Raw genomic sequence first — 57,200 nt, 5'->3', positions numbered from 1 at the left:
AGTGCCTGGGACCTTGACCGCCGTAACGGTGGATTAACGATCCTGCCGCCATACCAAGCTCAAAACGGGAAAAACTGGTATGAAGGAACGGCAAATGCCATCTACCGTAATATGAGTTACATCAACCAATACGATCCAGATTACGTGCTTGTCTTGTCAGGGGATCACATCTACAAGATGGATTACGAAAAAATGATTGAGGAACATCGTCAAGGGGGAGCAGATGTCACAATTTCTGTTCGTGAAGTTCCTTGGGAAGAAGCACCGCGCTTCGGTATCCTGAATACGGACGATGATCTTCGAATCAATGAATTTGAAGAAAAACCGGAAAATCCGAAATCGAACCTGGCTTCGATGGGGATTTACGTCTTTAACTGGGATGTCTTGAAACGCCACCTGATTCAGGATGCAGGGGACGCAGAATCAAGCTTTGACTTCGGGAAAAACATCATTCCGAACATGTTGTTTGAAAACTTAAACATTCGTGCCTACAAATTCAAAGGGTACTGGAAAGACGTCGGAACAATCCAGTCGCTTTGGGAAGCCAACATGGACTTACTTGCAGCAGATCCGGAGTTCGACTTGTACGAACCGTCTTGGAAAGTACATTCTGTCAATCCAAACCAACAGCCGCAATATATCGGGAACAATGCTTCGATCGATACTTCAATCATTAACGAAGGATGCCATATCGAAGGCGAAATCAATCACTCGGTTCTCTTTTACGGCGTTGACGTCGCAGAAGGCTCTCTCGTGAAGGATTCGGTCATCTTCCCGAACGTGAAGATTGGTAAAGATGTCACGATCCATCGGGCAATCCTTGCAGACGGTGTCGTCGTGGAAGACGGAGCAACAATCGGAACACCGGACGGTGAAGTCTTCGTCATCGAAGCAAACAGTATCATTCCAAAAAATGAAGTCGTCAAAGAAGCGATCCAATAAGGGGGAAGTACCGATGAAAGCAGATTTACTAGGAGTCATCAATCTGAGCGGTGAAGAAGGATTCTTTAAAGAATTGACGGAACACCGCAACTTGGCTGCCGTACCATTCGCAGGTCGATATCGACTCATCGATTTCACATTAACGAACATGGTTCAAAATGAGATTGCGAATATCGGTGTCTTTACACTTGAGAAATACCGCGCCATGATGGATCATCTTGGATCCGGCAAAGAATGGGACTTGGACCGGTCAAACGGAGGACTCTATATCTTCCCGCCGGCTTTATCGCAAGATGCCCATGAATTCCGTGGTGATTTGTCAAACTTCCATTTACATCGCGACTTCTTTTTACGCAGTAAAGAGAACTATGTCGTAATTTCAGGATCAAATATTTTATCTGCGGTCGATTATCGCGATGTCTTGCGTGAACATAAAGCATCCAACGCTGATATTACGGTTGTTTACACAAAACGCGACTTGCCGTGTAACTACTGCCGTCCAATTCGGTTCAGTGATCAAAATCGCGTGACGGCAATCGGTTCACGCGGATACGAACCATCGGACGAGACATTTTACATGGAAACGGTTGTCCTGTCGAAAAACTTGTTTGTCCGTCTCGTTGACGAAGCAATCGGCCGCGGGGAATATGATTTGCTGCAAAGCATCATCCGTTCCCAGTTAAACCGACTTCATGTTCACGGTTATGAATACACAGGGACATCACAGGTGATTCATTCCCTTCGCTCGTATTACCGTGAAAGCATGCTGTTGCTTGAGCAGTGGGGAGCCATCAATGACTTCCAACACGTCTATACGAAAATCAAACACGAACCGCCGACACGTTATTTACCGGGATCGACCATCAAGAATTCGCTTGTCGCAAACGGATGTAAGCTAGAAGGAACAGCAACGGACAGTATCCTTTTCCGTGGCGTCAAAGTCGGGAAACATGCGCGGATCAAAAACTCGATCATTATGCAAAAATCAGTCATCGAAGAAGGCGCAGTCGTTGAATACGCGATCCTTGACAAAGAGGTAACAGTGAAGCGCGGACAAGTCATCCGCGGAACTGCGGAAGAACCGATTGTCATTAAAAAACAAACAATCGTTTAAAGGGGATGTCATCATGAAGGTATGGTTTGCTGCCACAGAAGCGACACCATTCATCAAGACAGGGGGGCTAGCTGACGTCGTCGGCTCGCTCCCTTTAGCGCTTGCTGAAGAGGGTGCGGAAGTTTCGGTCATTTTACCGAACTACGGTCAAATTAAAGAACAATACAAACTGGAAATGGAATTTTTATTTGATTTCATCGTTCCGGTCGGATGGCGTCAGCAGTTTGGAGCAGTCTTGCGTCTAAAACAAGATGGCGTCACGTTTTATTTCATCGACAATGAATATTACTTCAAGCGTGATGGGGTCATTTACGGACATTATGACGATGCGGAGCGTTTTGCCTATTTCTCAAGAGCCGTCCTTGAAATGATTCAGCGTGTCGACGCAGAAGAAGTCCCGGATGTCATTCACTGTCACGATTGGCAGACAGGTGTCCTGCCGGCCTTCCTGCGGATTCATTACCAGCACCTCAACCGGTATCAGGAAATCAAAACGGTCTTTACGATCCATAACCTGCAATATCAGGGGGTGTTCCCGGAAGAAGTACTTGGCGACCTGCTCGGGCTCAGCCATGAACACTTTACGGCAGAAGGTATCGCCCATAACGGACTCGTTAACTACATGAAGGCAGGACTTGTCCATGCCAACCAAATTACGACCGTCAGTCCGTCTTACCGCGATGAAATCATGGATCCATACTACGGCGAAACACTCGAACCCGTCTTGCAACACCGTGCCGTCGATGTCCGGGGGATTTTGAACGGCATCGATTACCGGCAGTTCAGTCCGGAGACGGATGAACATCTGGTAGAGAACTATGATGTGAAGACGGTTGAAGAAGGAAAAGCAGCCAATAAGGCAGCCTTACAACAGGAACTTGGCTTACCGGTCAATCCGGATGTGCCGTTATTCGGCTTTGTCTCGCGCCTTGTCGACCAAAAAGGGATCGATTTACTCGCCCATATCTTGCCGGATCTGTTTGAACTGGATGCCCAGTTCATCATTTTGGGTTCGGGAGAGGCGGAGTACGAAGGGTTGTTCCAGCATGCTTCAACAATTCGTCCGGATAAGGTAGCTTCCTACATCGGTTTTGATGTCGGACTCGCTCAACGGATTTACGCCGGAAGTGACGCCTTCTTGATGCCGTCACGTTTCGAACCGTGTGGTCTCAGTCAATTGATCTCGATGAAGTACGGTTCATTGCCGATCGTCCGCGAAACCGGCGGCTTGCGTGATACGGTTCAACCATTTAATCAGTTCACTTTAGAGGGAAACGGCTTCTCGTTCTCGAATTATAATGCGCAAGAGTTCCTTGATGCCATTAAACGGACGATTGAGACGTATCATGATAAACCTGTATTCAAGCATCTGATTGAGACAGCAATGCAAGAAGACTTTAGCTGGATTCGATCCGCTGATGAATATTTGGCGCTCTATCGTTTAATCGCACCGTCTGCTGACTGAAGGAGATTACGGGAAATGGGGTTTTGGGATGTTTAAAGACAAAGAGAAGTTCAAGAAGAGGTTTAATGAACGGTTTATTTCCATGCATGGCAAGGCACTTGAAGATGCGACGGAAAATGATGTGTACCAAACATTGGCCTATATGGTGCGGGAATACGTCACGACGGACTGGATGCGGACGAAAGAAACCTACATCCACAAAAAAAGTAAACAAGTCTATTATTTTTCACTTGAATTTTTACTCGGTCGATTCCTCTACAATAACCTGTTGAGTCTCGATGTGTTGGAAGAAGTACGAAGCGGTCTTACGGAACTCGGCTATGATTTGGCTGATTTGACGGAAGAAGAGCCGGAACCGGGTCTTGGGAATGGAGGGCTGGGTCGTTTAGCAGCCTGTTTCCTCGATTCACTTGCAGCACTCGGCTTGCCGGGGCACGGAAACGGTATCCGCTACCAGTATGGTCTGTTCAAACAAAAAATCATCGACGGTTACCAAGTCGAACTTCCGGATAACTGGCTGAAGAATGGCAACATGTGGGAAATCCGCCGTTCGGACAAAGCGGTCGACATTCCGTTTGGCGGAAACGTCTGGCTTGAGGAAGTCGAAAGCGGTAAGTATCGTGTCCATCATGAACCGGCAGAAATCGTTCGTGCTGTCCCGTATGATATGCCGATCGTCGGTTATCAGAACGGGATCGTCAATAACTTACGTCTGTGGAGTGCTGAATCACCGTATGACGATGATGAACTGTTAAGCCAACACCGAGGTAACTATAAAGACCTGCTGAGCCATAAACAGGCAATCCAGACGATTTCCGAATTCTTATATCCGGATGATACGACATATGAGGGGAAAGTCTTACGTCTGAAACAACAATACTTCTTCGTCTCGGCAGGACTCCGGAGTATCCTGTTGTCACATAAAAAACGAAATACGTCGCTGAAACATCTGGGAAATCAAATCGCGATTCATATCAACGATACACATCCTGTCGTTGCGATTCCTGAATTGATGCGGATATTGATTGATGAAGAAGAATATTCATGGGAAGAATCATGGCGGATCACGAAAAGTGTCATGTCCTTTACGAACCATACGTTGCTTTCGGAAGCATTGGAACGCTGGCCGGTTGATCTGTTCCGCAATCTATTGCCGCGTATTTACCTGATCGTCGAAGAAATCAACCGTCGATTCTGTAAGGATGTCCTTGATAACTATCCGCATCTGGAAGCGAACATGCGCGAAATCGCCATCATCGCAGACGGGATGATCAACATGGCGAATTTGGCTGTCGTCGGTACCCATTCAACGAACGGTGTAGCTCAAATCCATACGGAAATTCTCAAGCAACGCGAAATGCGGTTGTTTTACGAGATGTTCCCGCTTCGCTTTAACAATAAAACGAACGGGATTACACACCGCCGCTGGTTCCTGTTATCGAATCCGGCACTTGCCAACCGTGTGACGGAAGCAATCGGAGACAGCTGGATCAATCATCCGTCCGATTTACAAAAGCTGACGAAATTCGCAGAGGATCGTACGCTTCAGCAGGACATCCAGGCGATTAAGCTGGCGAGTAAAAAGGAATTGGCAGAGTTGATTGAGAACGAGACGGGAATCGTTGTGGATCCGCATTCGATTTTCGATGTCCAAGTCAAACGGCTTCATGCATATAAACGACAATTACTTAACGCGCTTCATATTCATTCTTTGTACTACCGTCTAAAAGAAGATCAATCGTTCCAGATGACACCGCGGACGTTTATTTTCGGTGCGAAAGCGGCTCCTGGTTATCATTATGCAAAAGAGGTCATCCGTTATATCAATGCTCTCGCGAATCTGATTAATTCGGATCCGGATGTCAGTCCTTACATGAAAGTCGTTTTCCTTGAGAACTACCGTGTTTCGCTTGCAGAAAAAATCTTCCCTGCCAGTGATGTCAGTGAACAGATTTCGACAGCAAGTTATGAAGCGTCAGGAACCGGTAACATGAAATTCATGATGAACGGGGCATTGACGGTCGGCACGCTGGACGGTGCGAACATCGAGATTCGGGATGAAGTCGAAGACCCGAACATCTTCATTTTCGGTCTGACACCGCAAGAAGTCATGAACTATAAAAAATACGGCGGATACAGTGCTTACGATCAATACAGCGCACAGCCTGAACTGCGTCGCGTCATTGACGGACTGGTGGACGGTTCGCTCTTCCCGACAGGCGAGTTCCAGGCCATCTATGATTCTCTGTTGACGTACAATGATGAATATCTGATTTTAAAAGACTTCTTGTCTTACCAACAAGCACAGGAAAGAATCGGACGGGCTTACCAGGATCCTGAAAAATGGTACAAGATGGTCATCATGAATATCGGGAAATCCGGTGTCTTCTCGAGCGACCGGACCATTAAAGAGTACGCGAATGCGATTTGGAACATTAAACCGGTCCAAATCTAAAAAAAAGTCCGATGAGAATCGGACTTTCGTGTACGTTATCGTGCGACCTCATCGGTTTGACTGATCCAGTCGCTGTAAGAACCCGCATAGAGCCGGACATCGGTTTTACCTAAAGCGTGCAGGGCTAAGACATTGACGCAAGCCGTCACACCGCTGCCGCAATAAAGAATCGGTGAATCCGCTTCTAGCAAATCAGCGTACAGTTCTTTCAAATCTTCCGCATCTTTTAAGCGGCGGTCGGGTGAAATCGCATTTTCAAAGAAACAGTTCACGGCACCCGGGATATGACCGGCAACCGGATCAATCGTTTCGTTTTGACCTTGGAACCGGTCGGGTGAGCGGGAATCGACGAGATACGTTTCTGCCGATCGATTTTTAACTTCTTCATACTGAACGAGCATGTCATCTTTAAAGTCGGCTTGATAAGTGGACTTTTCAAACACCGTTGATTCCGTACTCATGGGGAAGTCGAACGCGAGATAAGACGACAGTCCGCCCTCGAGAACAACGACACGTTCGTGTCCGGCCCATTTAAAGAGCCACCAGGCACGAGCGGCGTAAGGGAAGCCGTCATCATACAGGACGATAAAATCATCACGTTCGACCCCGAGCGACTCTAATGTGCCGATCCACTGCTCCTTGGACGGGAGTGGATGACGTCCGCCTGTTTTAGAACGCGGTCCGGATAAATCAGTTGATAAATCTAAATACTGTGCGCCCGCGACATGGCTTACCTTAAACGCGTCACGACCATAATCGGGATGTTGCAAATCATAGCGACAATCAAACCAGCGAATCTGATCCGTATGGACAAGTTGCTGCAAGTCAGTCATTTGAATGGTTGGAAACATGAACATCACCTTGACCCTTTCTAAGGTAATCATATGAAAGGTACCGTTTTATCGCAAGTCGTAACAAATATCTCATGCAGACAAACTTAAAGGAGTGGACACTATATGTCATGGAAAGAGACCTATCAAAAATGGAATCAGTTTGCAGGCCTGGAAACGGAACTAAAAGAAGAGTTGACGGCACTCGCGAACGACGATAAAGCAGCCGAGGAAGCCTTTTACAAAGAGTTGGAATTCGGGACAGGCGGTATGCGTGGGGAAATCGGTGTCGGAACGAACCGGATGAATGTCTACACGGTACGTAAAGCCTCACAAGGGTTTGCTGACTTCATCAAGGCGGAAGGCGATGAAGCGGTCGCGCAAGGGATTGTCATCGCCCATGACTCCCGTCACTACTCTCCGGAGTTTGCATTAGAAGCAGCGAAGACGCTTGCCAGTAATGGAATCAAAGCTTATTTGTTCGATGGACTTCGTCCAACACCAGAACTGTCATTTGCCGTGCGTGAACTTCGGGCAGCAGGGGGAATCGTCATTACGGCGAGCCATAATCCACCGGAATATAACGGCTATAAAGTCTATGGGAATGACGGTGGCCAGTTGCCGCCAAAAGAAGCGGATGATCTCGTCTCTTACGTTGATCAAGTCGAGGACGAACTGTCAATCGAATTGGAAGCAGAAGAAGTCTTGCGTGCAAACGGATTGATCGTTCGTGTCGGCGAACAGCTGGATGACGCCTATCAGGAACAACTCAAAACGATTCGTGTGTTGCCGACGATTCAAGACGAGTTAACGGCACCGCTGAAAATTGTCTTTACTCCGCTTCACGGGACAGGGCTTGTACCGGTCACAGTCGGATTGAAGAGTTACGGGTTTGAACACGTGACGGTCGTCGAAGAACAAGCGAAGCCGGATGGCGCGTTCCCAACTGTTTCTTCTCCGAATCCGGAAGAACATGCAGCATTTAAGTTAGCCATCGAATACGGAGACCGTGTCGATGCAGATGTGTTACTCGCGACGGATCCGGATGCCGACCGTGTCGGTGTTGCGACACGTGATGCGGACGGAGAGTGGGTCGTTCTTACAGGGAACCAGACCGGCGCGTTACTGCTCGACTACATCTTGTCACAAAAAGCGGCTCAAGGCACATTGCCGAAAAACGGTTTTGTAGCAAAAACGATTGTTACATCGGAACTCGGAGCCTTGATTGCAAGACATTATGACTTACACGTTGAAAACACATTAACAGGATTTAAATTCATCGGTGAAAAAATCAAACAATACAATGAATCCGGTGAATATGAATATCTGTTTGGTTATGAAGAAAGCTACGGTTATCTGATCGGCGACTTCTGTCGTGACAAGGATGCCGTCCAAGCCTGCCTGCTTGCTGCCGAGATGACAGCGTATCACAAGAAAGAAGGACGGACGCTGTACGAGGCATTACAAGCCATCTATGAGCAGTTCGGTTACTTTGAAGAATCACTCCGTTCGTTGACGCTCAAAGGGAAAGACGGTGTCGCGCAAATCGGCCGGATCATGGATACGTTCCGCGAGCATCCGCCAAAACAAGTAGCGGGTGAAAAAGTCGTCTTATTTGAAGACTACGATGCAAGCATTTCGCATGATTTGGTGAAGCATCAGCCGTCACCGATCAATCTGCCGAAATCTAATGTCTTGAAATTCACGTTGGAAGACGGTTCGTGGTTCTGCCTCCGCCCATCAGGGACTGAACCGAAAATCAAATTCTATTTCAGCGTGACATCACCTGACGCTGCAGAAACAACACGTAAACGTCAGATGATTGAAGATGAAGTAATGCAAGAAGTCGAACAAATTCAATAAGCATTAAAACTGAAAGTGGAAAACGGCAGAGCATGATTGATGCTCTGCCGTTTTTTAGTACCCGTCAGGAAGAAAGACGTAAATCGTGCAACCGTTACCAAATTCATGTAAAGTGAACGTTGAAGCACCATACAGAGATAGGGAGATGAGTAATGATGGAACGCATACACTTAACGGAAGATCTTTCATTTTCAAGAGTCATACACGGTCTGTGGCGGCTAAACGAATGGAACATGACGGTTGAAGAGCGACTGGAGTTAATTGAGCAATGTTTAGCACTAGGCATTACGACGTTTGATCATGCTGATATTTACGGCGACTATACGAATGAAGGATTGTTCGGCGAAGCACTGGCATTAAAACCGGAACTGCGCGAACGGATGGAAATCGTTACGAAGACAGGCATCAAGATGAAGGGCAACCATTTCTCTGATCAAAAACTGTCATTTTACGATACGACAAAAGAACATATCATTGAACATGCGACACGTTCATTAAAGGAACTTGGTGTCGACTACATTGATACGTTATTGATTCATCGTCCGGATCCATTGATGGACCCTAACGAAATTGCAGAAGCATTCGTTGAACTGAAGGAGTCTGGTAAAGTCCGGACGTTTGGTTTATCGAACCATACACCGGCTCAGCAAAGCCTCATCCAATCACGACTGCCGTTCATGCTCGTCACCAACCAGCTCGAACTGTCTGTCGCCGAACTGAAGCACTTCGAAGATGGTTCTGTTGATCTGTGCCACGAAAATGAAATGCCGCTCATGGCGTGGAGTCCGCTTGCCGGAGGGCGATTGTTCAAAGACGAGGAGTTTGCTCCGCTTCGCGACAAACTTGAGGAAATCGGACGTGATATCGGTGCAGAAACCATCGATGAAGTCGCTTACGCCTGGTTGTTGAAACATCCGGCGCGTATCATGCCGATCGTGGGTTCCGGAAAAATTGATCGCATCGAATCAGCTGTCCGGTCGACGCGTCTTGAACTGTCACGTGAACAGTGGTTTGAAATATTGAAAGCTTCCCGTGGACGGGACGTCGATTGAAAAATAGCCTTCGGGCTATTTTTTTACAAAAAAAAGTCCCATCTCAAGGGGGAGTTGAGATGGGAGTATCTATAGGGTCATGCTTCGAGACGAAGCATTTCCTGACGATATTTATCTAAGCGTTCTTTACTGGCAGTGACAGCTGCTTGATCATGGACTTGGATAGCATCGAAGAGCGTACTGAGCTCATAATCGATTTCGAGGCGTAGCACTGGAATCCGCTGCTCTGCATCTTGTCTACGGAAAGCTTCAATTACTTGTTTCATCTCGGCCACGCTCCTTTTAAAGTTATCAGATAATTCTGATTTTTATTAGTATACTTTATTATTCCCGTGCTGGCTAGTATTAAACCTGAAAAAGATTAAAAAAAACACTTGGAATGTGTCGTCATTCCAAGTGTCCTTAATTTTATTCCGGAATACTGAATCGTGCCTCGAGACGATGTTGTACCCCTTGAATTAAGGTCGACATAATCCAATAAATCGCAGCTGAGAACAGCAGTAACGGCATGACGAGATACGTCGTCGCCGAAATTTGATCGGACACATACGTCAGTTCTTCAACGGCAACGATTGTCCCGAGCGAAGTCGATTTGATGATATCGATAACCGAGTTCGACAGGGGCGGAATGGCACGTGAAAGAGCTTGCGGAAGGATGACGTCCTTAAACGTCTTCCGGCGCGGGATGCCGAGTGAATCTGCTGCTTCCCATTGTCCGCGATCGACAGACGAAATCGCTGCCCGGAAGGATTCCGAGATATAGGCGGAGAAGTGAAGCGACAGACCGAATGCCAACGCCTGGAAGCCCGTCAATTGCAGGACGACCAAACCATTATATAGAATCAAGATTTGCAGCAACAGTGGAGTTCCCCGGAAAAAAGAAACATACAATCGTGCGAAACCGCTTAAGACGGCAAAACGGCTATCCCGCATGACGGCAAGAATCAGACCGAGAAAAAGCGCAAAGACGATGGCAAATCCACTTGCAAGAAGTGTAGTGCCAATCGCCTTTCCGTAAACGTCCGCATTATCGCGGACGATTGTAAACAAATCCATCACTTGCTGATGTCCTCGTTAAAGTATTTTTTCCCGAGATCTGCGAGTGTACCGTCTTTTTGCATCTCTGCGAGTGCTTTGTTGAAGTCTTCAGCATACTTGCTGTTTTTTGCCATCATCAGGCCTGATTCGTTTTTATCAAACGTCTCACCGACAGCTTTTACTTTGTATCCTGCTTTTTTAAGTTCTGTCAGGACAAACAGACGATCGTTCATGGCAGCGTCGACACGTCCTGCTTCAAGATCTTTCAAGACTTGGTTTGCGCCTTTGTAGTACTTGACTTTCGCACCGGCTTCTTCTGCTGTTTTCGCGTAGAGCGAACCTTGTGTCGAACCGACAGTTTTTCCTTTTAAGTCTTCAAGCGTCTTGATGTCATTTGTTTTGTTATTGACGATGATTGTTGAACCGGAAACTGTGTAGGCATCAGAGAACGCATATTTTTCTTTCCGCTCATCTGTGATACCCATCTGGTTTGCGATGACGTCAATTCGTTTTGAATCGAGTGCCGGAATCAAACCTTTGAAGTCCATTGCTTTGTACTCGACCTTATAGCCGGCACGTTTTGCGACTTCGTTCATGACATCGATATCATAACCTGTTAGTTTACCTTTTTCTTTATACGTAAATGGTGGGTAAGTTGCTTCTGTTCCGACCGTTACGACTTTTTCATCTTTGTTTGCTTCTTCGTTAGAAGCGCCGCACGCCGCTAACACCCCCGCTGTTGATAGTGCTGCTACTGCTAGCTTTAGTCCGTGTTTCATAGCGCTCTCTCCTTTAAATGAATAAATGATTTCAATTCCTAGTTTTCGAATAGGATTAATTTAAGACTACAAGCAGTATCATACAAAGTTACAGGAACGTCTGTCAATAAAAAAGACTGCCCATAAATGGACAGCCTGACTGCAGTTACTGAACGTTTAAAAATTAACGGATTGTTGCTTCTGTTGCCGCATCGAAGAAATGTGCTTTTGTCATGTCGAAGAAGAGGTCTAAATCTGAACCCATCTCGACGTGTGAACGCGAATCGACACGTGCTGTGAACGCTTGATTACCGACTTTCGAGTAGAGGTAAGATTCGGCTCCCATAAGCTCGGATACTTCGATATGGGCCGGGAAACGGTGTGCTGTTTTTGTATCTTGATAGATCAATTCAGCATGAATATCTTCCGGACGGATTCCGAGAACAAGATCTTTACTTGTGTAGCCACGTTCGCGGAGGACTTTCATCTTACCTTCAGGAACTTCAAATTTCTCTTCTGTACCTGTGACATGGAAGAGACCGTCTTCCGCGAGTTTACCTGTCAGGAAGTTCATTGACGGAGAACCGATGAAACCAGCAACGAACATGTTATCCGGGTGGTCGTATACTTCTTTTGGTGTTCCGACTTGTTGAATGAGTCCGGCTTTCATGATGACGATCCGAGTCGCAAGGGTCATCGCTTCCGTCTGATCGTGCGTCACATAAATCGTCGTCGTTTCAAGACGTTTGTGCAACTGGATGATTTCCTTACGCATCTGAACACGTAGTTTAGCATCCAAGTTCGAGAGCGGCTCATCCATCAGGAAGACTTTCGCATCACGGACGATGGCACGGCCGATTGCGACACGCTGACGTTGTCCACCAGAGAGGGCTTTCGGTTTACGCTCCAAATATTCTTCGAGTCCGAGAATACGTGCTGCATTGTCGACACGCTGTTTGATTTCATCTTTCGGGAACTTCCGAAGTTTCAGACCAAATGCCATGTTATCAAAGACGTTCATATGTGGATAGAGGGCGTAGTTTTGGAAGACCATCGCGATATCACGATCTTTAGGCGCTACGTCGTTCATGCGTTTTCCGTCGATGACAAAATCTCCGCCCGAAATTTCTTCAAGACCGGCAATCATCCGTAATGTCGTCGATTTACCGCAACCTGATGGTCCGACGAAAACGATGAATTCTTTATCTTTAATATGAAGGTTAAAATCATCCACTGCTTTTGCTGTTCCTGAATAAACTTTATCAATATGCTCAAGACGAATATCTGCCATGTGTACATCCTCCTGTAAATTAAGTAATCGGTTACTATAACGCTTACAAGATTCAGTATAGGAGAACTGGTACGAAAATCATATGGACAACATGCCTGAATGTAAACGTTATCATTTGGTCACTATGCTACAAGAAGAAGCGTATAAAGAAACATCGCACCCTCGAACGACCGGATATCGATTTCCGTCTGTTCCGTCAGTCGGTCGAGCCGGTACTGAAGACTGTTTCGATGTAAAAAGAGATGTTTAGCCGTCAGTGAAACATTCAAGTTGGCGCGGCAAAAGGCATCAATCGTCTCGCGTGATTCGCGTTCGAGCGGTGTGATGAACCGTTCGATCAAATCGTCGCGGATATCTGTCGACAGTAACGTCAACCGCATCAGGGCAGGCAGGAACCGTTCAATGTGTAATAAGGGAAGTTCACGTAAAGCAGCCTGCTCTAACCGGAATTGAGTTGCCAGGTCTCCGGATTGGCGTTGTTGGCCGATCAAGACCTTGCCGTCCATCAGAAAATCAGACTGGAGAGCTGTAAAAAAATCATGTAAATCATTTTCTGTGACAGACTCTTCCCGTTCAATGACGACAAGACGATTGGATGTTAACGGGATGATCCAACTCGACGGATGAAAAAAAGAAGTCAGCAGTTGTTGCAAATCTTCGCCGGTCCGGACGTCAAGTTGTTCAAATAAGAAATGAATCATCCGAAACGGGTCTGCTTCTTCACTGTGCTGTTGTTCCAACCGATGACGCCACGTGATAATCTGATCGGAATCAGACGTAACGACCCGTTCTGCAATCAGGTCGAGTAAGTCGAGTTCACGAGGGGTAAGAATCATATTTTCAATCCCGAAACGAAGTCCATCGGCTAACTGATATACGGTATACTTATCGGTACAGTACACGGTAGGATCGGTGGAGAGATGATCCTTAAATAAGACGGTTAATTGATGTAACATACGAGGCGCCTCCCTAAAAAGTTCTACTAAGACTTTACCACAATACCAAAATCGGAAGGAACGAGGATCTATGCAAGTAGAAGTTGATTTGGTCATGAAGATGATTGGAATGATCATCATTGGAGCATTGATTGGAGCAATCACCAATCATCTTGCAATCCGGATGTTATTTCGTCCGCTTGAAGCAAAGTATATCGGCAAGTACCGCATTCCATTTACACCGGGTTTAATTCCAAAACGTCGTGACGAACTAGCGGCGAATCTCGGACGAACAGTCGTCAAACATTTATTGACTCCGGAAGGAATCAGCAAGCGGCTTCAGCAACCGGTCGTATATGAAGCCATTACCCGGATGATTCAGCAGGAGTTACAGAAGTGGACGCGCTCGACGAAAACGATTCGCGAAATTGCTGAACGATTTGTCACGAATCCGGAAGGTAAGTTACAACATCAAATGGAACAGCGGATTGATCAGGAACTAGCAACGATGGCTGTTTCGATTAAAACAGCACGTTTAACAGAAGTCATCGGGGATGGCGGAACGACAAAAATCAAGGCAGCGGTTCCCGGGATTGTTGAAGCATTACTTCACCAGACCGAACAGTACTTTGACAGTCCTGCCGGAAGAATGAAACTGGAAGAAACAGTCGCTCAGTTCATTCAAAGTAAATTAGGCGGAGGCATGTTCGGGATGTTGCTGGCTAATGTCAATCTCGTGGAAATGATTCAACCGGAACTCAAACGGGTAATACAAGGAAAGTCGACACACCAGTTCATCAGTGAAATGGTCGAACAAGAAATCAGTGTGTTACTAGAGCGGCCGGTTGAAGAACTGCTTGGAGCGGAGACGGAACGACAAATCATCGAGCGGATGAAATCAGAGATCTTAACGCGTATTCCATTGACGAAATTATGGGATACGCAATTATATCAACTACTGCAACCGCTTGAAGCCCGGATCAGTCAAGAAATGGTTCCGATGCTTTCTAAACAAGTGGTAGTCCGTCTAGTCGAACAAGTCGAACGAATCATGGCGACACTTGATCTCGAAACGATTGTTCGGGAGGAAGTCGATTTACTCGATACCGCGTATCTGGAAGAAATCGTCTTGTCGATTTCAAGAAGAGAATTCCGGGCTATCACTTGGCTTGGAGGACTATTAGGTGGTTTAATTGGAATGATACAAGCGATACTTCTTATCGTTTAACAAAATTGGAGGGTTCAAAGATGTCTGAAACAAACTTATACGATCATGCTTACACGCTAGAACGTGCACTACGCGAAACATCAGAATACACGACACTGAAGGATTTGTACGCGCAAGTCAATGCGGATCCAATGTCAAATGAGCTATTCGCTTCATTCCGCAACGTGCAACTTGAGTTACAACAAAAACAAATGCAAGGTGAAGAAATCACACCTGAGGATATGGCATCGGCACAAGCGAAGATGCTGGAAGTCCAAAACAATCCATTGATTGGTCAACTGATGCAGGAAGAACAACGTATGCACACGATGTTGACGGAAGTGACACAAATCATCATGAAACCGCTAGAAGAGCTGTACGCACCGATGATGGAACAAAATCAAGACGACGTTCAGTAACATCATGAGAAAGCCTCGCTTCCGTTTCATCGGAACGAGGCTTTTTTTATAATGTTTTTTCCGTTGGAACCAGGCGTGGGAGGTAAGCCCGTTCAAAATGAATCAGTTGTCCGGCGCGGGTCACACGTGCCCCGCGGTGCTCCAAGTCTGCTTCTTTCAGGCGGCGGATACCTTCTTGACGTGCCTCAGAATCGGAGGGAGCGTCAAAGGTATCATCCAGTAACGTTTGTCCTCGATCTGAAAATGCGGTAATCGTATAAAGCATGGCTGATTCCTCCTTATCCGAAATGACTAACTTAAGTGTAATGAATAGATATTCATTTTACAAGTAGGAATCAATGTCTTGCCACGTTAACTGTTTGGAGAGGGGTGGGGTTTCAAGATGACTGACGCTCATACCAATCAGGCGGATCGGACCTTTAAATTCAATTTCATTAAACAGTTTGGTCGTCACCCGGAGTAACGTTTCTTCATCAGCCGTTTCTTCTAAAAACGTATAACGTTTAGAACGCGACTGGAAATCTTCCGTCTTCCATTTAATCGTAACAGTTCGACAGACCAGTTCTTTTTGGTTCAGTGTCTTGACGACGGACAGCGCTTCCCGTTTCAGCGTTTCGAAAATGGTATCGATATCTTCTGTGTCTTCTTCGAATGTACTTTCGGAGCCGATGGATTTTCGTTCCCGGTGCGGGCGGACCATTCGCTCGTCTTGACCGTGTGCCATCGTATACAACTCCGTTCCCCGGTCCCGACCAAGTAATCCCCGCAGTTCAGCGATCGGCGATTGTTGAATATCTGCGACCGTTTGGAAACCATGTTTCTGAAGTGTTTGCTCCGTGACTTTTCCGACTCCGTGTAAATCCCCGATCTTTAATCCGGATAAAAAAGGTAAAACATCATCCGGAGGCAACACGGTTAATCCGTTTGGCTTTTGATGGCCGGAAGCAATTTTAGCGACAAGCTTTGAGTTTGATACGCCGGCGGAAGCAGTCAAACCTGTCCGTCGTTTGATTTCAGCCAGGATGTACTGGGCAATATGCGTCGCACTTGTCATCTGCAGGTTGTTTTCTGTGACGTCCAGATAGGCCTCATCTAACGACAGCGGTTCGACAAGAGGTGTGATCTCAAGAAACAACTCCATGATTTGGGCACTGACCGCACGGTACACTTCAAAACGGGGACGCAGAAAAACGGCCCGCGGACAGAGCTGAAACGCTCGCCGTGATGGCATCGCGCTGTGAATGCCGTATTTGCGTGCTTCATACGAACAGGTCGCAACGACACCCCGCGCATGTGGAGGACCACCGACGATGACAGGAACACCTTTTAAATGTGGTCGATCGCGCTGTTCGACAGAAGCATAAAACGCGTCCATGTCGACATGAATGATTTTTCGTCCCATCATCGTCTCCTCCTTTCTTTCAATCCGTTAATTCGTTACACTTAGTATAACGAACTTACGTTCTGTTATCTATTTTTTAGTCGCGATTTTTTATTCGGCATCCGGACGAGCGCTCCTAACCAGCCGCGGCGTTTCATCCAATAAAAGATTCCGCCGGTCGTAAGGAAAATCAAAAAGAGGGCACTGGCATATCCGTATTTCCAGTCAAGTTCGGGCATGTTTTTAAAATTCATTCCCCAAATCGCACCGAGCGCCATCATCGGTGTGGCGACGGCTGTGAAAATCGTCAAAGCTTTCATGATTTCATTTCCTCTGATGTTCGAAACGGTTGTCGACAGATCGAGCAATACTTCAATATCTTTTTGATAGTGTTCAATCAGCATCAATAGACGTTGCACCCGTTTTTCAGCCAGTTGGTAAGGTAAAGCCTCCGTATACGTATTTTGCCGAACGAAAGCTTCGGGACCTGCTAAAACAAGCTCACGGAACGGGACAATCAGATCCGACCAATTTTCGATCGTATCCCGCAGGCCGAAAATGCTGTCGAGAGAATTCTCATCGATACTTCCCCGAAGCTCATCCTGTCTTAAAAACAGTTCGGTTTCAAAAGCATCGATTCCCGAGAAGTAAGTATTCATTTGCAGAGATAACAGCGCATAAAAAGCTTCGAAAGGGGTCGTCGTTTCAAAAGGTTCGATTAAGGAAACGACATGTTCCGATAAGCCGATTGTAATCAGTTCCGTCGGTGAAAGATAATAGCCGATGGAACGGCGGTCACTTTTATCAGCCGGATTTTGCCAAGTCACGATGGAGCCGTACAGTAAATCAAGTTCGACCCGTGTGAAGTTCATATCTTTAGTAGACAGTTGATTCAGCCAATCCAGTTTAAAAGCGTCGGTCGGTGTTTGAGAATGAAAATATTCTTCAAATTCGGCAAGCGTTAAAAAACGATGCCAGCTAAAGAGTGAGTCGGATTCCATGTTTTGAGCTCCTATATAGTAGAATGGTAGAGTGACGTCTGACAGTCAGAGAAATATGTAAACAGTTCTAATCAAAATGAGTCCAGATAAATAAAAAGGATGTGTTGTGAAATGAAAGGTATCGGTCAGTTGGCAATTGGTGAAATGCTCGATCAACGAGTCATGATCAAGCAGGCATTAAAAGGAATCGCCGCAAACGGAAAACCTTATCTGACATTGATTTTAGCAGATAAGACGGGAGAAATTGAAACAAAGATGTGGGACACGAGTGATCTTGAAAAATATGCTCCTAAATTCATCGTCCATGCAGCTGGTGAAGTGATGGATTACCGGGGACGGACACAATTAAAATTGAAGCAAATCACCGTGTTGGACGAAACGAATGTAGAAGATTACATTCAATCGGCACCACTTCCGCGGGAACAGATTGAAACGGAAGTACTCGGTTTCATCGAATCGATTCAACATGCCGAGATGAAGAAGCTGGTCAAACATCTTGTCATCAAAGATTTCGACGCGTATTTCACACATCCGGCAGCGGTCAAAAACCATCATGCGTTTTATTCTGGTTTATCCTATCATGTCCTGTCGATGTTAAAACTGGCGGATCAAATTGCCCGTCTGTATCCTACATTAAATCGTGATTTGTTGATTGCAGGTGTCGTCCTGCATGACTACGCAAAAATCAAGGAGCTGTCTGATCCTGTGACACCGGAATACACGCTTCCCGGAAAGCTTGTCGGACATATCTCATTAATGGTCGCAGAACTGGAAAAAGTCGGGGCGGAGTTACACATCGATGCAGAAGTGTTGACGGTCTTACAACATTTAGTCCTGAGTCACCATGGCCGTCCGGAGTGGGGATCGGCTGTCGCACCACAGATGCGTGAAGCCGAAGTATTATTTTTGATTGATAATCTGGATGCGAGAATGACGATGATGGACCGTTTGCTTGAGTATGTCGAGCCCGGACAATTTTCTGAACGATCGTTCGCATTGGATAATCGTTCATTTTATCGTCCCAAGCTGTAAAAAGATGACGTAAAAAGATTCAACAGGATTTGAAATTGATCAGAGGAGTGGAATTCATGAAAACCAAACTATTCGAAGCAATCCAAATCGGGGGACTTCAGTTCCGGAATCGTGTCATCATGGCACCGATGTGTATGTATAGTGCAAAAGAAGATGGACTCGTAACCGATTGGCACGTCACGCATTACGCCTCACGTGCAGTCGGTGGTGTCGGTGGTGTCATCTTAGAGGCAACAGCTGTCACACCGGACGGTCGAATCTCAGCCGGTGATTTGGGCGTCTGGTCGGATGATCACATTGACGGACTTCGCCGCATTGCCGATCAAGTAAAAGCAGCCGGTGCAAAAGCGGGAATCCAACTGGCGCATGCCGGACGGAAAAGCACAACGGCTAAACCGCCTGTCGCACCATCAGCAATCGGATTCGATGATTCATATGATCATCCGCATGAACTGACAGTGGAAGAAATTGATGTCATCAAACAACAATTCGTCGAGGCGGCACTTCGCGTTGAACAGGCGGGCTATGATTTCATCGAATTGCACGGAGCACACGGCTATCTGATTAATACCTTTTTGTCCCCGTTATCCAACAAACGTGAGGATCAGTACGGTGGATCGATGGAAAACCGGATGCGCTTCTTGCTTGAAATCATTGACGCCATTCAAGAGAAGTCAGATCTGTCATTATGGGTCCGGATTTCGGCAGCAGACCATGCACCGGGTGGAATGACGGCGGCGGATTATATCCCGCTGGCCGAGGAATTGTTAAAGCGGAACATCGACTTGCTGGACTGCAGTTCAGGAGCCGTTGTTGCCAATGCCGTTCCGGAAGTTTATCCCGGCTACCAAGTACCGTATGCAGCGGAAATCAAACAGGCAACCGGCATCAAGACAGGGGCGGTAGGATTGATTACGACGGCAACGCTCGCGGAAGAAATCATCCGCAGCGAACGGGCGGACGTCATCCTGCTTGCACGTGAACTTCTGCGTCAACCGTATTGGGTTTATCATGCGGCAGCGGAACTTAAAGATGAGATCAGTTTACCAAAACAATATGAACGGGCTCCGATTCGGTAAAAAGAATAGGAAGCAGAGCTAAAAAAATCCCTGTCTTCCATGATGGAAGCAGAGCTAAAAAAATCCCTGTCTTCCATGATGGAAGCAGGGATTTTTTACGCTTATTGTTGTTGCTGTTGCATCTGTTGTTGCATTTGTTGCTGCTCTTGTTTATCAAGGTCAAAAGCATCTTTGAAGTCTTTGTTTTCGACTTTAACATCATACTTTTTCATCAATGAACGGTAGATATCGTTTGGATTGACTTGAGCTGATTTTTCTTCAGCCAAGGCTTTTTTAATTCGGTCGGATTCTTTTTCGAGCGTAAAGTCTTTTTTCTCTTTACGGTCTGTTACTTTAATGATGTGATATCCGAATTGTGTTTTGATCGGGTCAGAAATTTTACCTTCAACGCCATCCTTGAACGCATAATTTTCGAATTCCTCGACCATTTTACCTTTTGTGAAGTATCCAAGATCTCCACCTTTTGTTGCGCTACCAGTATCCGTTGATTTAGCTTTAGCGATTTTAGCAAAATCGCCGCCTTCATCAAGTTGTTTCTTGATTGCTTTTGCATCTGCTTCTTTTTCAACAAGAATGTGGCTCGCTTTTACTTCCACTTTTTCCTGATTGAAACGCTCTTCGATTTCTTTATCCGTAACTTTTGATTTTGCTGATTTTGCTTCTGTTAAGAGCATTTGTGTCCGAAGCACTTTTTCGAATTCTTTTTCGCTTTTAATACCGGCTGTTTGAAGTGTCGTATTGAACTGTTCTTTATCTGGGAACTGATCTTTTGTTTTCTTGACTTCAGCTTCTACTTCTTTATCTGTTACTTTTTTACCGTATTCTTTTTCAAGCAGTTTGTTCATCGTTTGTTGGAAAGCAATTTGTGCGCCTGCTTTTTGGTACGCCTCGTCTTGGACGTCCGCTTTATTGACTTCTCCACCTTTGTAGTTGATGACAGCTTCGTCATTTGAACCACATGCTGCTAATGTGAATACACTTGCCACTGCTGCTACACTTAAAAGTTTCTTTTTCATACATACACCCCTAATTTACCATTTATTTCAACCGTTCTATCATATCATATCTTCGTTATCTTGACAGCTTTCCGCAAAATCGAAAGTGATTTGCTCTTACACCATGCTATCACATCAAGTACAGGAGGGGAGGACTATTTTTGTGGGAAATTGTGAGGCATCGCAACGTTTTGAGACAGAACGGTAAAGGGAACGTTACTTTCAAAAGACAGAAAAAACGTCCTAGGCCTCAAGGCTTAGAACGTTAACTCGAAGAATTCATGCAAAGGTCATGCTTTTTTGATCGAGTCGATCACAGGGTCTTGTGGACGCCGGTCTGCTTCTTCTGTAATCATTTTTGATGTCTCGGCAAAAATGTCCATGAAGCTGTCGCCGTAAAGACGGCGAACGATTGCTGATATGTCTGTCAGCTCTGGGAATTTACCGTAAAGTTCCTGGAGTGGTAACGAAGCACGGAAAACACCGTTCTCTTCTGGGCGGAATGCTTGAATCGTCTCAAGTAACAGACTTTCGCCTTCCGGGGTCAGTTGGACATAGGTATTTCGTTTATCCGTCTCTTTTTTTGAAAACGTCAAAAGTCCACGGTCTTCTAATTTTTTAGAGAAGTTGAACGCAGTCGAGACGTGCATCACACCGTATTTGGCGATTTCAGAAATCGAGGCACCACCCAGTGCATGGGAAATCCATAAAATATGGTGTTCATTAATATTTAAATCAAAGGGTTTGATCCAATTTTGCCAATCTTTTTCTACCGTTTTCCATAGTGCTTTGCTCAATTGGACAATTTTATGACTGTATAACAGTGCTTCTTGTCCAGGATATAATTTTTCGTGTTCCATATCTGACTCATCCTTTCGAAAGGTGACAATGGCTCAAACGCGCAAAATGCAAACTATACAAAAACAAATCGAAGCAGCGGACCGTTATTGTTGGGGAGTAAGATGATCGACGTCTTGTTTTGCCTCATCAGCAAATTTCTGAAGACGTGCGAGTGATTCTTGAACCTCTGACTGATACTGGGAGACATCTTTTGTAACTTCCTCTTTAAAAGTCGTACCAGAAAGTTTGGCTGTCTCTATTAGATTCTTTCCCTCTTGCGTCAAATCCTGCACGTTCGTTACGATTGTAGAATAAGAATTTCGACGTTGTTTACCATTCGAAGAGTCACTTTTAGTACCTTGGCGAAGCGCCTTCAAACCGTAAAAAGTCACAAGCGACAGCGTAGCACCAAAAGCGACCCAGTTACGATGGGGACGCTTCGACATAGTTTTACCTCCTTTTGATATTAAAATATTTGTTTCATATTATTTTACCGAAAATTCGATATTAGAAACCTATTTCGGCAATATTTTTAAAATGAGTCAGTAATTGAACGGTTTTGGGTACCGTCAGAGACGATTTTTAATGGATTCGGCGATTGTTGCCAATTCTTCAGCCGTATACTCTTCATTGTGCACTTCCCATTTCGCACCAAAGCCATCGTGTTTGTCGTGGCGCGGAATGAGATGGAGATGGAAGTGAGAAACAGATTGTCCGGCAACTTTCCCGGTGTTCGATAAAAGGTTCATTCCGGCAGCACCTGTTTCCTGTTGTAAAGCACGACTGATTTCCGGAATGGTTGCAAAAACAGCCTGTGCACTTTCTGCGGATAAATCGTAGACGTTATCAGCGTGCTGTTTTGGAATGACAAGCGTATGACCTTTCGTTACTTGTGATAAATCGAGAAAAGCCAAAACTTCTTCATTTTCAAAAACTTTATGGCTTGGGATCTCATGGTTGGCAATCTTACAGAAAATACAGTTTTCTTTTTGCAATGGACTCACTCCTTCAGATGGATATAGCTTCAGTATACTCGACTGAATCGGTCTTGCGGGCAATTGACAAGGATATGAAGGGTTTCTAAACTAAAGGAAATCCTAAAAAAGAAGGTAGGGGAAACGAAGATGCCGTCTCGCATCACTGTATATGAAAAAAAGAAAAGACGAAATCAGCGAATCGGACTCATCGTGGGAATTATTGTACTCGCTGGTCTGATTGCTTGGATTGGATGGAGTCAAATCAAACCGGCTGCCGAACGGCAACAGACAGATCAAGTGTTTCAAAAGACGGTACAGGAACAAGACCGGGAAACGTTTCAACAATTAGTGTATCTCAACAACAAACCGTTAAAGCTTGCGGAAACAAATCAGCTCATGAAATGGTTTAAGGCAGACCCGGAACGGCTTGAACGAACTGTAGCCGAAATTAAATCTGATCAAAACAATTATCCGAAAGAAACAAAACGAACTAAGCAACAAGATTTATTTTCATTGAAAAAACAGCCGGGACGATTTTGGTTCGACACGTACACTTTGCATTTGAATAAACAGACATTGGAAGTGAAGGTTGATACGGAAACGGCGTCCATTTCAATCGATGATGCGCCAGCAGGTAATGCGGATCAAGAGGCTCCCTTAACCATTAAACGTTTTCCGGGCGAGTATGAGGTGTCAGCACGCGTGGAAGCGAACGGGAAGACGGGACAGGCGACTGAGACCGTTCAAATAGGAGATCAGAGAACGACGACGGTTGTCTTTAAACTCGCACAACAGATTGCACCGGATAAGAAGGAACAATACGGTGTCGATATCGAGAAGCTGCTCGAAGCGGAAGTGAAGGCAAGAACCGGTAAGACGGTCGAACAGATGACGGATTATATCGGCCGAAGCCAATCCGAAGTAGAAAAATCATTTGGCCCTCCGACAAACCAAATGGCCAACAAAACGATATATGACGGATTTGAAATGGTGTATGAGAATCAGGAAGTCAAAAGTATCTTAATTGATTTGAATAAAACAACGTCTGAGCTCGAAGCAGTCGCCGGCAAGCCGGAATCTAAATCGACCGAATCAGTCGGGACGGTCTGGAAATATCCATCAAGCTTTTTTGACGATTTGTTAGGGTGGTTGAATATCAAGTCAGAAAAACGTGTCATTGAACGATCAGGTAAAATGTGGTTGGAGTTACGTAACTAAAAAAAAATCCGCAGATCAAACAAAAAAACCACTAGAGACATGACGTCTTTAGTGGTTTTTTGCAGTAAATCAGATTATCGTTTGTTGACCGCACGAAGGATGAACGAAACGATTAAGATTAAGATAATTGCACCAAGGATAGCTGGTACGATTGCGAAACCGGCAACTGACGGTCCCCAACTTCCGAAAAGAGCTTGTCCGATCATTGAACCGACAAAACCTGCGATGATATTACCGATAACTCCACCTGGTACATCTTTACCGAGAATAAGACTTGCTAACCAACCAATAATACCACCAACGATTAAAGCCCATAAGAATCCCATTTAAAACACTCCTTTTAGTTTTAGTAGTTTAGATTATTTGCGACGTACTGAACGAAGAATCAACGATACGATGAAGATTAAGATGATTGCACCAAGAATAGCTGGAATGATTGCAAATCCGCCGATAGTAGGTCCCATTGAACCGAAAATAGCTTGTCCGATCATTGAACCAACAAAACCTGCGATAATGTTACCGATGATACCTCCTGGTACATCTTTACCAATAATTAGACTAGCGATCCAACCGATTAATCCACCGACGATTAAAGCCCATAAGAATCCCATTTAAAAACACTCCTTTAATAAAATTTACGTACTGATCATTATTTCAATAAATCATTTACGACGTACTGAACGAAGAATCAATGACACGATGAAGATTAAGATGATAGCACCTAAGATAGCTGGAATGATTGCGAAACCAGCGATATCCGGTCCCATTGTACCGAAGATTGCTTGACCGATCATTGCTCCGACAAACCCGGCAACGATGTTACCGATGATGCCGCCTGGTACGTCTTTCCCGATGATGAGACTAGCTACCCAACCGATTAATCCACCGACGATTAAAGCCCATAAGAATCCCATTTGGAACCCTCCTTTTCTTACTTTAGATTTACCTGTTTTCAGGCAGTTGTAAACACATTGAAAGATGAAAGCCTTTAAATAATCATTTCAACCAGTGAGGTAAAAACATTAAAATTAAAATGGCTAGACGATTATACCAGTTACCTCTTAGCGAAACTCGTGTTTAAAATGCTACTTTCAATTTTTGTAAGTCGTTTTCATATATTGATGTAACGATTACACTTAGAGTAATTACCGTAAAAAGATGTATTCAAACCTTTTCTTCATAAAAAAATGACTCAAACTAGAAAAGTGAGAATGAATTGTCTAGGATGGTTAATGAAGGGAGTCGATGAGTATGTTGTTAAAAATAAATGATTTATCTGGAGGATATGGAGCAAAAAAAGTTCTCCATGACATTAAGATATCGGTAAATAGAGGAGAACTTGTTGGATTAATCGGTTTAAACGGTGCGGGTAAGTCGACGACGATTAAACATATCCTCGGTTTGTTGCCGGTCAAGTCGGGAGAAGTTTTGATCAACGAAGTCAGTTTGGAACAGGATGAACAAACATATCGGAAACAGGTCGCCTATATTCCGGAACAACCGATGTTATATGAACAATTGACTTTACGCGAGCATTTGCGTTTGATGGCGCAAGGGTATGCCGTTGAGGAGAAGCAGGCGCAAGAACGAATGAATCATTACGCAGAACGGCTCCGAATGACAAAACAGTTGGAATGGTTTCCGAGTGTTTTTTCCAAAGGGATGAAACAAAAAGCAATGATTCTCTGCGCTTTGGTGACAGGCAGTGAGTTGCTGATCGTCGACGAACCGTTTGTTGGACTCGATCCACTTGCGATTCGGGAACTGTTGACGATTTTCAGTGAATTGAAAGCGGACGGGAAAGGGATCTTGATGTCGACCCATATTTTAGAGACGGCAGAACGTCATTGCAATCGGTTCATCTTGTTGCATGAAGGACGGATTGCAGCGGAGGGAACGACGGAAGATCTTCGAAATCGCTACGATTTGATGGACGGTTCCCTTGATGACATTTACGTCGCTGCCATCGAGGAGGCAGAACGATGACAAGTTCTGTTTTATGGCGTACACGATACCAGGCTGCCATGGCGGAGATGACGAAGTATACCCGGTATATGGCGAACGGCGGATTGCTGTTTACGGTCTATTTCGTCGTCTTATACGGTCTTGTCGTGTACGGTCGATTTTTGGATCAGCTCGATCCATCGTTTCCGGGAAATCTGGTCATGGGCAGCCTGTTCATCTTGTTGGCGTTTTACCGCTCGACACGGACGTTTTTGACCGAGGCGGACCAAGTCTTCCTGCTTCCAAGTCTGCCGCACCTTGCAGGGTATATGAAGCGAATCAGGGTATATAACGCTCTGTTTGGTATGATCCGGGCAGTGATTCCGTTTCTCGCGGTTGCTGTATTATATGTGCGGACAGAAGAAACTTCACCCATCGGATTGTTCATTCTGTTTGTCGCCTTAAGCATGATTGGTGCGGCTGCCAATTTATCAAAACTTGAAGGAGTCGGTCATCGACTGGTCCTCTTATACGCAACCGGTGCCGGAATTCTTGTTATGCTCGGAATGGGTTCATTCAGCATCGTGGTTACGGGTCTTCTGTTGTTGACGCTTCATTTGAAGAAACAGGATCAGTTACCGTTGATGGAGTGGATTGCGCTGGAACAGGAATCGCGGGATCGCTTTTACCGGATTGCAAACTGGTTTGTTGATGTACCACGCCTGTCGACGACATACAAACGGCGACGACTTTTGAGTCATCTCGTCGAAAAAATCGGATTCGACCGGAACCGGACGTTTGATTACCTGTACATGAAACAATTCATTCGAAGTACGGATGGAATCGGTTTAATCGTTCGTTTGACACTGATCGGCGCCGTCTTCATGTGGCTTGGTAAAGACAATGAATGGTTAGTGGTGCTTGCCGTACCCGCCTTCAGTGGATTGACCAGCTTTCAATTGGCGCCATTCACCCGGGCCATCGATTCCCATCTGTTGACCCGCCTGTTGCCGTTTGGAGACGCAACGGCATCAAAACGGAAAGTCCTTCGAACCACTTCATTTTTACAAGTGATGGTTTTAACGGGAATCGGGTATGTGATCAGCGGTTTTCCGACTGTTATCGCAGGCGCTGTTTTAGCACTCGTCATCGCGGAATATTACGCGAGGAAAAAGTAACCGTAGAATCAAAGACAAAACACCCCTTCGCCGTCACTGAACTGCCCCATAAAAGTTGGACATAAAAATCCAACTTTTATGGGGTGTTTTTTATGGTCAAATATACGAAGGCGTTTAAAGTCCAGGTCGCTGAGCGTTATCTGACGGGACGAGACGGATACCGAGGTGTAGCGAAAGAGTTCGGGATAGCGCGTGACCTGATCCGTGAGTGGTCACGTCTTTATGAGCGTTGGGGGGAAACGATCTTCGATCCTTCCTATACAACACACTCGCCGGCATTTAAACTGGAGGTATTAAACGACATGGCGACTAACAGGCTGTCCAGTAGAGAGGCGGCCGTAAAATACCGAATTTCCTCCCCAGGGATGATCTCGAGATGGCGATCGACCTATGAACGGGAAGGGACCGCAGGTCTGGTCGCCAAACCGAAAGGACGTGCCCCGATGGCGAGACGCAAGAAGAAGGACTTTGAAGAGATGACAGAAGTCGAGAAGCTCAAAGAGCGGATCGAGTATCTCGAGATGGAGAACGCTGCGTTAAAAAAATTGAAAGCCTTGGTTCAAGAAGAGAATGCGCGACGAACCGGATCAAGGCACAAGTAATCGACGAATTGCGATCAATCTATCCCGTTCTGGGACTCCTCCGCGTGCTCGGTATGGCGCGGAGCGTCTATTGCTATTGGCGGACCCGTATGACGGGCGAAGACAAGTATGCGGAGGTGAAGGCAGCCATCCATACCTTGTTCCACGAACACGAGGGACGATGTGGCTATCGTCGCATCCACGCACTTCTCGAACGCCAGGGCTTCCGGCACGATCCGAAGACTGTGCGCCGTCTCATGAACGAGCTCGGTCTCAAATGTCTCGTCCGCATGAAGCGATACCGCTCCTATAAAGGACGGGTCGGAGAGGTCGCACCGAATCTTCTCCAACGGGACTTCAAGGCCACCGGTCTGAACCAGAAATGGGTGACTGACGTCACTGAATTTCACCTGTTCGGGGAGAAGCTCTATCTCTCGCCGATGATGGACTTGGGAAACCGTGAGATCATTGCCTATACCATATCAAACCGCCCTACATATCGATTCGTTGGCGACATGTTGGATCAGGCAATCGGGAAGCTCGACGGAGAGGCACGCCCAATCCTTCATTCCGATCAAGGGTGGCATTATCAATACAAAGCGTTCACTGGTACGCTCCACGAGCATGGCATCACGCAAAGTATGTCCCGTAAGGGCAACTGCCTCGACAACGCAGCCATCGAAAGCTTCTTCGCTGTGCTCAAATCAGAGCTCCTGTATCTCAAGGAGTTCGATGATATGGACCACTTCAAATGTGAGCTCGAGCGTTACATCGAGTACTATAACCATCGTCGTATCAAGAGACGACTAAAAAACCTGAGCCCGGTGGAATACCGGACTCAGGTCCTAAAGGTCGCCTGACAAATTATTTATTGTCTAACTTTTTTGGTTCAGTTCATCACGGCGAAGGGGTGTTTGACGGTGAAATTCAGTTGACCTTTTCAGTCGATTCTTCTTCATACGTAGGATGCAACTCTTTGCTGACCGGTGCAGGGAGGTCGTAAGAAGCTTGTCCATGCTCGGCAACGTCCAGTCCACGGAGTTCATCTTCACGTGTAATCCGGAGACCGATTGTTACATCGAGTAACTTGAGGAAGACATAACTTAGGACACTGACGACGACGACGGCAAAGACGACGCCGAGTGCTTGCACCCCAAGTTGTGTAAAACCGCCGCCGTAAAATAATCCGGCTTGTCCGATGCCTGTAATTTCAACGAGTCTCGGTGAAGCGAAGAATCCGGTAGCAAGTGTGCCCCAAATCCCGGCAACACCATGAACCGAGAACGCACACAACGGATCATCGACGCGACGGGCGAGCAGGATACTTGTTCCGTACGTGATGACTCCGGCCAGGAAACCGATTACGACGGCTCCCCACGGTTCGACGAAAGCACAAGCGGCTGTGATGGCGACGAGAGCAGCCAGGACGCCGTTGATGATCGACGGGATATCTGCGACCCGACGATGCCAGAAGGAAATGGCGAGTGCACCAAGCGCACCGGCAGCGGTCGCAAGTAAAGTCGTCAAGGCGACATAACTGAAGAATCCGTCAGCAATCGTTAACGTCGAGCCGGCATTGAATCCAAACCAACATAACCAAAGGATAAACGCACCGACGACGGAATAGATGACGTTATGACCAAGTAACGGTGTTTTTTCTGCTCCAATCCGTTTTTTCAAGATTAAAGCAGCGACGAGAGCAGCGATTCCACCTTGTAAGTGGACGACTGTCGATCCGGCAAAATCCTGCATCCCGAGGGAACCGAGGAAACCGCCTGCCCAAACGGAACGGGCGATAATCGGATAGATGACAGCGACGAAGAATGTTCCGAACAATAGGTAAACGGACAATTTTGCCCGTTCCGCAAAACCGCCCCAAGCGATCGCAAGTGATACTGCGACAAAGGATAACTGGAAGAGGAATTTGACATCGATGGTTACATTTGACCAGTCAAGGCTTGAAAATCCGCCATGAAGGAAAAATCCTTCTGTTCCAATCAAACCGGGTCCGTCTCCGAACGTCAGTCCAAAGCCGATTGCCCAAAAGGCAAGAGCCGCAACGGAAAAACTGATTAATTGTTTAACCGCAACGTGTCCGGCATTCTTCGCCCGTAACATGCCTGTTTCGAGTAATAAAAATCCAATCTGCATCGTAAAGACTAATAAAGTAGCGAATAAGACATAAAACGTATCGACCGAAACTAACATTTCTTCTAATTTCATCGTCGTTCCTCCTTTATCAATTTAAAGTATGTGTTTACTTTAGACGGAAATCCCTTCCAAGAAACGTCTTGTGTCAGAAAATCTGACATGGTATTTTGAAGGAAAGGAGTGACGAAGATGAACTACCGGGAGAAGAAGGTGATGACGATTGGGATTGTCTGCGAATTGACCGGTTTATCGGAACGGCAAATTCGTTACTACGAAGAACGGAAATTGATTTTTCCGGAGCGGACGAACGGAAAAACCCGAAAGTATTCCTTTACAGATATCGAGCGACTGGTAGAAGTCGCAGAAAAGATTGAAGACGGGTGGCGGACACACGAAATCCGTGAAAAGGAACGAAAAGTAACAGAACAACAACGTTCGGATTTAATTCGTGGACAGTTGAATGCTGCCTTCGGACTTTACAAGAAACGGTGAACATTTGATGAACGGGTAACAGAACTGTAATTTTGTAAACGATTTATTGGCACACCGTTCTGAATTTCAGATATAATGTTTCTGTGTTCACAAACTTATCGTGTGTTATTTTGGGGCGTTAGAACGAGTAAAAGGGGTAGTTATGATGAAAAACTTTAATGATACATTTTTGCGGGCCATTCGTGGCGAAGAAGTAAGCCATGTACCGGTCTGGTATATGCGGCAAGCAGGTCGGTATCAAGCCGAGTATCGTGAAATCAAGAAGACACGGACACTTTTTGAGATTACACATGATCCTGAGTTGTGCGCCTATGTGACAGAACTGCCGGTCAAACAGTTGGGAGTCGACGCAGCAATCCTTTATAAAGATATTATGACGCCCTTGCCTTCAATGGGTGTCGACGTCGAAATCAAAAGCGGCATCGGTCCTGTCATTGCTAATCCAATCCGGACAATGGATGATGTTCAAGCGCTCCAAACCTTTAAAAAAGAAGATATTCCCTACATTTTCGAGACGATTAAATTATTGCGCGAACGTCTTGAAGTACCGTTGATCGGTTTTTCGGGAGCACCGTTTACATTAGCAAGCTATATGATCGAAGGCGGACCGTCAAAAGGTTATCATAAGACGAAAGCATTGATGTATGGTCACCCTGATGTCTGGCATGCTTTAATGGAGAAACTCGGAGATATGGTCATCGATTATATCAAAGCACAAGTTGATGCCGGTATCCAGGCGTTTCAAATCTTCGATTCGTGGGTCGGTACGACGAGTCGCAACGATTATGTCCTTTACATCAAACCGACGATGGAACGTATTTTCACGGAATTAAAAGAAACAGGCGTTCCGATGATCATGTTTGGTGTCGGAGCAAGTCACTTGGCAGAAGAATGGCATGATCTTCCGCTTGATGTCGTCGGACTCGACTGGCGTTTGTCGGTAGACGCGGCACGTGAACGCGGACTGACAAAAACCTTGCAGGGAAATCTTGATCCATCTTATCTGCTCGCTCCATGGGAGATTCTTGAAGCCAAAACAAAAGAAATCCTTGATATGGGCATGAAACGCCCTGGTTTTATCTTTAACTTAGGGCACGGTATCTTCCCGGAAGTGGATCCGGAAGTCTTAAAACGTCTCACTGCATATATCCATGATTACTCGAAAGAAAAAATGGAGGTAGCGAAATGAAAACACTAGGATTACTCGTCATGGCGTACGGTACGCCGTACAAACCGGAAGACATTGAACGGTATTACACACACATTCGCCGTGGGCGGAAACCGTCTCCAGAAGCATTGGCTGAACTGACAGAGCGGTATGAAGCAATCGGTGGTGTTTCACCACTGGCACAAGTCACGATTGATCAAGCGGAAGAACTGCACCGCCAACTGACTGAAAAATATGCAGGCGAAATCGAATTCAAACTGTATCTCGGTCTGAAGCATATCGAACCATTCGTCGAAGACGCCGTGGAACAAATGGCGAAAGACGGTATCACGGAAGCGGTCACGGTTGTACTGGCACCACACTACTCGACGTTCAGCATCCGTTCATACAACGGTCGTGCAAAAGAAGTAGCAGACAAACACGGCATCCATTTAGCTTCTGTTGAGTCATGGTACAAAGAAGAAGCTTTCATCGACTGGTGGGGCACGGAAATCCGGAAAACATTTGATGCGTTACCGGTACCGGAAGATAAAGCAGTCCTTGTCGTCTCAGCCCACAGTTTACCGGAAAAAATCATTGCGAACGGTGACCCATACCCGGAACAATTAAAAGAGACAGCAGATTTGATTGCGGCCCGCGCCGGTGTCAAGCATATGATCACAGGCTGGCAGTCAGCCGGACAAACGCCAGAACCTTGGCTCGGACCAGATGTACAAGACTTGACGCGTGACGTCTATGAAGCAGAAGGATACGAAGCATTCGTCTACGTTCCGGTCGGATTCGTCGCCGATCACTTGGAAGTCCTGTTCGACAATGATTATGAGTGTAAAGTCGTCTGTGACGAACTGGGCATCCATTACGCACGTCCGATCATGCCGAACGCAGATCCTGCCTTCATGAAAGCGGTCACTGAGGCTGTTTCAAAACAGGTCGGCAGTTATGTCAAGTAAACGTCTCGTCATCGTCGGCGGTGGTATTACTGGTCTTGCCGCTGCCTATTACGCAGAACGTGCCTTTCCCGATTTGAACATTACATTGCTTGAAGCCGGAGAACGTCTTGGCGGGAAGGTCGCGACGTACCGGGAAGACGGTTTTACGATTGAGCGTGGACCGGATTCTTACGTCGCCCGCAAACACATTTTGACGGATTTGATTGAAGCAATCGGACTTGGTGAAAAACTGGTCCGAAACAATACATCCCAAGCGTTCATTTTGGATACGGGTGGCCTTCATCCGATTCCGAAAGGCGCTGTCATGGGAATTCCGACGGATCTTGACTTGTTTCGGCAAACGACGTTACTGACAGAAGAGGAGAAACAGGAAGTCGCAGACTTGCTGTTACATCCGTCTGACAGTCTGAGGATTCCGGAACAGGACATTCCGCTCGGGGAATATTTGCGTCCGCGGCTCGGTGATGCATTAGTTGAAAAACTGATTGAACCGTTGCTGTCCGGAATTTATGCCGGCAATATCGATCAGATGAGTACGTTTGCGACCTATCCGCAGTTCGTCGCAAATGAACAAAAAGCCGGCTCATTGTTTGAAGGAATGCGTCTGATGCGTCCGCTCGATCAATTGCCGCAAACTCCCCAGACAACAATCAAGGCAACGGGACAGTTCTTATCGCTTGAAACAGGACTCGAATCGTTGATTGAACGGTTGGAAGAGGTGCTCGAACGCTCGGAAATTCGTCTCGAAACCCCATTACTGGCGATCTCACGTGAAGATGGACGATACCGGCTGAAAACGGACCACGGTCCAGAGTATGCCGATCATGTCCTCTTGACGATTCCGCATCCGCAAGTCGTTCAACTGTTACCGGATGCTCATTTACCGGAACTTGAACAGTTAACGACCCACTCGACGGCAACGGTGACGATGATTTTTGATCAACAGGAGTCGCTGCCGATTGAAGGAACAGGTTTTGTCGTCAATCGACGGGCACCGTACTCGATTACGGCCTGTACGGCGATTGATCAAAAATGGAATCATTCGGCTCCCGATCACACGGTCCTTCGGGCATTTGTCGGACGACCGGGTAATGACCATTTGGTTCATGAATCAGATGAGGTATTGCAACAGGCTGTGCTTCAGGACTTGGAAAAGATCTGTGGTCGGACGTTAGAACCGAAGCAGGTCATCATCAGCCGTTTGATGGATGGTCTTCCTGCTTACACCGTCGGTCATGCTGACCGGATTCAGCGTGTCCGGAAAGAAGTGTTGGCACAATACCCGGGCATTTATCTCGCTGGCCTTGCCTATGACGGGGTCGGATTGCCGGATTGTGTAGCCAGTGCGAAAACAATGATTGAATCGATTGAACTTGAACAATCCCATACAGATGAATCCGTCAATGAAACATAAAATCTTATCCAGTGCAAGAAACTCCATCTTTTTTAGGAGTTTCCTGCACTTTTTTGTTTTATTTACTTTGAAAATAAGGAATACCTTATACATTGCAGCGGGAAAAGGTGACAGGTAAAACAAAGGAGGAGATCCAGTGCTTGACGTGTTGAGTACGATGCTCGTCCTATTGGCCTACGGCTTGATTATCGTGAATGTATTGGCGGTCATCACCGTCATTTTTTTAGAGCGGCGGGATGTCGGCGCAACGTGGGCGTGGGTCTTGATTTTATATTTTGTTCCGCTAGTCGGGTTCCTGATTTACTTATTTTTTGGACGTCTTTTGAAAAAAACGAATTTTTATCACGTCGAACAAACAGAGCAACAAGAGCAGTCACGTCGTGTTGCTCTGCAACTGACTGAGCTCGACAAGCATGAGACACAACAGCGTCATCCAGCAATCATCCGGTACGATCAATTGATCCGGATGAATTTGACATCAAATGATGCGTTGCTCAGCTTTAATAATGATGTCGTGATTTTATCGGATGGTGAACAAAAATTCAATCGGATGATGACCGATATTTTAAACGCGGAACACGAAATCAACATCCAGTATTACATCATTCAAAAGGATTCACTGGGACAGGCCTTGATTGCCGCTTTGACGAACAAAGCGAAACAGGGAATCAAAGTCCGGTTGCTGTATGATGCGGTCGGATCCCGCGATTTAAAACGGTCCGACTTTAAGGAATTAATGAAACATGACGGAGAAGTGTACGCCTTTTTCCCGCCGACAATCGGTCTGATTAATTTCCGTCTCAACAACCGGAATCACCGGAAGTCCTGTATCGTCGATGGGAAGATTGGTTATATCGGCGGCTTTAACGTCGGAACAGAGTATTTGGGAATTGATGAAAAATTCGGCTACTGGCGCGACACGCATTTCCGCTTGGAAGGAGAGGTTGTTCACGATCAACTGGACCGATTCATCTTGGATTGGAACCAGGCGAGCGACAGCTATACGGCAAAAAATGCTTTTTATTATGGCGCCCACTCGATTGAACAGGAATTGCCGATGCAGATTGTGACGTCCGGACCGGATTCGAAAACGGAACATCTCAAAAATCTGCTGATTAAAATGATTTCATCCGCGAAACACTCGATTTATATCCAGTCACCTTATTTCATCCCGGATACGAGTTATATGGACGCTTGTAAGATGGCATTGCTGTCGGGTGTAGAAATCCGAATCATGATTCCGAACAAACCGGATCATCCGTTTGTTTACTGGGCGACGACAGCAGCAGCCGGAGAACTGATTGATTATGGAGCGAAAATCTATACGTATGAACCCGGATTTCTTCATGCCAAAACGATTGTCGTCGATCGGGAAATCGCCTCCGTCGGAACGACGAATATCGATGCCCGGAGCTTCCGATTGAATTTTGAGATGAACTCGATCGTCTACGACCGGCATGTTGCTGAAGAATTAGCCCGTTTGTTCGAAGCGGATTGTCTTGTCTGTGAGCAGCTGACCGCTGAAAAATATGCGGAACGATCCCGGTTCGTTAAGTTTAAAGAAAGTATTTCCCGCTTGTTGTCTCCGATCCTTTGAGCGGCATCAAAAGGGTCGGAACAGGAATATCATGCTGAAAATGGTATAGTAAAATGGAAAAAGATAAAGGAGAGTGAACGTTTTGGCAAAAGCAATCAAATTATTGATCTCAGACATGGATGGTACGGTGTTATCCAGCAAACAGAAAATAGAACCGGAAACGATTGCGGCGATTGAAGCTGCAAAAGAACAAGGCATTGATTTTGCTATTGCGACAGGACGGAACTACTTAAATGCGAAAGAACTGACGGACGAGGCGGGAATTACGTGCCCGATCATCGCTTCTAACGGAGCACGTGTGTTGACTGCTGACGGCGAAGAGCTGAGTGCAACGACACTGACGACGGAACAGGCGCAACAAATTTACGGCATCATCAGTCAATATGAAGTTTTCTTTGAAATGTTTTGTGATAAAGGACTTGTCACAGCACAAGGGGCGACGATTGACGCCGCTTATGATTCGCTGAAAGAAATGAGTCAGGAAAGCGACCGGGCCAAAAATGTCCTGGAATTTTTCCATGACCGGTATTATGTCAACGAAGATGTCAAAATGATTGACGGTTTCCGTTCGTTCATCCGCAACCAGACCAAACAAGTCTTTAAATTCATTTCTTTCTCATTTGATCAAGAGTTGATGAAGAAAATTTGGGAAGAAATCGAACAAAAAGTGGAGGGTGTATACGTGACATCATCCGGGCATGACAATATCGAAGTCATGGCACTTGGTGCCGATAAAGGAACAGCGGTCAAAACACTGGCAAAGCACCTTGGAGTGTCGATCGAAGAAGTCGCCGTCATCGGGGACAACTTGAATGATGTTCCGATGTTCAAAGTGGCCGGTATGGCGATTGCGATGGGGAATGGTCATGACGATGCAAAAGCGATTGCCCATCAAGTGACGAAAACAAATAATGAAAATGGGGTTGGCTATGCGATTCGTCAGTTGGCTGATCGGGCATGGACGTAAAATGAGAGGGGCAACCGGCAATGTTCAAAGCGTTTAAAGAGTTTGCATTTCGCGGAAATGTCATCGACCTGGCAGTAGGGGTCATCTTGGGGGCGGCTTTCAGCGGTATCATCAAGTCGCTGGTCGACAGCATCTTCATGCCATTGATCGGTATCATCATTGGTGGAATTGATGTCAAAGGATTGTCGGTCGAGGTCGGAAATGCTAATTTGTTATACGGTCAATTCCTGCAAGCAAGCATCGAGTTTATCTTGATTGCGTTTGCGTTATTTTTATTCGTCAAAGGCATCAATGCTTTTCGCCGGAAAGAGGAGACGACAGAAGAAGTCGCAGCTCCGACGACGGAAGAAAAACTGCTCACGGAAATCCGTGATGCATTGGTCCGTCAACAGAATGAACGGATGAAATGAGTAATCAAAAGACGCACTTACTCCGGAACATGATCCGGATGGTAAGTGCGCCTTTTTTTATAAAATCGTTAACAGATGATTTTCAGAACAGACTTGAAGGGACAATTGCTTATCGATGCCTTTATCGAATTGAATCTCAAGAACGTCGTCCATTACATGAACAATCGTTCCCTCACCGAAGGATGTATGCCGGATCCGCATATTTTTCTCGACTTGAAGAAGTGGCCCGGCAGGTTTTTCATTCAAACGTGAAGCATAACGGGCTTCTTTTTGTGCCTTTTGATCCGGATTAAGAATCTGGCGGATATTTGCGATGAATAAGGATTCCTCGACCGGTTTTGACTTATACCGGTAAGACAACAGGTGAAGATCATGACGTGCCCGTGTCATTCCGACATAAAATAGACGGACGGCTTCTTCCATTTCTTCGAGTTGTCCGTCTTTGTAAGATTTAATATTATCCGACGATGGAAGCACACCGTTGATTAAATCGATCATAAAGACACGATCGAACTCGAGTCCCTTAGCACTGTGAAAAGTCGATAAGGTGACAGCATTTTGATGTTTGTTCGACTTCGCTTGACGCATGAGTTGTTCGAGGTGCAAAATCCGCTCTTTAAAGGCAAGGGAAGTCGGAAGATCACTTGCGACATTTTCAATCGTATTGAGCATCTCGAGTAAAAAATCAATGCTGAATCCAAGACTGTCACTCATTTTTTTAAGATTTTTTTCATAACCGAGTTCATTGCGAATCATTGCCAAAGCGGCAGCCGGACGGGCGGTTTGTATGGCAGCGAAGACGGATTTAATGGTTTTCAACTGTTTTTTTTGATAAAACTTCATCTCGACATGTTGAAGCAGCAGATCAAAGACGTTTTCACCGTTCTGCAGTTCATAAAGACGCTGTAATTGAACTTTTGAGATATACCCTGCAAATTTCGTATGAATTCGCGCTAAAATCTCAACATCAGAAGGATCGTTTGCCAGTTCGATAAAATGTAAGACATCCTTTAAAACCCAATGGCTAAAGAATTTATGGTCGACGTCCTTGATATAAAAAGGGATACCGGCTAGATCAAGGGCATTCATGATATTAATCGAGGACGAGTTGTTGCGGTATAAAATCGCTACTTCTTTAAAATTCGTTTCCTCGCGTAATTGACGAATGACATACCGCGTTTGGTCTTCGTACGCCGGTAACGTTTCAACGGTGATGGCACGGGAAGACGGATTTTCCGTATACATCTTCTTCGGGTAACGGACCTTATTCCGCTGAATGAACCGATTGGCGGTTTCGACGATCTCTTTAGAGGAACGATAGTTTTGTTCCATGTACAATACAGTCGCATCGGGATACGTATCCTTAAAGTGGATGATTTTTGATACATCTGCACCGCGCCAGCTGTACAGCGTTTGATCATCGTCGGCGACGACGCAAAGGTTATTGTGAGGCAATGCCAGTTTTTCGACAAGTTGATGCTGCACCAAAGAAGTATCCTGACTTTCGTCCGTTAAAATATATTCAAAGCGGCGTTGATAAGAGGCAAGTAGTGCCGCATCCTGCGAAAGAATCGTATTGGCATATGTCAGCATATCATCGAAGTCCATCAGTGGATGGAGCGGATCCCGCAACTTAAATTGCTCATAGGCGGAGTAAATCTCCGGAAAATGTTTAATGGTCGTCTTTAATGTTTCAATGTCCTTCGTAACCAGTAAGCGGTTTTTCACGAAGGAAATCATACGCAGCAATTCATCCATCTGATCTTCCGTAATGACACTCCGGTTGATTTCCTGGAAAATCCGGCGAAGAATCATCCGTTTATGCAACGGCTGCTCCGGACGGTGTGTTGCCGTTTTTTCAATGGCGCCTTCGATGATCGTATACTGAAGGCGGTGTGTTGACCCATAGTCACGGACGACTTGGAAAGCAAAACTGTGGATGGTCGAGAAAGAAGCCGTTGTTCCGATTAAATGATGAAACCAGTCATAAAAACGTTCTGCCATCTCATGAGCAGCGGCTTTACTGAAAGTTAATCCCAAGATGGACCGGGGATTCACCTTTTTCTCAAGGATCAAATAGGCAATTTTAAAATTTAATGTTGTCGTTTTTCCTGAACCCGGGGAAGCGAGTAATAAGAGCGGACCTTGATCGTGCTCAATCGCTTGGCGCTGGACCGCATTTAATTTGGTTCCGGTTTCGATCTCCATCCGCTCGAAAAAGTCTGGGGACATCGGTTTATTCACCTCTTACCTTTATAAACTCAATTTTCTTTTCTTAGTTTAGCATTTTCAGTCGGACAATTGATTAAGTCTACACAAGAAGTGGAATATAAGTAAAGATAAAATCTTTTACACGAACGTTCCTGAAGCATTGGCTAAAACATCTAGAACATGTAAAATGGAAATAGATGTAAGGGGAGTGTTGTGTCTCCTTGACTAATGGAAGGCGGAAAAAGTATGTCTCAAGTAAAGCTGTTTATGTATACCAACAAACACTATGAACAATGTGATGCGTTTATTCTTCCGGAGGAACAAATCCAATTTACGACATTTCCGACCGAGGTCGTGTCGGAAGCATTAAGTAATCCAGACAAGTTTCCGGTCGTCATTAAAAAAGAAACGGAAGTCGTCGGATTTTTCATCCTGCATTTAAATCCTCCGAAAACCCACCGGACGGATGAACGCAGTGTCCTGTTGCGGGCTTTTTCGATTGATGCCAGACACCAACAGCAAGGATATGCCAAAGAAGCGATGATGCAACTTCCTGCCTTCGTAAACGAACATTTTCCGGAAGTGACGGCGATTACGTTAGCGGTCAATAAAAAGAATATCGCAGCAAAATCCTTGTACTTCAAAACAGGTTACGTGGATACCTTACAATCTGTCATGGGGCCGATCGGCGAACAACACATATTAGCCTTTGATCTTCAAAAAGAGACGGCACCGCAATAAAAAACACATTCCTCAGCTGATTGTCTGTGAGGAATGTGTTTTTCTGTCTTGAGCTAAATTAGAGACTGTAAATCGCCAAATGCGCTGTCGCGTCACCGGTCAGAACGATGCCTTGGCTCGTCGTCTTCGGGAAAATCCGGGCGGAAGCCACGGCTTCTCCGTCATTGAGAAAGACTTCGACGGACGAACGATCGACGAACACACGTAACGTATGCAATGGTTCAGTCAATGTGACCGAACGAGTAGTTCCGTAGTCGAGTGCTGGTACTTCTGCACCTGATGACGCGCGGTCCATTGTAAACCGTCTCGTTTGTTGATCGTACCGCAGAACCGTCTGTTCCTGGTCACTGACGCGGAGCTTCACTTCCAATTGATCAGAAGAAAGTTGCAACTGGGACAACTCGAGCTCGAAAATTTCTGCTTGTGCAGGCAGGAGTTGATCGACCAATTCCAGTTCCTGTTCGTACAACGTTTCTTTACGGAGTGATATCAGTTCCCGGACCGGTTTTTGGCGCAATTGCTGATTTTCGAGTGTCAGTTCTCGGGGCAATGTCAAACCGTGTGCCCAGTTAAACCGGTCACTTGGATACGAGATGTCCGGTAATCCCATCCAGCCGACAAGAATCCGGCGTCCGTCTACTGCCAGTGTTGTTTGCGGCGCATAAAAATCAAATCCGAAATCCAGTTCAACAAAATCTTCATGTTGGAAAGTGAGTTCCGGCAGGGCGAGCGGCTGTCCCATCAAGTATCCGGATTGGAAGATGTTTTGATATCGGTCGTTCTCGGGAGAAATCCCTTGCGGACTGAATAATAAGAATCCTTTTCCGTCGAGTTCAAAATAATCGGGGCACTCCCACATATAACCGAATTGATCATATCCGGTGTTGAGTTCACCCATGAATGTCCAGTTTTCCGCATCCAGCGATTGGTACATGACCGTACATCCGCTTAAATCATCGCGTTGAGCTCCGATGATGCAATACCATGTATCGTGATGCTGAAATACTTTAGGATCCCGGAAATGCTCGGTATAACCGGTCGGAACCTCTGGAATGGCAGGAGGCAGATGTTTTTCAATCCGACCGTCCGAACGAAGGTGACCGACGATTTGACTCGTATGGCGATTCCATTCGGCGTCCCGCTTGTTTCCTGTATACATAACATGAACCTGATCGTTTTTGACGAAACCACTTCCGGAGTAAGCACCATGTGAATCAGGATCATCGTTTGGAATAAGAGCTGCCCCCTCATCGAACCAATGCACTAAATCCTTTGAAGTCATATGGTACCAATACTTCAATCCGTGGACGGGTCCGAGCGGGAACCATTGATAAAAGAGGTGGTACGTCCCGTTGTGATAGACAAATCCGTTCGGATCATTCAATAAACCGGTCGGAGGTTGGATGTGGAAAGAAAACCGCCAAGGTGAGTTCCGTACTTCTTCTTTCATGAGTTGATACACTTCCGGTGCAAGATCGGAAAGCGGGCGATAACGTGCTTCGCGTGTCCACTGATTCATGTTGTCAGCTCCTTGTTGTAAGTAGTTGGGGATTGCTTCTTCTATGCGTTCACATTACGGAGTAGCGGTGATCTTGTCAATAACGTCTCTTAGTAATGGAAGGTCAAGCATCCTTTGCCCTGGTGTTTTGAATCGTACAAAGCAATATCTGCCCGGTGAATCACCTGTTCGATCGATTCTTCCGCCGAACGGATGGCGACGCCGATACTGGCTCCAATCAATATAGTTTGTTGATTCAAAAGATAAGGATAAGAAAGTGTATGAATGATGTCTCTTCCGTATCGGTCGATTTCTTCTGTCGTAATCGGCTCGTTCAAGATAATTAAAAACTCATCGCCACCGAGCCGTGCCACAAGACCTTCGTAACGTAAGGATTTTTGAAGACGATCGGCGACTTCGATTAACAATAAATCACCCATGGCATGACCATACTGGTCATTGACAGCTTTGAAGCCGTCTAAATCAAGATACAGATAAATCTGGTCGTGCGTTTTACGCGACAGCCCATCCAAATAATCCGATAGACCATTCCGGTTCGGCAGACCGGTCAAAGCATCGTGAAGGGCGAGTGACTCGTACGTTGTCCGTTCTTGCTCGGTATGGGTTAATTTTGTCGTCAGTTCACGCAAGGCGACGGAAAGGACTTCGATCTCCCGAATCCCGGTATGTGCCGGAATCGACTTGGACCGATCATGTTGCATAGCTTCTGCTGCCAGTGTGATTTTCTTTAAGGGGCGGGTCAACAGTCTGGCTACGAACCAACCGATGATGGCCGTCAACAAAGAAGCAATTAATCCGGCAATCAGGATGTAGTTTCTCAAAGTGCTTGCGTCCGAAAAGGCGATTTGGCTCGGTTGGCGGACGAGAACCGTCCAGCCGAGTCCGTTGTAATTTTTGTAGCCCTTACTTTCGGCGACGCCGATTAAGTATTCTTGATCATTTTCCCAGTTGGAGATCCGGTATCCTTTTTGATTTCCGGCTAGCCAATCAGACGGCAAATTTTTTCCGCGCCACTGCTTCGGACCGAGGAGAACGGTCCGGTTTTGTTTGCTGACGATGAGGAATTCGACATCTTTAATCTGCGCCGTAGAGCTTTGGAAACTTTGTTCGATTTCCTTGGCCCACTCAAAGCTGAGGTGAGTGGCGAGAACACCAGTCATTTTTCCGTTCGTGAACAACGGTGTGCTGATGTCGACGAATTGCAGCGGTTCGCCGCTCGGGTTAGGAAGCAGTTTGGCCAGTAGAACAGCGTCATGTACATCACCGATGAATGGCTTTTTTTGAGCTTCCTGAAAGACGGGACGTGCTTTGATTGATTGGCCCTCTAATATTTTCCCTGTTGAAGCAATGACTTGGCCATCGGGATTCATTACACCAATCCAGGAAAAGTCAGGGATTTGTTGTTGCAACTGCTCCAGCGTATTCCGTGTTTCAGCTGGATTTTTCCCGTCCCGAATCGTTGGCAAAGTCCGTAAGACATTGACTTCGGCAGTACGGGACCACATGTAGTGATCGAGTTTATCGGATAATTGATAAGCTGTGGCGGACAAGGTTGTTCCCACCTCATCCTTTAGGCGGTCTGTTGCACGATTACTGATTAAAAACGTCAGAGAAAGTGTCATGACGAAAAAAAGACCGGCAATCAATAAAGCAAGTAAGGCATCAAAACGGATAGAAAATTTCTTCATGTAATAAACTCCCATTCAATTAATACAATAAGTAGAATGCTTCTCATTATTTTAACATACGATCATCTGATGAATTTATTTTGAGAAAAACTTCGACGGGTTGATGGCAGTCGGAGACACCCTGTCGTTCGAAGCGGAAATCAAGATGTTCCCAATAGCGACGTCCTGATACATTTTCAGGCAGGACAGCCAGTCGGATTACAGGACAATCCTGTAGATACTGTTCGTGAAACATACGATAGATCATCGAACCGATACCCTGTCGATGAAGTCGTTCGGGCATGATGAATAAACCGATCCAGGTGGAGTGGTCGGTTGGATGTTCCGGTAAATAATCAATGAGGGCAAGCACATCGTCACCGTCAATACAGAGCAGACTAATCGTATCAGCATTTAAAAATTCTTCTTCTAATTCGTCATCCGATAAAGGATAGATTCGGTCTTCGAGTTGCACATAATGCGGATTTTCAGCAAAAATCGATTGAATGATCGGAAAATCTTTTTTTATCACCGGAACAAACTGCAATGGCATCGGGTTTCCTCCTGTCAGTTAGAGTCCTACACCTCTTTTAGTATACAAGTTCAAACTGGAAACGGATTACATAATTGTAAGGATAGGAACTTTTTTAATTGATATCGCGTACACTGAAGTAAGAAGAACAGCAAGAGGAGGAAAAAAGATGCTGAAAATCGAACACGTATCAAAACGTCTAGGCAAAGAGCAGATTTTAAAGGATGTCAGCTTTGAAGTGGCACCGGGAGAAGTGTTTGGATTTCTTGGACCAAACGGGGCCGGGAAGACAACGACCATCCGAGTTATAACGGGATTACTTGAGCAAGATGAGGGAACGGTCACCGTCAATGGCTTCGACGTCGTCCATGAACGCTCAAAAGCTTTGACACAAATCGGAGCAATCGTTGAGAATCCGGCTTTCTACACATACATGACAGGCAAACAAAATCTGGTTCATGCAAAGAATCTGATTCCGGGTTTGACTCAGGTCGATTATGAGGCACTGGCGAAACTCGTTGGACTTGAAGGAAAACTGTCTAAAAAAGTCGGAGAATATTCACTAGGAATGAAACAGCGTCTCGGAATTGCCCGCGCCTTGTTACATAATCCACGGGTGCTGATTTTAGATGAGCCGACGAACGGCCTGGATCCGGCAGGGATTGCCGAACTGCGTGAATATCTCCGGGCAATGGCCCGTGAGCAGGATATTGCGATTTTAATCTCCAGTCACATGTTGGGGGAAATGGAACAGATCAGTGACCGCTATGCCATCATCGACCAAGGTGTCATCAAATCAGTCGAATCCGTCCGGAATGAGACGGGAGCCAAAATCATGATTCGTGTTCCTGAAATTAATATACGTGATGTGATTGAAGCATTACGAATTGCGAACTATCCGGCAGAACGCTTAAACGATCACATCATTATCACGGCACCTGAAACCGAGACACCGGCCATCGCCCGATTAATCGTCCCGATTGCTGATTTACATGAACTGACAGTGAAACGAATGACACTCGAAGAACAATTCTTGCAAGTGACGAAAAAAGAGGGGGATTCACATGCTTTCGCTCATACAAAATGAATGGATGAAATGGTGGACAATGAAAAAATCAAAAATCGTCCTGGCGCTATACGTTCTGATCGCCGTCGGAGTCGTCGTTGTTGCGAAAATGAATGATGCTGACCTTACACGCAGTGACTACTATATGCTCATGACGATTATTCTGTTCAATCTGCTTGGTATCATCACGATTGTTTTCACGGCGGAGACGGTCGGGAATGAAGTCCGCTATGATACGATGAAACATTTGCTGATGAGTCCGTATTCGCGGATGACGATTTATTTCTCGAAACTGTTGTTCTCGATTTTAATCATGCTTGGTCAATTCATTTTCATCGTTATCATTACGTACGCCGCATCGTTTGCATTTTCTGAAGCCGGTGATGGTATCCAGTGGCGCGATACCGTCTTCTCACTCGTCACTCCGGTCTTTACGATTTTCATGACGCTGTTCTTCTCGCTGGTCTTCCGTTCTGTCGGTATGATCATCGGATTTACTGTGCTGGCCCAGTTCTTTACGTCGATTGCCGGAACAGTGTTACTTGCCTTTAAACCGGAAATCGCGAAATGGATTGTGTTGATGCATCTGGACTGGTCCATGTATTTCAAAGGCGCGTTGACGTACGGAACAGCAGAACCTATGGGAACTACATTGACGTTTTCCGTCCTCTTCGTTCTGGCACACATCTTGGTGTTATTCGGCGGATCAATCCTGATTTTCCAAAAAAAATCATATCTTTAAAATCGAAAAAAATCCGGTCTCCACTGTGATATTCACAGAGCAGACAGGATTTTTTTCATCAGGTGACACGACGGGTGATTGGAAATGTTTTTTGGAAAAATTCAATCAGGGGACCGTTTAAGAGGAGGAAGACAAACGTTCCGACGCCAATCCCGATCAATTCGTGTTCGACAAGCGATAAGATACTGGCAATTAAAAAAGGAATTGCCAGGCTGACCGTTGCACCGATGGATGTACTTTTGAACCGGCTGATCAATGATTTCATCAAATAGTCGGGCGGCATCAGGACAAATCCGATTTGCAAGTAAAGCGCCAGTCCAAGCGAAATCAACGGCATCCCGATAATCATATACAAAATACGTGCCCACAAGGCGACCGGTGTATAGAGGAGCTGGTGGATCGACAAAAAGAAATCAATCGCCGTTCCGAACAGAACGACAAGGGAAAAACTAAGTAAAATCGTCCACCAACTGAACCGGCTCCCAAGCAGCAGAGCACTGGCGAGCGCAAAAACATGCAGGACGACGATGGCCAGTCCGACGGTCAACGGCGAAATACGGGCCAACGCTTCACTGGCAGAGGTCCAGGGAGCACTTCCGATGGCCGCGGTGACCATGAAGCTGTTACCGAGGGCGTTAATCAAAATTGAAAATAAATAAATGATGATTCTTTTTTGTTGACTCATGCGAGGCACAGAGAAACTTTCCCCTATGCTTCTCACCTCCATTTCAAATCAGTATCGTTAAGCTATACCCTAATTTAATCGTTCTTTTCATTTGTTTTCATAAAAAGAGGATTGCGAAAAACATTGCCGAGACGACATACTAAGGACAAATCAAAGAAATGGGGACGCGATATGACGTACTTTGGTCAAAAAATTCTGCCGTCTGTCAGAAAGTTAGAAGACTTTGAAAAAATGTTGAAAAGTCCTTATGAATACGGTGTACTGCTTGAGATGCATGTTTCGCGCTTAAAGGCCGTCTATGAATTGGCACACCGGTATGACAAAAAAATGTTTTTGCACATGGATTTGGTCCAAGGGTTAAAAAATGATGAATATGCGACCGAATACGTCTGCCAGGAATTAAAGCCGTATGGTGTCATTTCGACGAAAGCCAGTGTCATCGTAAAAGCCCGTCAAAAAAAGGTCAAGACGATGCAACGAATGTTCTTGTTGGACTCAAGCTCTCTCGAAAAAAGTTATCAGCTGATGGAGCGGACGCAGCCTGATTATATCGAAGTATTACCGGGATTGATGCCGAAATACATCGAAGAGGTGAAACGGAAAACCGGCAAACTCGTATTCGCCGGTGGATTGATTGATACCGTTGAGGAAGTGGAACAGGCGATTGCAGCGGGAGCCTCTAGTATTACGACCTCGAATAAAGAGTTGTGGAAATACTTTGAACCAAACAAATGAAAACGCTATGACAAAGATCACGTAAATCGTTTGACAGCGTTTTCATCGATTGTTATAGTGAAAACAAGTTGATACGAAGTGACGGAGAAACAGGAGATTCACGCTTTCACGCTTTTTGAGAACATACAAAAAGCCGAGGCGGGAATCTCTTTTTTTTGTTGCTTTTTTCACATACAAAGGGGGAAATCATATGTCACCGGTACTAGCAGAATTTTTAGGGACAGCGCTTCTCGTCGCATTCGGGAACGGTGTCGGAGCAGGTGTTACATTAACGAAATCCTACGCAAAAGATGCCGGCTGGATTGTCATTACGTTAGCCTGGGGATTTGCGGTAGCGCTCTCTGCCTATGCAGTCGGTCAATTCAGTGGCGCTCACTTGAATCCGGCTGTCACACTTGGTCTTGCTTTTGACGGATCATTTGCCTGGGCGGATGTTCCGGGATACATCGTGGCACAAATATTAGGCGGAATTGCCGGAGCAAGTATTGTCTTCGTTCATTACCTGCCACACTGGGCAGAAACAAAAGATCCGGCGGCAAAACTGGGTGTGTTCGCGACATCACCTGCGATTCCCCATACATTTGCCAATGTCATGAGTGAATTGATTGCGACATTTTTACTTGTTATCGGGATTTTATCAATCGGAGCCAATACGTTTTCAGACGGTCTGAATCCATTGGTTGTCGGTGTCTTGATTGTCGGTCTCGGAATGTCATTTGGAGGAACGACCGGCTACGCCATGAATCCGGCACGTGATTTAGGTCCGCGGATTGCACACTTTATCCTGCCGATTGCAGGAAAAGGTTCTTCTAACTGGGGTTACGCCTGGATTCCGGTTCTTGGTCCGGTTCTTGGCGGAAGTCTCGGTGGATTGTTTTACCGATCCGTCTTTTCTGGGAAAGATACACCGGCATTTGTGATTGTCGGACTTGTGACAATCGTCATATTAGGTTTATGCTATAAATTCGGTGTTCGTCCGAATAAATCAACGTCAGTGAAGTCGAAGTCAGCTTAAGCTTAACTTACTAGATACAAAGGATGGGGAAGAGATGGAGAACTACATTTTGTCATTAGATCAAGGAACAACGAGTACACGGGCGATTTTATTCAACCGTGCCGGAGAAATCGTTCATTCCGCACAACGTGAGTTTACGCAATACTTTCCAAAACCAGGTTGGGTTGAACACAATGCCAATGAAATTTGGGGAAGTATCCTTGCTGTTGTGGCAACCTGTTTGACGGAAGCTAACGTTAAAGCGACCCAAATCGCCGGGATCGGAATCACGAACCAACGGGAAACAGCGGTCGTCTGGGAAAAAGAGACAGGAAAGCCGATTCATAATGCAGTTGTCTGGCAATCGAGACAAACAGCTGAGATTTGTGACGAGTTGCGTAGTGCCGGTCATGCCGAATTATTCCGGGCAAAAACAGGTTTATTGATTGATGCCTATTTCTCTGGAACAAAGGTCAAGTGGATTTTGGATCACGTTGAAGGTTCACGGGAACGGGCAGAACGTGGTGAACTGTTGTTTGGAACAATTGATACATGGCTGATTTGGAAGTTGTCAGGCGGTAAAGCCCATGTCACGGATTATTCCAATGCCAGCCGGACGTTGATGTATAACATCCATGAACTGAAATGGGATGACGAATTACTTCAGCTTCTCGATGTTCCGAAAGCGATGCTTCCTGAAGTCCGTCCGTCTTCTGAAGTTTATGCCCATACAGCTGGCTATCACTTCTTCGGTGAATCGGTTCCGATTGCCGGAGCTGCCGGAGATCAACAGGCTGCGCTATTCGGTCAAGCTTGTTTCGAAAAAGGAATGGCGAAAAACACATACGGAACGGGATGCTTTATGTTGCTGAACACAGGTGATAAAGCCGTGACATCGGAACACGGTCTTCTGACGACAATCGCATGGGGCATCGACGGTAAAGTCCAGTATGCGCTCGAAGGCAGTATTTTTGTCGCCGGTTCAGCGATTCAATGGTTACGCGACGGACTTCGTCTCATTAATGATGCGAAGGAAACAGAAACTTACGCGACACGTGTGACATCGTCAGACGGCGTCTACGTCGTGCCTGCTTTTGTCGGTCTCGGAACACCTTACTGGGACAGCGATGTTCGTGGTGCAGTCTTCGGTCTGACGCGCGGAACGGAAAAAGAACACTTCATCCGGGCGACACTTGAATCACTGGCTTATCAGACGCGTGACGTTCTTACGGCGATGGAGCAGGATTCCGGAATCGAAATGTCTGCTTTACGTGTCGACGGTGGTGCTGTCAAAAATGATTTCCTCATGCAATTCCAGAGTGATATCATCCAGGCACCGGTCGAACGTCCGGAAATTAATGAGACGACGGCTCTCGGAGCAGCGTACCTTGCAGGTCTTGCCGTCGGATTCTTTGAAAATCAAGAGCAGATCGCAGCACACTGGAAGATGGATCGTCGTTTTGAGATGAACATGGCGGAAGCCGAAAGCGAAGATCTTTACGCTGGATGGAAAAAAGCAGTTCAAGCGGCAATGTTGTTTAAATGATGTGACATATGTTATAGTCAAGATAAGTTAATAAACCGGTCGGAGAATATGGAGAGACCACAGCAACAGTTGACACCGTCAGTCTGTTTGTTGTGGTCTCTTTTTTTTCGAACCCAAAACAGGAGGAACTATTCATGGCAAACCAACCATTTTCAAGCAAAAACCGTGCAGAGGTCTACAATCGATTAACGCGTGAAGAACTTGATCTACTTGTCGTAGGTGGAGGAATCACGGGAGCAGGAATCGCTCTTGATGCCGCGTCACGTGGCATGAAGATTGGACTCGTTGAAATGCAAGACTTCGCAGCCGGAACGTCAAGCCGTTCAACGAAATTGGTGCATGGTGGTTTACGTTATTTAAAACAATTTGAAATTCAAATGGTCGCTGAAGTCGGTAAAGAACGGGCGATCGTGTATGAGAACGGACCACACGTCACGACACCGGAATGGATGTTGTTACCGATGCACAAAGGCGGTACATTCGGACCGTTCAGTACGTCAATCGGATTACGGGTGTATGATTTCTTAGCAGGTGTCAAACGTTCGGAATGGCGTTCGATGTTGTCGGCAAAAGAAACATTGGCGAAAGAGCCGCTCGTGAAACAGGACGGTCTAAAAGGCGGCGGTTATTACGTCGAGTATCGAACAGATGATGCCCGTTTGACGATTGAAGTCATGAAAGAAGCCGTTGCGCACGGAGCACGTGTCATCAACTACACGAAAGCGGAAGAAATTCTGTATGAAAACGGAAAAGTCGTCGGGATGCGCGTGACGGATCTCGCGACAGGGGACGTTCATGAAATTCGTGCGAAAAAAGTCGTTAATGCAACCGGTCCTTGGGTCGATGAATTGCGTGAAAAAGACGGTTCAAAAGTCGGAAAGCAACTCCGTTTGACAAAAGGGGTTCACGTCGTCATCGATCAGTCAAAATTCCCGTTAAAACAAGCTGTTTACTTTGATACACCGGACGGTCGGATGATCTTCGCAATTCCGCGTGACGGAAAAGCATACGTCGGAACAACGGATACGTTCTTCGACAAAGATACATCGCATCCGAAGTTTACAGTCGAAGACCAGAATTATGTCTTAGACGCAATTCATTATATGTTCCCTAATGTCAAAGTGACAGCAGAAGATGTGGAATCGAGCTGGGCCGGTGTTCGTCCGTTGATTTACGAACAAGGCAAAGATCCATCTGAAATTTCACGGAAAGACGAAGTTTGGCAGTCTGAATCCGGTTTAATTACAATCGCCGGCGGAAAACTGACCGGCTACCGTAAAATGGGCGAGCATGTCGTCGATCTCGTCGCAAAACTTCTCAAAAAAGAAGAAAATGTCGCGTATGCCCGTTGTGCAACAAAAAACATGCCGATTTCAGGCGGTCATGTCGGAGGAGCAGCCGGATATGCGAAGTTCTTGAAATCACAAGCACCGGCAAACGGATTAACGTCGGAAGAAGTCTTGTTCCTTGCGAAACGCTACGGTTCAAACGTACCGGTTGTTTTGGAATATGCGGCAGAGTATGATGCGGCGGAAACAGAATTACCGCGTGATGTTTACGCACAACTCTATTACGGTATCAATCACGAGATGGTAGCCCGTCCAATTGACTTCTTCATCCGTCGGACCGGCGCAGTCTTCTTTGATATTGCATGGGCACGTCAGCACAAAGAAGCCGTCATCAAAGAGATGGCTCGTCACTTGAACTGGACAGCTGCACAAACAGCAGAGTATACAAAAGAACTCGAGATTGAAATCGAAGATGCGGCGCACGCACTCGTCACAGAATAAATCTTGGTTCGACAAAAGGGGCTGACTCAAAAGTCAGATTCTACAAAGAAAAGGGTGGCAGAATTGGAATCTGCCACCCTTTTTGCGTTAAAAAAGAAACACTCTTTTCACGCCACTCCTACAGGGAAAAGCGCAATTTTGCGCTTTCAGAGACAAACAAGACCCGGGTTTTTGCCTGAACGAGGCAGAAATACTGGCTTGTGTCTCGCCTGAGGAAAAGGCGTAAAAGAATGAGTGTTTCTTTTTTGAGTCAGCCCCTTTTTGCTGTCGTCTGGAATCAGATTCATTGCAAGCAACTGTCCGGACGATTATGCTAAATGTACATGATAACTAGTATGAAGGAGATGGAACGAAATGAAAGTTGAAGTCTGGTCAGATTATGCCTGCCCGTTTTGTTATATCGGTAAAAAACGTTTGGAAAAAGCCATTCAGGAGAATGGAGCGACAAATGTCGAGGTGGAATTTAAAAGTTTTGAACTCGATCCGTCAGCACCGGAAACACCGACAATGGGATTGTACGACATCCTGGCATCCAAGTACGGGACATCCGTCGATCAAGCCCGATCAATGTCGCAAGGCGTCGTGGATGCCGCGAAAACGGATGGTCTGTTTTATGAGATGGACCGTGTTGTTCCTGCCAACACATTTAAAGCTCACCGCCTGACCCAACTTGCGAAAAAGCATGATAAAATGGACGAGGTATCAGAAGAATTATTCCAAGCCTATTTCATGAACGGTGAGAACTTAAATGATGACTCGATTTTGACAAGAATCGCGACTGCTGTCGGACTGGATCCTGCAACTGTGGAAGCTTTTCTCGCATCAGAGGAGTCTTCCGATGAAGTACGTCAAGAAGAAGAAATGGCCCGTGAACTTGGTGTGACGGGTGTGCCATTTTTCGTATTTGACCGGAAATATGCCATTTCAGGCGCACAACCTGTTGAAGCATTCAGTCAAGTGCTGGAACGGATCCAGCAAGAACAAAAAGTGGAAATCGTAGCTGAAGGTGACGCGTGTGGAGTCGACGGCTGTAACTAAATTTGATTGCTAAAGGAGTACAAGAAACTTATGAAATTCATTTTCCATCCCGATATTCACGATGCACGGATCAATCTTGCTGTCGAGGACTTCATCCTAAATAATCTGAACGTCAACGAAGAAGATTATTTCCTGTTTTATATTAACGGTCCATCGATCATCGTCGGTAAAAATCAAAACACGAGTGAAGAAGTCAACTTGAAATACATTGAGGAAAACGGAATTCATGTCGTTCGTCGTTTGTCCGGTGGCGGTGCCGTTTATCATGATCACGGGAACTTAAACTTCAGCTTCCTGACGAAAGATGACGGTGATTCATTTAACAACTATAAAAAGTTCACGGAACCGGTTGTGCAAGCCTTACACAAACTCGGAGTCGAAGCAGAGTTGTCAGGTCGCAATGATATCCATGTCGGAACCCGGAAAATCAGCGGGAACGCCCAATTTACGACTAAAGGCCGGATGTTCAGCCACGGAACACTGATGCTTGATTCCAACATCGAGGAAGTCGTCAATGCCTTGGTCGTCAGTGAAGAAAAAATGCGTTCCAAAGGGATTAAATCGGTCCGGAGCCGGGTCGCGAATATTTCTGAATTTTTGACGGAACCGTTGACGATGGATCAATTCGTCGAGCATCTCCTGGAATCGATTTATGAAGGAAAAGAGATGGAGCGGTACGTCTTAACCGATGAAGACTGGGCAAAAGTCCATGCGATTTCCGCTGAACGGTACGGAAACTGGGATTGGAATTTCGGTAAATCACCGAAGTTTGATGTGATTCATAAAAAACGTTTCCCGATCGGAACGATTGATTTCCGCCTGAATGTGAAAAAGGGAATCATCGAAGAAGCGAAAATTTACGGCGACTTCTTCGGAGTCGAGGATGCTTCGGAAATTGCTCGGGCGTTGGAAGGAAAACGGTATGACCGCTCTTCATTACGTGAAGTCCTGAGTCAGTACGAATTGAAGAAATATTTCGGAGCTGTTGAGCTGGACGAAGTGCTTGACGTTTTAGCATAAGCTTTTTTGGGAAAACTCTCTCTATCAACTTGCATAGGGGGAGCTTTTTTCATGGGCTACAACAAAGATAACTTTTTAGAGGGTACATTAAACGACTTCATCAACTTTGAAAAAGTTTCGGAAGGTCTGCCAAAAACGGAAGATCAACAGCCGTTGCCGTATTATGAACGGGATGATTACCGCGCTGCCGGGAAATTAAAAGGAAAAGTCGCGATCGTAACGGGTGGTAATTCAGGAATCGGACGTGCGATCTCAATCGCCTATACATTGGAAGGTGCTAAAATCGTCATTGCATTCTACGGCGATCAGGAAGGCGCGGAGGAAACAAAAGCCCGTCTTGAAGAGCTCGGTGGAGAAGTGTTGCTGTCTCAAGGAGACATCGGAGACGGTGCCTATTGTGAAGAACTTGTCAAAAAAACCATCGACCGTTTTGGTCGTCTTGATATTGTCGTCAACAATGCGAGTATGCAAAAACCGGAAGATTCGTTGCTCGACATCACAGATGAATCGATGGAAAAAACATTCAAAACAAATATTTTCGGAATGATGCGTCTAGCACGGGCAGCCTTGCCTCACTTGACGCTCGGCTCAGCTATCATCAATACGACGTCTTCGACAGCATATGAAGGAAACTCCCTCTTAATTGATTATTCGTCGACGAAAGGAGCCATCGTCAGCTTCACACGCAGTCTGTCGATGAACCTGGCGAAACAGGGAATCCGCGTCAATGCAGTTGCCCCAGGTCCAATCTGGACACCATTGATCACAGATACGTTCCCGGATGAATCGGTCAAAACGTTTGGTAAAAACACGCCGATGGATCGCCCCGGACAACCGGCAGAAATGGCTTCTGCTTACGTCTTCTTGGCTTGTAACGATTCGAGTTATATGACGGGTCAAGTCTTGCATCTAAACGGCGGCGTCATCGTCAACGGTTAAAAAGAAAGAACGTGAAAACGTTTCCATAAAATGCTACACTATCCATACAGGCGGACACGTCATGTATGGATTTTTTTTACGCTAAAAATGAACGGTTATTCATTCGAAGGGGGAAGCTAGTTATGATGGGATTGATTCATTCGGTGGAAGAAACGGCTCGGCAACGTCCGGACAGCATCGCCTACGTATTTGAAGATGTCGCAGTCAGTTATCGTGAATTTGTTGAGAAGTTTCACCGGGCAGCCGGAGCACTCGAATCACATGGAATTCGAAAAGGAGATCACGTTGCTCTAATCCTTGGAAACAGTCCGACTTTTTTGATCGGATATTATGCCGTGATGAAGCAAGGGGCAATTGCGATACCGATCAATCCAACGTATACACCGGATGAGCTCGGTTATATTCTGATGAACGGGGATGTCAAAGGGATTCTCGGAATTGCACCACTTGTCGAAGCGGCAAAAGAGCGATTGATTCATTTACCGCATCTTGCCGTCGTCGTGTCCGTTCCGTTTAACGGTCAAGTCGGTCCGGAAGAACAGCTTGGAACTGTTCAATTTACAACGCTTGAACGTTGGTTGGAGATTGAACATCCGACCGAGGAAGTAACGTATGAAATGGATGAGACAGCCGTCATTCTTTATACGAGCGGGACGACAGGGAAACCAAAAGGAGCGATGTTATCACATCGGAACCTGACTTCGAATGCCCGTTCCATCGGCGAGTACTTAAATGTTTCGGAACAGGATCGGACACTCGCTGTATTACCGATGTTCCATGTTTTTTGTCTGACGGTCGTCGTCAATGCATCGCTTGCACACGGCGCAGCCATTATCATCGCTTCACGTTTTTCACCTCAGGAGACATTTGAACTGGCGAAAAAGGAACAGGTGACGATTTTTGCCGGTGTACCGACCATGTATAATTTCCTGTTGCAGACGGTTAAGGCGCATCCGGAATATACGAGTGCATTTGAATCCATCCGCTTATTCGTATCGGGTGGAGCAAGTCTGCCGGTTCCGTTATTGCAAGCCTTTGACGAAACCTTTAACTGTCATATCCTTGAAGGATATGGTCTGTCAGAAGCTTCTCCCGTCACCTGTTTTAATCCGCTCGACGGCGTGCAAAAGCCGGGCTCGATCGGCCCTTCGATCGTGAATGTTGAAAATAAAGTTGTGGACGAACTCGGGCAGGAAGTTCCGGTCGGACAAGTCGGTGAACTGATTGTCCGTGGACCAAACATCATGACGGGTTATTACAAAATGCCGGAAGAAACACAAGCGACGTTAAAAGAAGGCTGGCTCTATACCGGTGACTTGGCGAGACAGGACGAGGATGGTTACTTCTATATCGTCGACCGGAAAAAAGATATGATCATCGTCGGCGGTTATAACGTCTATCCGCGTGAAGTCGAGGAAGTATTGTACCAGCATCCGAAAGTCGTCGAAGCAGCCGTCATCGGTGTACCGGACGAAGAAATGGGAGAAGCAGTCAAAGCGTTTGTTGTCGTTCGTGAACCATTGACCGAATCGGAAATCATGGACTTCTGTGCCGTTTCACTTGCCAAGTATAAATGTCCAACGCGGATTGAATTCATTGATCAACTGCCGCGAAATACGACCGGTAAGATTTTACGGACAGTTTTGAAAAAACAACCGACCAATTCGTAAATCTACTGTAGAAAAAAGAACTTCAGGTTTCTGAAGTTCTTTTTGTGTGCATATAGGTAAAGAGGGGGAGAGCAAATGAATATTGCCTTAATTGCACACGATGAGAAAAAAGACGAGATGATGATGTTTACACGGGCATATGAAGCCTACTTTGCCAAAAACACCTTATATGCCACGGGTACGACAGGGCAACGGATCATGGAGGCGACCGCATTGACGGTCCACCGCTGTAAGTCGGGACCGCTCGGCGGCGATCAGGAAATCGGGGCGATGGTTGCCCGTGGAGAAATTGATATCGTCATTTTTTTGCGGGACCCACTGACCGCCCAACCCCACGAACCGGACGTATCGGCGTTGATCCGGTTATGTGATGTTTACGATTTGCCGCTTGCGACAAATGTCGGAACCGCCGAAATTTTGATAAACGGATTGGAACAGGGAGAGTTTCAATGGCGGGAAATCATTCGGAAACGTCATGAAGAAGAACAGCGGAAATTTTTAACCGATTAATTCTCTGAGAATGCTTCTCATTTTCTATCAAGCATGATATAGTCATCTTGAGGATGATACTGATTATCAATTGCGATAGAAAAGGGTGGCGAAAATAATGGAGATTATTTTAATGACTGGTGTGACCGTCTTGCTTGGTGGCGGTGTCACGTTCCTGACACACATCGTGAAAACGGAACGTCGTCATGTATCAGCAAATACAAAAACACAGGTAGAACGTGCGACATATCCATCGTTGCGCCTTGTAAAATAATTAAGTCTAACGTACGCCGCTCTTTTCTTTAGAAAAGAGCGTTTTTTTGTATAATTTTAGATTCTCCCATAATTCTGCGGAAATCCTTTGTTACACTGAAAAAAAGAACTTAAGCAGGAGTGATGATGATGCATACGATTTATTTAGTTGACGATGAAGTGAACTTGAACCGCGTCTTGGTCAAGTATTTGGAACAGGAAGGCTGGCAAGTAAAATCGTTTACGTCCGGGGAAGCGGCAGCATCCGCCATCATTGAAAAACCTGATTTATGGATCCTTGATATCATGTTACCGGACCTTGACGGGTTCCAGTTGATCAAACGGATTAAAGCCCACGACGAGACGACACCGGTCATCTTTATCTCGGCCCGGGATGAAGACATCGATAAAATCATCGGACTAGAGATGGGGTCGGACGATTACATCGCAAAACCGTTTTTGCCGCGTGAACTCGTCATTCGTGTAAAGAAAATTTTAGCACGGGCATATGCGACTCCTAAAACTGGTCTCATCCGGTATGGAGACTACACGATTTATCCGGAAAAACGAATCATCGAAGAAAATGGTCAGGAAATTGATTTGACCTCAAAAGAATATGATTTATTGATTCTGTTTGCTACGCAAATCGGAACACCGATGTCGCGGGAACAAATTTTAGTGAGCGTCTGGGGAGACGATTACTTTGGATCGGATCGTGTCGTCGATGACCTTGTCCGACGGGTCCGAAAAAAACTTTCCAAATTGGAACTTGAAACCATTTACGGGATTGGATACCGTCTGGTGGCTGCATGAAAAATCG

At 45.9% G+C, this 57,200-nt stretch carries 58 protein-coding genes (2 of these 58 cut by a window edge); 36 read left to right on the top strand and 22 right to left on the bottom strand.

Annotation, left to right across the window (positions count from 1 at the left end; genetic code table 11):
- The 4 genes in view from KNQ07_RS07000 to KNQ07_RS06985 are tightly spaced (at most 28 nt apart) and all read left to right on the top strand, a layout consistent with a single transcriptional unit that may run on beyond the window.
- Window positions 1-942, top strand: partial view of a glucose-1-phosphate adenylyltransferase gene (locus tag KNQ07_RS07000; RefSeq protein ID WP_214765718.1) — the 3' portion only. The gene continues 219 nt to the left of window position 1, outside the view; the window shows 942 of its 1,161 coding nt (coding positions 220-1,161); its start codon lies off the left edge, out of view; it ends in the stop codon at window positions 940-942.
- Window positions 943-955: 13 nt separating this feature from the next.
- Complete coding sequence (gene glgD / locus KNQ07_RS06995; protein WP_012369574.1) at window positions 956-2,056, top strand: glucose-1-phosphate adenylyltransferase subunit GlgD; 1,101 nt, start codon at window positions 956-958, stop codon at window positions 2,054-2,056.
- A 13-nt stretch (window positions 2,057-2,069) separates the two neighbouring features.
- Entirely contained in the window at window positions 2,070-3,521 is a 1,452-nt protein-coding gene (glgA, locus tag KNQ07_RS06990) for a glycogen synthase GlgA (protein WP_012369575.1), read from the top strand.
- A 28-nt stretch (window positions 3,522-3,549) separates the two neighbouring features.
- Entirely contained in the window at window positions 3,550-5,976 is a 2,427-nt protein-coding gene (locus KNQ07_RS06985) for a glycogen/starch/alpha-glucan phosphorylase (RefSeq protein ID WP_012369576.1), read from the top strand.
- Between the two features lie 35 nt (window positions 5,977-6,011).
- On the opposite strand, the gene KNQ07_RS06980 is transcribed toward KNQ07_RS06985, so the two are convergent.
- Window positions 6,012-6,833 (bottom strand): sulfurtransferase, encoded by an 822-nt coding sequence (locus KNQ07_RS06980; RefSeq protein WP_214765714.1) that lies wholly within the window; start codon window positions 6,831-6,833, stop codon window positions 6,012-6,014.
- Between the two features lie 99 nt (window positions 6,834-6,932).
- Between KNQ07_RS06980 and KNQ07_RS06975 the strand changes: the two genes are divergently transcribed.
- The gene (locus KNQ07_RS06975) at window positions 6,933-8,669 is read left to right on the top strand and encodes a phospho-sugar mutase (protein WP_214765711.1); all 1,737 of its coding nucleotides are present in this window, start codon (window positions 6,933-6,935) and stop codon (window positions 8,667-8,669) included.
- Window positions 8,670-8,824: 155 nt separating this feature from the next.
- Window positions 8,825-9,721, top strand: a complete 897-nt coding sequence (locus KNQ07_RS06970; protein WP_214765740.1) for an aldo/keto reductase — start codon at window positions 8,825-8,827, stop codon at window positions 9,719-9,721.
- A gap of 77 nt (window positions 9,722-9,798) precedes the next feature.
- Here the strand turns inward: KNQ07_RS06970 and KNQ07_RS06965 are convergent, their stop codons facing one another.
- From KNQ07_RS06965 to KNQ07_RS06945, 5 genes are all read right to left on the bottom strand, one after another.
- Window positions 9,799-9,987, bottom strand: coding sequence for a hypothetical protein (locus tag KNQ07_RS06965; RefSeq protein WP_012369580.1), 189 nt, complete (start codon window positions 9,985-9,987; stop codon window positions 9,799-9,801).
- 142 nt (window positions 9,988-10,129) lie between these two features.
- Window positions 10,130-10,777 carry an amino acid ABC transporter permease gene (locus KNQ07_RS06960; RefSeq protein WP_012369581.1) on the bottom strand — a complete coding sequence of 216 codons (648 nt, stop codon included), beginning with the start codon at window positions 10,775-10,777 and terminating at the stop codon, window positions 10,130-10,132.
- Window positions 10,777-11,538, bottom strand: coding sequence for a transporter substrate-binding domain-containing protein (locus KNQ07_RS06955; RefSeq protein WP_012369582.1), 762 nt, complete (start codon window positions 11,536-11,538; stop codon window positions 10,777-10,779). Before KNQ07_RS06955 ends, KNQ07_RS06960 begins: the two co-directional genes overlap by 1 nt.
- Before the next feature lie 163 nt (window positions 11,539-11,701).
- Complete coding sequence (locus tag KNQ07_RS06950; RefSeq protein WP_012369583.1) at window positions 11,702-12,808, bottom strand: ABC transporter ATP-binding protein; 1,107 nt, start codon at window positions 12,806-12,808, stop codon at window positions 11,702-11,704.
- 122 nt (window positions 12,809-12,930) lie between these two features.
- Window positions 12,931-13,764, bottom strand: a complete 834-nt coding sequence (locus tag KNQ07_RS06945) for a PucR family transcriptional regulator (protein ID WP_214765708.1) — start codon at window positions 13,762-13,764, stop codon at window positions 12,931-12,933.
- A 70-nt stretch (window positions 13,765-13,834) separates the two neighbouring features.
- On the opposite strand from KNQ07_RS06945, the gene KNQ07_RS06940 reads away from it, so the two are divergent.
- Window positions 13,835-14,971 (top strand): DUF445 family protein, encoded by a 1,137-nt coding sequence (locus KNQ07_RS06940; RefSeq protein WP_214765705.1) that lies wholly within the window; start codon window positions 13,835-13,837, stop codon window positions 14,969-14,971.
- 20 nt (window positions 14,972-14,991) lie between these two features.
- Window positions 14,992-15,369 (top strand): YlbF/YmcA family competence regulator, encoded by a 378-nt coding sequence (locus tag KNQ07_RS06935; RefSeq protein ID WP_012369586.1) that lies wholly within the window; start codon window positions 14,992-14,994, stop codon window positions 15,367-15,369.
- Window positions 15,370-15,415: 46 nt separating this feature from the next.
- Here the strand turns inward: KNQ07_RS06935 and KNQ07_RS06930 are convergent, their stop codons facing one another.
- The 3 genes from KNQ07_RS06930 to KNQ07_RS06920 form a co-directional block, all read right to left on the bottom strand.
- Entirely contained in the window at window positions 15,416-15,634 is a 219-nt protein-coding gene (locus tag KNQ07_RS06930) for a YhzD family protein (protein ID WP_131503858.1), read from the bottom strand.
- 57 nt (window positions 15,635-15,691) lie between these two features.
- Entirely contained in the window at window positions 15,692-16,771 is a 1,080-nt protein-coding gene (gene dinB, locus KNQ07_RS06925) for a DNA polymerase IV (protein ID WP_251135825.1), read from the bottom strand.
- A 65-nt stretch (window positions 16,772-16,836) separates the two neighbouring features.
- The gene (locus KNQ07_RS06920; protein WP_214765702.1) at window positions 16,837-17,751 is read right to left on the bottom strand and encodes a magnesium transporter CorA family protein; all 915 of its coding nucleotides are present in this window, start codon (window positions 17,749-17,751) and stop codon (window positions 16,837-16,839) included.
- A gap of 111 nt (window positions 17,752-17,862) precedes the next feature.
- Between KNQ07_RS06920 and KNQ07_RS06915 the strand changes: the two genes are divergently transcribed.
- Both KNQ07_RS06915 and namA read left to right on the top strand, forming a co-directional pair.
- Entirely contained in the window at window positions 17,863-18,783 is a 921-nt protein-coding gene (locus KNQ07_RS06915; RefSeq protein WP_214765699.1) for an HD domain-containing protein, read from the top strand.
- A 56-nt stretch (window positions 18,784-18,839) separates the two neighbouring features.
- Entirely contained in the window at window positions 18,840-19,862 is a 1,023-nt protein-coding gene (gene namA, locus KNQ07_RS06910) for an NADPH dehydrogenase NamA (protein ID WP_214765696.1), read from the top strand.
- Window positions 19,863-19,963: 101 nt separating this feature from the next.
- Here namA and KNQ07_RS06905 read toward each other — a convergent pair whose 3' ends face one another.
- The 4 genes from KNQ07_RS06905 to KNQ07_RS06890 all read right to left on the bottom strand — a co-directional run bounded on the left by KNQ07_RS06905 (window position 19,964) and on the right by KNQ07_RS06890 (window position 22,692).
- A complete protein-coding gene (locus tag KNQ07_RS06905; protein WP_214765693.1) occupies window positions 19,964-20,878 on the bottom strand; it encodes a peptidylprolyl isomerase in 915 nt (304 codons plus the stop codon).
- A gap of 269 nt (window positions 20,879-21,147) precedes the next feature.
- Window positions 21,148-21,717, bottom strand: a complete 570-nt coding sequence (locus KNQ07_RS06900; RefSeq protein ID WP_012369593.1) for an HTH-type transcriptional regulator Hpr — start codon at window positions 21,715-21,717, stop codon at window positions 21,148-21,150.
- Window positions 21,718-21,801: 84 nt separating this feature from the next.
- Window positions 21,802-22,143: a hypothetical protein gene (locus KNQ07_RS06895; protein ID WP_214765690.1), complete on the bottom strand. Its 342-nt coding sequence runs from the start codon at window positions 22,141-22,143 to the stop codon at window positions 21,802-21,804.
- A 123-nt stretch (window positions 22,144-22,266) separates the two neighbouring features.
- The gene (locus KNQ07_RS06890; RefSeq protein ID WP_131503865.1) at window positions 22,267-22,692 is read right to left on the bottom strand and encodes an HIT family protein; all 426 of its coding nucleotides are present in this window, start codon (window positions 22,690-22,692) and stop codon (window positions 22,267-22,269) included.
- A 129-nt stretch (window positions 22,693-22,821) separates the two neighbouring features.
- Between KNQ07_RS06890 and KNQ07_RS06885 the strand changes: the two genes are divergently transcribed.
- The gene (locus KNQ07_RS06885; protein WP_214765687.1) at window positions 22,822-23,892 is read left to right on the top strand and encodes a TcaA second domain-containing protein; all 1,071 of its coding nucleotides are present in this window, start codon (window positions 22,822-22,824) and stop codon (window positions 23,890-23,892) included.
- A gap of 74 nt (window positions 23,893-23,966) precedes the next feature.
- Here the strand turns inward: KNQ07_RS06885 and KNQ07_RS06880 are convergent, their stop codons facing one another.
- From KNQ07_RS06880 to KNQ07_RS06870, 3 genes are read right to left on the bottom strand one after another with little or no spacing between them, the layout of a single operon-like run.
- Complete coding sequence (locus KNQ07_RS06880; protein WP_012369597.1) at window positions 23,967-24,218, bottom strand: GlsB/YeaQ/YmgE family stress response membrane protein; 252 nt, start codon at window positions 24,216-24,218, stop codon at window positions 23,967-23,969.
- Window positions 24,219-24,251: 33 nt separating this feature from the next.
- Window positions 24,252-24,503: a GlsB/YeaQ/YmgE family stress response membrane protein gene (locus KNQ07_RS06875; protein ID WP_012369598.1), complete on the bottom strand. Its 252-nt coding sequence runs from the start codon at window positions 24,501-24,503 to the stop codon at window positions 24,252-24,254.
- 51 nt (window positions 24,504-24,554) lie between these two features.
- On the bottom strand, window positions 24,555-24,806 hold the full coding sequence (locus KNQ07_RS06870; RefSeq protein WP_026829092.1) for a GlsB/YeaQ/YmgE family stress response membrane protein: 252 nt from the start codon (window positions 24,804-24,806) through the stop codon (window positions 24,555-24,557).
- Between the two features lie 331 nt (window positions 24,807-25,137).
- On the opposite strand from KNQ07_RS06870, the gene KNQ07_RS06865 reads away from it, so the two are divergent.
- The 3 genes from KNQ07_RS06865 (at window position 25,138) to KNQ07_RS06855 (ending at window position 28,455) form a co-directional block, all read left to right on the top strand.
- Window positions 25,138-25,878 carry an ABC transporter ATP-binding protein gene (locus KNQ07_RS06865; protein ID WP_214765684.1) on the top strand — a complete coding sequence of 247 codons (741 nt, stop codon included), beginning with the start codon at window positions 25,138-25,140 and terminating at the stop codon, window positions 25,876-25,878.
- Window positions 25,875-27,014 carry an ABC transporter permease gene (locus KNQ07_RS06860; RefSeq protein WP_214765681.1) on the top strand — a complete coding sequence of 380 codons (1,140 nt, stop codon included), beginning with the start codon at window positions 25,875-25,877 and terminating at the stop codon, window positions 27,012-27,014. The genes KNQ07_RS06865 and KNQ07_RS06860 overlap by 4 nt, the downstream gene beginning before the upstream one ends.
- 92 nt (window positions 27,015-27,106) lie before the next feature.
- A protein-coding gene (locus tag KNQ07_RS06855; RefSeq protein WP_446681859.1) for an IS3 family transposase occupies window positions 27,107-28,455 on the top strand; the annotation gives its coding sequence in 2 pieces (ribosomal slippage) (window positions 27,107-27,548 and window positions 27,548-28,455; 1,350 coding nt in all).
- A 67-nt stretch (window positions 28,456-28,522) separates the two neighbouring features.
- On the opposite strand, the gene KNQ07_RS06850 is transcribed toward KNQ07_RS06855, so the two are convergent.
- Window positions 28,523-29,818: an ammonium transporter gene (locus KNQ07_RS06850; protein WP_214765675.1), complete on the bottom strand. Its 1,296-nt coding sequence runs from the start codon at window positions 29,816-29,818 to the stop codon at window positions 28,523-28,525.
- Between the two features lie 117 nt (window positions 29,819-29,935).
- On the opposite strand from KNQ07_RS06850, the gene KNQ07_RS06845 reads away from it, so the two are divergent.
- From KNQ07_RS06845 to mscL, 7 genes are all read left to right on the top strand, one after another.
- On the top strand, window positions 29,936-30,238 hold the full coding sequence (locus KNQ07_RS06845; protein ID WP_012369603.1) for a MerR family transcriptional regulator: 303 nt from the start codon (window positions 29,936-29,938) through the stop codon (window positions 30,236-30,238).
- A 142-nt stretch (window positions 30,239-30,380) separates the two neighbouring features.
- On the top strand, window positions 30,381-31,427 hold the full coding sequence (gene hemE, locus KNQ07_RS06840) for a uroporphyrinogen decarboxylase (RefSeq protein ID WP_012369604.1): 1,047 nt from the start codon (window positions 30,381-30,383) through the stop codon (window positions 31,425-31,427).
- Window positions 31,424-32,356 carry a ferrochelatase gene (gene hemH / locus KNQ07_RS06835; RefSeq protein ID WP_214765673.1) on the top strand — a complete coding sequence of 311 codons (933 nt, stop codon included), beginning with the start codon at window positions 31,424-31,426 and terminating at the stop codon, window positions 32,354-32,356. The genes hemE and hemH overlap by 4 nt, the downstream gene beginning before the upstream one ends.
- Window positions 32,346-33,770, top strand: coding sequence for a protoporphyrinogen oxidase (gene hemG, locus KNQ07_RS06830; RefSeq protein ID WP_214765670.1), 1,425 nt, complete (start codon window positions 32,346-32,348; stop codon window positions 33,768-33,770). Before hemH ends, hemG begins: the two co-directional genes overlap by 11 nt.
- A 136-nt stretch (window positions 33,771-33,906) precedes the next feature.
- Entirely contained in the window at window positions 33,907-35,367 is a 1,461-nt protein-coding gene (gene cls, locus KNQ07_RS06825) for a cardiolipin synthase (protein ID WP_261966308.1), read from the top strand.
- A gap of 73 nt (window positions 35,368-35,440) precedes the next feature.
- Window positions 35,441-36,334, top strand: coding sequence for a Cof-type HAD-IIB family hydrolase (locus KNQ07_RS06820; protein ID WP_234944569.1), 894 nt, complete (start codon window positions 35,441-35,443; stop codon window positions 36,332-36,334).
- Window positions 36,335-36,354: 20 nt separating this feature from the next.
- Window positions 36,355-36,744, top strand: coding sequence for a large-conductance mechanosensitive channel protein MscL (mscL, locus tag KNQ07_RS06815; protein ID WP_012369609.1), 390 nt, complete (start codon window positions 36,355-36,357; stop codon window positions 36,742-36,744).
- Window positions 36,745-36,801: 57 nt separating this feature from the next.
- On the opposite strand, the gene KNQ07_RS06810 is transcribed toward mscL, so the two are convergent.
- Complete coding sequence (locus KNQ07_RS06810) at window positions 36,802-38,976, bottom strand: ATP-dependent helicase (RefSeq protein WP_214765667.1); 2,175 nt, start codon at window positions 38,974-38,976, stop codon at window positions 36,802-36,804.
- Between the two features lie 225 nt (window positions 38,977-39,201).
- On the opposite strand from KNQ07_RS06810, the gene KNQ07_RS06805 reads away from it, so the two are divergent.
- Window positions 39,202-39,696 (top strand): GNAT family N-acetyltransferase, encoded by a 495-nt coding sequence (locus tag KNQ07_RS06805; protein WP_214765665.1) that lies wholly within the window; start codon window positions 39,202-39,204, stop codon window positions 39,694-39,696.
- A gap of 58 nt (window positions 39,697-39,754) precedes the next feature.
- Here KNQ07_RS06805 and KNQ07_RS06800 read toward each other — a convergent pair whose 3' ends face one another.
- The 3 genes from KNQ07_RS06800 to KNQ07_RS06790 form a co-directional block, all read right to left on the bottom strand.
- The gene (locus KNQ07_RS06800) at window positions 39,755-41,215 is read right to left on the bottom strand and encodes a sucrose-6-phosphate hydrolase (RefSeq protein WP_214765662.1); all 1,461 of its coding nucleotides are present in this window, start codon (window positions 41,213-41,215) and stop codon (window positions 39,755-39,757) included.
- Window positions 41,216-41,304: 89 nt separating this feature from the next.
- Entirely contained in the window at window positions 41,305-42,903 is a 1,599-nt protein-coding gene (locus tag KNQ07_RS06795; protein WP_214765659.1) for a sensor domain-containing diguanylate cyclase, read from the bottom strand.
- 46 nt (window positions 42,904-42,949) lie between these two features.
- Window positions 42,950-43,435, bottom strand: coding sequence for a GNAT family N-acetyltransferase (locus KNQ07_RS06790; RefSeq protein WP_214765656.1), 486 nt, complete (start codon window positions 43,433-43,435; stop codon window positions 42,950-42,952).
- A gap of 148 nt (window positions 43,436-43,583) precedes the next feature.
- On the opposite strand from KNQ07_RS06790, the gene KNQ07_RS06785 reads away from it, so the two are divergent.
- Both KNQ07_RS06785 and KNQ07_RS06780 read left to right on the top strand, forming a co-directional pair.
- On the top strand, window positions 43,584-44,501 hold the full coding sequence (locus tag KNQ07_RS06785; protein WP_214765652.1) for an ABC transporter ATP-binding protein: 918 nt from the start codon (window positions 43,584-43,586) through the stop codon (window positions 44,499-44,501).
- Window positions 44,479-45,222: an ABC transporter permease gene (locus KNQ07_RS06780; RefSeq protein ID WP_214765650.1), complete on the top strand. Its 744-nt coding sequence runs from the start codon at window positions 44,479-44,481 to the stop codon at window positions 45,220-45,222. The genes KNQ07_RS06785 and KNQ07_RS06780 overlap by 23 nt, the downstream gene beginning before the upstream one ends.
- A gap of 58 nt (window positions 45,223-45,280) precedes the next feature.
- Here KNQ07_RS06780 and KNQ07_RS06775 read toward each other — a convergent pair whose 3' ends face one another.
- Window positions 45,281-45,907, bottom strand: coding sequence for a YczE/YyaS/YitT family protein (locus tag KNQ07_RS06775; protein ID WP_214765734.1), 627 nt, complete (start codon window positions 45,905-45,907; stop codon window positions 45,281-45,283).
- A 171-nt stretch (window positions 45,908-46,078) separates the two neighbouring features.
- Between KNQ07_RS06775 and KNQ07_RS06770 the strand changes: the two genes are divergently transcribed.
- The 12 genes from KNQ07_RS06770 to KNQ07_RS06715 all read left to right on the top strand — a co-directional run.
- The gene (locus tag KNQ07_RS06770) at window positions 46,079-46,642 is read left to right on the top strand and encodes a glycerol-3-phosphate responsive antiterminator (RefSeq protein WP_214765647.1); all 564 of its coding nucleotides are present in this window, start codon (window positions 46,079-46,081) and stop codon (window positions 46,640-46,642) included.
- A 190-nt stretch (window positions 46,643-46,832) separates the two neighbouring features.
- A complete protein-coding gene (locus tag KNQ07_RS06765; RefSeq protein WP_214765644.1) occupies window positions 46,833-47,657 on the top strand; it encodes an MIP/aquaporin family protein in 825 nt (274 codons plus the stop codon).
- Between the two features lie 34 nt (window positions 47,658-47,691).
- Window positions 47,692-49,182, top strand: coding sequence for a glycerol kinase GlpK (glpK, locus tag KNQ07_RS06760; RefSeq protein WP_214765641.1), 1,491 nt, complete (start codon window positions 47,692-47,694; stop codon window positions 49,180-49,182).
- Between the two features lie 134 nt (window positions 49,183-49,316).
- Window positions 49,317-50,972: a glycerol-3-phosphate dehydrogenase/oxidase gene (locus KNQ07_RS06755; RefSeq protein WP_214765638.1), complete on the top strand. Its 1,656-nt coding sequence runs from the start codon at window positions 49,317-49,319 to the stop codon at window positions 50,970-50,972.
- 354 nt (window positions 50,973-51,326) lie between these two features.
- A complete protein-coding gene (locus KNQ07_RS06750) occupies window positions 51,327-52,010 on the top strand; it encodes a DsbA family oxidoreductase (RefSeq protein ID WP_214765635.1) in 684 nt (227 codons plus the stop codon).
- A 30-nt stretch (window positions 52,011-52,040) separates the two neighbouring features.
- Window positions 52,041-53,030 carry a lipoate--protein ligase gene (gene lplA, locus KNQ07_RS06745; protein ID WP_012369623.1) on the top strand — a complete coding sequence of 330 codons (990 nt, stop codon included), beginning with the start codon at window positions 52,041-52,043 and terminating at the stop codon, window positions 53,028-53,030.
- A gap of 51 nt (window positions 53,031-53,081) precedes the next feature.
- A complete protein-coding gene (locus KNQ07_RS06740) occupies window positions 53,082-53,969 on the top strand; it encodes an SDR family oxidoreductase (RefSeq protein WP_012369624.1) in 888 nt (295 codons plus the stop codon).
- A 125-nt stretch (window positions 53,970-54,094) separates the two neighbouring features.
- Window positions 54,095-55,639, top strand: coding sequence for a fatty acid--CoA ligase family protein (locus KNQ07_RS06735; RefSeq protein ID WP_214765731.1), 1,545 nt, complete (start codon window positions 54,095-54,097; stop codon window positions 55,637-55,639).
- A gap of 75 nt (window positions 55,640-55,714) precedes the next feature.
- Entirely contained in the window at window positions 55,715-56,149 is a 435-nt protein-coding gene (locus KNQ07_RS06730; protein ID WP_012369626.1) for a methylglyoxal synthase, read from the top strand.
- 97 nt (window positions 56,150-56,246) lie between these two features.
- Window positions 56,247-56,402, top strand: coding sequence for a hypothetical protein (locus tag KNQ07_RS06725; RefSeq protein WP_167315838.1), 156 nt, complete (start codon window positions 56,247-56,249; stop codon window positions 56,400-56,402).
- A 125-nt stretch (window positions 56,403-56,527) separates the two neighbouring features.
- The gene (locus tag KNQ07_RS06720) at window positions 56,528-57,193 is read left to right on the top strand and encodes a response regulator transcription factor (protein ID WP_012369628.1); all 666 of its coding nucleotides are present in this window, start codon (window positions 56,528-56,530) and stop codon (window positions 57,191-57,193) included.
- Window positions 57,190-57,200: the beginning of a sensor histidine kinase gene (locus KNQ07_RS06715; RefSeq protein ID WP_214765633.1), read on the top strand. Its footprint extends 1,363 nt past the window's final position; the window shows 11 of its 1,374 coding nt (coding positions 1-11); it begins with the start codon at window positions 57,190-57,192; its stop codon lies beyond the right edge, outside the window. The genes KNQ07_RS06720 and KNQ07_RS06715 overlap by 4 nt, the downstream gene beginning before the upstream one ends.

It is taken from the genome of Exiguobacterium sp. s145 (genome assembly GCF_018618835.1).
GTDB classification, from domain to species: Bacteria; Bacillota; Bacilli; order Exiguobacteriales; family Exiguobacteriaceae; genus Exiguobacterium_A; species Exiguobacterium_A artemiae.
The sequence above is the reverse complement of the archived record's forward strand: the minus strand, read 5'-3'. Positions and strand labels throughout refer to the sequence as shown.

Excerpts from the sequence above, each read along its gene's own strand:
- glgD (WP_012369574.1), top strand. The coding sequence starts at position 956 with ATGAAAGCAGATTTACTAGGAGTCATCAATCTGAGCGGTGAAGAAGGA.
- glgA (WP_012369575.1), top strand. The coding sequence starts at position 2,070 with ATGAAGGTATGGTTTGCTGCCACAGAAGCGACACCATTCATCAAGACA.
- KNQ07_RS06985 (WP_012369576.1), top strand. The coding sequence starts at position 3,550 with ATGTTTAAAGACAAAGAGAAGTTCAAGAAGAGGTTTAATGAACGGTTT.
- KNQ07_RS06980 (WP_214765714.1), bottom strand. The coding sequence starts at position 6,833 with ATGTTCATGTTTCCAACCATTCAAATGACTGACTTGCAGCAACTTGTC.
- KNQ07_RS06975 (WP_214765711.1), top strand. The coding sequence starts at position 6,933 with ATGTCATGGAAAGAGACCTATCAAAAATGGAATCAGTTTGCAGGCCTG.
- KNQ07_RS06970 (WP_214765740.1), top strand. The coding sequence starts at position 8,825 with ATGGAACGCATACACTTAACGGAAGATCTTTCATTTTCAAGAGTCATA.
- KNQ07_RS06965 (WP_012369580.1), bottom strand. The coding sequence starts at position 9,987 with ATGAAACAAGTAATTGAAGCTTTCCGTAGACAAGATGCAGAGCAGCGG.
- KNQ07_RS06960 (WP_012369581.1), bottom strand. The coding sequence starts at position 10,777 with ATGGATTTGTTTACAATCGTCCGCGATAATGCGGACGTTTACGGAAAG.
- KNQ07_RS06955 (WP_012369582.1), bottom strand. The coding sequence starts at position 11,538 with ATGAAACACGGACTAAAGCTAGCAGTAGCAGCACTATCAACAGCGGGG.
- KNQ07_RS06950 (WP_012369583.1), bottom strand. The coding sequence starts at position 12,808 with ATGGCAGATATTCGTCTTGAGCATATTGATAAAGTTTATTCAGGAACA.
- KNQ07_RS06945 (WP_214765708.1), bottom strand. The coding sequence starts at position 13,764 with ATGTTACATCAATTAACCGTCTTATTTAAGGATCATCTCTCCACCGAT.
- KNQ07_RS06940 (WP_214765705.1), top strand. The coding sequence starts at position 13,835 with ATGCAAGTAGAAGTTGATTTGGTCATGAAGATGATTGGAATGATCATC.
- KNQ07_RS06935 (WP_012369586.1), top strand. The coding sequence starts at position 14,992 with ATGTCTGAAACAAACTTATACGATCATGCTTACACGCTAGAACGTGCA.
- KNQ07_RS06930 (WP_131503858.1), bottom strand. The coding sequence starts at position 15,634 with ATGCTTTATACGATTACCGCATTTTCAGATCGAGGACAAACGTTACTG.
- dinB (WP_251135825.1), bottom strand. The coding sequence starts at position 16,771 with ATGGGACGAAAAATCATTCATGTCGACATGGACGCGTTTTATGCTTCT.
- KNQ07_RS06920 (WP_214765702.1), bottom strand. The coding sequence starts at position 17,751 with ATGGAATCCGACTCACTCTTTAGCTGGCATCGTTTTTTAACGCTTGCC.
- KNQ07_RS06915 (WP_214765699.1), top strand. The coding sequence starts at position 17,863 with ATGAAAGGTATCGGTCAGTTGGCAATTGGTGAAATGCTCGATCAACGA.
- namA (WP_214765696.1), top strand. The coding sequence starts at position 18,840 with ATGAAAACCAAACTATTCGAAGCAATCCAAATCGGGGGACTTCAGTTC.
- KNQ07_RS06905 (WP_214765693.1), bottom strand. The coding sequence starts at position 20,878 with ATGAAAAAGAAACTTTTAAGTGTAGCAGCAGTGGCAAGTGTATTCACA.
- KNQ07_RS06900 (WP_012369593.1), bottom strand. The coding sequence starts at position 21,717 with ATGGAACACGAAAAATTATATCCTGGACAAGAAGCACTGTTATACAGT.
- KNQ07_RS06895 (WP_214765690.1), bottom strand. The coding sequence starts at position 22,143 with ATGTCGAAGCGTCCCCATCGTAACTGGGTCGCTTTTGGTGCTACGCTG.
- KNQ07_RS06885 (WP_214765687.1), top strand. The coding sequence starts at position 22,822 with ATGCCGTCTCGCATCACTGTATATGAAAAAAAGAAAAGACGAAATCAG.
- KNQ07_RS06880 (WP_012369597.1), bottom strand. The coding sequence starts at position 24,218 with ATGGGATTCTTATGGGCTTTAATCGTTGGTGGTATTATTGGTTGGTTA.
- KNQ07_RS06875 (WP_012369598.1), bottom strand. The coding sequence starts at position 24,503 with ATGGGATTCTTATGGGCTTTAATCGTCGGTGGATTAATCGGTTGGATC.
- KNQ07_RS06870 (WP_026829092.1), bottom strand. The coding sequence starts at position 24,806 with ATGGGATTCTTATGGGCTTTAATCGTCGGTGGATTAATCGGTTGGGTA.
- KNQ07_RS06865 (WP_214765684.1), top strand. The coding sequence starts at position 25,138 with ATGAGTATGTTGTTAAAAATAAATGATTTATCTGGAGGATATGGAGCA.
- KNQ07_RS06860 (WP_214765681.1), top strand. The coding sequence starts at position 25,875 with ATGACAAGTTCTGTTTTATGGCGTACACGATACCAGGCTGCCATGGCG.
- KNQ07_RS06850 (WP_214765675.1), bottom strand. The coding sequence starts at position 29,818 with ATGAAATTAGAAGAAATGTTAGTTTCGGTCGATACGTTTTATGTCTTA.
- KNQ07_RS06845 (WP_012369603.1), top strand. The coding sequence starts at position 29,936 with ATGAACTACCGGGAGAAGAAGGTGATGACGATTGGGATTGTCTGCGAA.
- hemE (WP_012369604.1), top strand. The coding sequence starts at position 30,381 with ATGATGAAAAACTTTAATGATACATTTTTGCGGGCCATTCGTGGCGAA.
- hemH (WP_214765673.1), top strand. The coding sequence starts at position 31,424 with ATGAAAACACTAGGATTACTCGTCATGGCGTACGGTACGCCGTACAAA.
- hemG (WP_214765670.1), top strand. The coding sequence starts at position 32,346 with ATGTCAAGTAAACGTCTCGTCATCGTCGGCGGTGGTATTACTGGTCTT.
- mscL (WP_012369609.1), top strand. The coding sequence starts at position 36,355 with ATGTTCAAAGCGTTTAAAGAGTTTGCATTTCGCGGAAATGTCATCGAC.
- KNQ07_RS06810 (WP_214765667.1), bottom strand. The coding sequence starts at position 38,976 with ATGTCCCCAGACTTTTTCGAGCGGATGGAGATCGAAACCGGAACCAAA.
- KNQ07_RS06805 (WP_214765665.1), top strand. The coding sequence starts at position 39,202 with ATGTCTCAAGTAAAGCTGTTTATGTATACCAACAAACACTATGAACAA.
- KNQ07_RS06800 (WP_214765662.1), bottom strand. The coding sequence starts at position 41,215 with ATGAATCAGTGGACACGCGAAGCACGTTATCGCCCGCTTTCCGATCTT.
- KNQ07_RS06795 (WP_214765659.1), bottom strand. The coding sequence starts at position 42,903 with ATGAAGAAATTTTCTATCCGTTTTGATGCCTTACTTGCTTTATTGATT.
- KNQ07_RS06790 (WP_214765656.1), bottom strand. The coding sequence starts at position 43,435 with ATGCCATTGCAGTTTGTTCCGGTGATAAAAAAAGATTTTCCGATCATT.
- KNQ07_RS06785 (WP_214765652.1), top strand. The coding sequence starts at position 43,584 with ATGCTGAAAATCGAACACGTATCAAAACGTCTAGGCAAAGAGCAGATT.
- KNQ07_RS06780 (WP_214765650.1), top strand. The coding sequence starts at position 44,479 with ATGCTTTCGCTCATACAAAATGAATGGATGAAATGGTGGACAATGAAA.
- KNQ07_RS06775 (WP_214765734.1), bottom strand. The coding sequence starts at position 45,907 with ATGAGTCAACAAAAAAGAATCATCATTTATTTATTTTCAATTTTGATT.
- KNQ07_RS06770 (WP_214765647.1), top strand. The coding sequence starts at position 46,079 with ATGACGTACTTTGGTCAAAAAATTCTGCCGTCTGTCAGAAAGTTAGAA.
- KNQ07_RS06765 (WP_214765644.1), top strand. The coding sequence starts at position 46,833 with ATGTCACCGGTACTAGCAGAATTTTTAGGGACAGCGCTTCTCGTCGCA.
- glpK (WP_214765641.1), top strand. The coding sequence starts at position 47,692 with ATGGAGAACTACATTTTGTCATTAGATCAAGGAACAACGAGTACACGG.
- KNQ07_RS06755 (WP_214765638.1), top strand. The coding sequence starts at position 49,317 with ATGGCAAACCAACCATTTTCAAGCAAAAACCGTGCAGAGGTCTACAAT.
- KNQ07_RS06750 (WP_214765635.1), top strand. The coding sequence starts at position 51,327 with ATGAAAGTTGAAGTCTGGTCAGATTATGCCTGCCCGTTTTGTTATATC.
- lplA (WP_012369623.1), top strand. The coding sequence starts at position 52,041 with ATGAAATTCATTTTCCATCCCGATATTCACGATGCACGGATCAATCTT.
- KNQ07_RS06740 (WP_012369624.1), top strand. The coding sequence starts at position 53,082 with ATGGGCTACAACAAAGATAACTTTTTAGAGGGTACATTAAACGACTTC.
- KNQ07_RS06735 (WP_214765731.1), top strand. The coding sequence starts at position 54,095 with ATGGGATTGATTCATTCGGTGGAAGAAACGGCTCGGCAACGTCCGGAC.
- KNQ07_RS06730 (WP_012369626.1), top strand. The coding sequence starts at position 55,715 with ATGAATATTGCCTTAATTGCACACGATGAGAAAAAAGACGAGATGATG.
- KNQ07_RS06725 (WP_167315838.1), top strand. The coding sequence starts at position 56,247 with ATGGAGATTATTTTAATGACTGGTGTGACCGTCTTGCTTGGTGGCGGT.
- KNQ07_RS06720 (WP_012369628.1), top strand. The coding sequence starts at position 56,528 with ATGATGCATACGATTTATTTAGTTGACGATGAAGTGAACTTGAACCGC.